Origin of the sequence: Mycobacterium parmense, assembly GCF_010730575.1 — a bacterium.
Taxonomy (GTDB): domain Bacteria; phylum Actinomycetota; class Actinomycetes; order Mycobacteriales; family Mycobacteriaceae; genus Mycobacterium; species Mycobacterium parmense.
The window spans coordinates 2914781-2972451 of record NZ_AP022614.1; the positions used below are offsets into that span (position 1 = coordinate 2914781).

53 protein-coding genes, 1 tRNA gene, 6 pseudogenes and 1 riboswitch (2 of these 61 running past the window's edge) are annotated in these 57671 nt (G+C 66.1%); of the genes and pseudogenes, 29 read left to right on the forward strand and 31 right to left on the reverse strand.

Going from position 1 to position 57671, the window contains the following annotated elements:
* On the reverse strand, positions 1 to 1092 hold the 5' portion of the coding sequence (locus G6N48_RS13300) for an LLM class flavin-dependent oxidoreductase (RefSeq protein WP_085267741.1). The gene continues 54 nt to the left of window position 1, outside the view; 1092 of the gene's 1146 nt are visible here — the first part of the coding sequence; its start codon is at positions 1090 to 1092; its stop codon lies off the left edge, out of view.
* 309 nt (positions 1093 to 1401) lie between these two features.
* Here G6N48_RS13300 and G6N48_RS13305 point away from each other — a divergent pair, with 309 nt between their 5' ends.
* From G6N48_RS13305 to G6N48_RS13325, 5 genes are all read left to right on the forward strand, one after another.
* Positions 1402 to 1821 (forward strand): Hsp20/alpha crystallin family protein, encoded by a 420-nt coding sequence (locus tag G6N48_RS13305; protein ID WP_085268037.1) that lies wholly within the window; start codon positions 1402 to 1404, stop codon positions 1819 to 1821.
* Between the two features lie 32 nt (positions 1822 to 1853).
* Positions 1854 to 2195, forward strand: coding sequence for a hypothetical protein (locus G6N48_RS13310; RefSeq protein ID WP_085267740.1), 342 nt, complete (start codon positions 1854 to 1856; stop codon positions 2193 to 2195).
* A 360-nt stretch (positions 2196 to 2555) separates the two neighbouring features.
* On the forward strand, positions 2556 to 2990 hold the full coding sequence (locus G6N48_RS13315; protein WP_139825632.1) for an MmpS family transport accessory protein: 435 nt from the start codon (positions 2556 to 2558) through the stop codon (positions 2988 to 2990).
* Complete coding sequence (locus G6N48_RS13320) at positions 2987 to 5899, forward strand: MMPL/RND family transporter (protein ID WP_085267739.1); 2913 nt, start codon at positions 2987 to 2989, stop codon at positions 5897 to 5899. The genes G6N48_RS13315 and G6N48_RS13320 overlap by 4 nt, the downstream gene beginning before the upstream one ends.
* Positions 5896 to 6513 carry a TetR/AcrR family transcriptional regulator gene (locus tag G6N48_RS13325; protein ID WP_085267738.1) on the forward strand — a complete coding sequence of 206 codons (618 nt, stop codon included), beginning with the start codon at positions 5896 to 5898 and terminating at the stop codon, positions 6511 to 6513. The genes G6N48_RS13320 and G6N48_RS13325 overlap by 4 nt, the downstream gene beginning before the upstream one ends.
* 57 nt (positions 6514 to 6570) lie before the next feature.
* Here the strand turns inward: G6N48_RS13325 and G6N48_RS13330 are convergent, their stop codons facing one another.
* Both G6N48_RS13330 and G6N48_RS28795 read right to left on the reverse strand, forming a co-directional pair.
* Positions 6571 to 8217, reverse strand: a complete 1647-nt coding sequence (locus tag G6N48_RS13330; protein WP_161494173.1) for a CHASE2 domain-containing protein — start codon at positions 8215 to 8217, stop codon at positions 6571 to 6573.
* Between the two features lie 40 nt (positions 8218 to 8257).
* A pseudogene (locus G6N48_RS28795) lies at positions 8258 to 8620 on the reverse strand (serine/threonine-protein kinase); the annotation flags it as partial.
* A 1904-nt stretch (positions 8621 to 10524) separates the two neighbouring features.
* Between G6N48_RS28795 and G6N48_RS13340 the strand changes: the two are divergent.
* Positions 10525 to 11100 carry a hypothetical protein gene (locus G6N48_RS13340; protein ID WP_139825630.1) on the forward strand — a complete coding sequence of 192 codons (576 nt, stop codon included), beginning with the start codon at positions 10525 to 10527 and terminating at the stop codon, positions 11098 to 11100.
* 185 nt (positions 11101 to 11285) lie between these two features.
* Here the strand turns inward: G6N48_RS13340 and G6N48_RS28260 are convergent, their stop codons facing one another.
* A complete protein-coding gene (locus G6N48_RS28260; RefSeq protein ID WP_269475423.1) occupies positions 11286 to 11549 on the reverse strand; it encodes a hypothetical protein in 264 nt (87 codons plus the stop codon).
* Between G6N48_RS28260 and G6N48_RS13350 the strand changes: the two are divergent.
* Positions 11484 to 11806: pseudogene (locus tag G6N48_RS13350) on the forward strand (winged helix-turn-helix transcriptional regulator); the annotation flags it as partial. The gene G6N48_RS28260 and the pseudogene G6N48_RS13350 sit on opposite strands and share 66 nt — an antisense overlap.
* Here G6N48_RS13350 and G6N48_RS13355 read toward each other — a convergent pair.
* From G6N48_RS13355 to G6N48_RS13365, 3 genes are all read right to left on the reverse strand, one after another.
* Entirely contained in the window at positions 11803 to 12153 is a 351-nt protein-coding gene (locus G6N48_RS13355) for a hypothetical protein (RefSeq protein WP_085267735.1), read from the reverse strand. The pseudogene G6N48_RS13350 and the gene G6N48_RS13355 overlap by 4 nt on opposite strands.
* A gap of 224 nt (positions 12154 to 12377) precedes the next feature.
* A complete protein-coding gene (locus G6N48_RS13360) occupies positions 12378 to 13073 on the reverse strand; it encodes a cation transporter (protein ID WP_085267734.1) in 696 nt (231 codons plus the stop codon).
* A complete protein-coding gene (locus G6N48_RS13365) occupies positions 13070 to 13441 on the reverse strand; it encodes an ArsR/SmtB family transcription factor (protein WP_139825629.1) in 372 nt (123 codons plus the stop codon). The genes G6N48_RS13360 and G6N48_RS13365 overlap by 4 nt, the downstream gene beginning before the upstream one ends.
* A 569-nt stretch (positions 13442 to 14010) precedes the next feature.
* Here G6N48_RS13365 and G6N48_RS13370 point away from each other — a divergent pair.
* A complete protein-coding gene (locus G6N48_RS13370) occupies positions 14011 to 15456 on the forward strand; it encodes a CoA transferase (protein ID WP_085267733.1) in 1446 nt (481 codons plus the stop codon).
* A gap of 100 nt (positions 15457 to 15556) precedes the next feature.
* Here the strand turns inward: G6N48_RS13370 and G6N48_RS13375 are convergent, their stop codons facing one another.
* From G6N48_RS13375 to G6N48_RS13400, 7 genes are all read right to left on the reverse strand, one after another.
* The gene (locus tag G6N48_RS13375) at positions 15557 to 16612 is read right to left on the reverse strand and encodes an Lrp/AsnC family transcriptional regulator (protein WP_197745590.1); all 1056 of its coding nucleotides are present in this window, start codon (positions 16610 to 16612) and stop codon (positions 15557 to 15559) included.
* Between the two features lie 252 nt (positions 16613 to 16864).
* A tRNA-Met gene (locus tag G6N48_RS13380) sits at positions 16865 to 16941 on the reverse strand.
* A 66-nt stretch (positions 16942 to 17007) separates the two neighbouring features.
* Complete coding sequence (locus G6N48_RS28920; protein ID WP_372511267.1) at positions 17008 to 17550, reverse strand: cupin domain-containing protein; 543 nt, start codon at positions 17548 to 17550, stop codon at positions 17008 to 17010.
* Positions 17551 to 17619: 69 nt separating this feature from the next.
* Complete coding sequence (locus G6N48_RS28660; protein WP_264049922.1) at positions 17620 to 17748, reverse strand: hypothetical protein; 129 nt, start codon at positions 17746 to 17748, stop codon at positions 17620 to 17622.
* Between the two features lie 37 nt (positions 17749 to 17785).
* Positions 17786 to 18436 (reverse strand): HD domain-containing protein, encoded by a 651-nt coding sequence (locus tag G6N48_RS13390; protein WP_085267732.1) that lies wholly within the window; start codon positions 18434 to 18436, stop codon positions 17786 to 17788.
* A gap of 184 nt (positions 18437 to 18620) precedes the next feature.
* The gene (locus G6N48_RS13395; RefSeq protein ID WP_085267731.1) at positions 18621 to 21599 is read right to left on the reverse strand and encodes a UPF0182 family protein; all 2979 of its coding nucleotides are present in this window, start codon (positions 21597 to 21599) and stop codon (positions 18621 to 18623) included.
* Between the two features lie 88 nt (positions 21600 to 21687).
* Entirely contained in the window at positions 21688 to 22710 is a 1023-nt protein-coding gene (locus tag G6N48_RS13400; protein ID WP_085267730.1) for a YlbL family protein, read from the reverse strand.
* A gap of 78 nt (positions 22711 to 22788) precedes the next feature.
* Between G6N48_RS13400 and G6N48_RS13405 the strand changes: the two genes are divergently transcribed.
* Positions 22789 to 24177, forward strand: coding sequence for a zinc-dependent metalloprotease (locus tag G6N48_RS13405; protein WP_139825628.1), 1389 nt, complete (start codon positions 22789 to 22791; stop codon positions 24175 to 24177).
* Between the two features lie 201 nt (positions 24178 to 24378).
* On the opposite strand, the gene G6N48_RS13410 is transcribed toward G6N48_RS13405, so the two are convergent.
* A complete protein-coding gene (locus G6N48_RS13410; RefSeq protein ID WP_161494172.1) occupies positions 24379 to 24549 on the reverse strand; it encodes a hypothetical protein in 171 nt (56 codons plus the stop codon).
* A 19-nt stretch (positions 24550 to 24568) separates the two neighbouring features.
* Here G6N48_RS13410 and G6N48_RS13415 point away from each other — a divergent pair, with 19 nt between their 5' ends.
* Together G6N48_RS13415 and G6N48_RS13420 are read left to right on the forward strand one after the other, a co-directional pair.
* On the forward strand, positions 24569 to 25762 hold the full coding sequence (locus tag G6N48_RS13415; protein WP_139825627.1) for a hypothetical protein: 1194 nt from the start codon (positions 24569 to 24571) through the stop codon (positions 25760 to 25762).
* Between the two features lie 129 nt (positions 25763 to 25891).
* Positions 25892 to 26425 (forward strand): annotated as a pseudogene (locus G6N48_RS13420) (cyclodehydratase); the annotation flags it as partial.
* Positions 26426 to 26443: 18 nt separating this feature from the next.
* Here the strand turns inward: G6N48_RS13420 and G6N48_RS13425 are convergent.
* Both G6N48_RS13425 and G6N48_RS13430 read right to left on the reverse strand, forming a co-directional pair.
* A complete protein-coding gene (locus G6N48_RS13425; protein WP_085267727.1) occupies positions 26444 to 27025 on the reverse strand; it encodes a hypothetical protein in 582 nt (193 codons plus the stop codon).
* A gap of 48 nt (positions 27026 to 27073) precedes the next feature.
* On the reverse strand, positions 27074 to 28129 hold the full coding sequence (locus G6N48_RS13430; RefSeq protein WP_085267726.1) for a hypothetical protein: 1056 nt from the start codon (positions 28127 to 28129) through the stop codon (positions 27074 to 27076).
* 199 nt (positions 28130 to 28328) lie between these two features.
* Here G6N48_RS13430 and G6N48_RS13435 point away from each other — a divergent pair, with 199 nt between their 5' ends.
* The 3 genes from G6N48_RS13435 (at position 28329) to G6N48_RS13445 (ending at position 29904) form a co-directional block, all read left to right on the forward strand.
* The gene (locus tag G6N48_RS13435; RefSeq protein ID WP_085267725.1) at positions 28329 to 28622 is read left to right on the forward strand and encodes a hypothetical protein; all 294 of its coding nucleotides are present in this window, start codon (positions 28329 to 28331) and stop codon (positions 28620 to 28622) included.
* Positions 28623 to 29645, forward strand: a complete 1023-nt coding sequence (locus G6N48_RS13440) for a hypothetical protein (protein ID WP_085267724.1) — start codon at positions 28623 to 28625, stop codon at positions 29643 to 29645.
* Positions 29646 to 29715: 70 nt separating this feature from the next.
* Positions 29716 to 29904, forward strand: coding sequence for a hypothetical protein (locus G6N48_RS13445; RefSeq protein WP_085267723.1), 189 nt, complete (start codon positions 29716 to 29718; stop codon positions 29902 to 29904).
* A gap of 545 nt (positions 29905 to 30449) precedes the next feature.
* On the opposite strand, the gene G6N48_RS13450 is transcribed toward G6N48_RS13445, so the two are convergent.
* Positions 30450 to 30755, reverse strand: a complete 306-nt coding sequence (locus G6N48_RS13450; RefSeq protein ID WP_085267722.1) for a hypothetical protein — start codon at positions 30753 to 30755, stop codon at positions 30450 to 30452.
* A 6-nt stretch (positions 30756 to 30761) separates the two neighbouring features.
* Positions 30762 to 30882, reverse strand: a riboswitch (SAM riboswitch).
* A 120-nt stretch (positions 30883 to 31002) separates the two neighbouring features.
* Complete coding sequence (locus G6N48_RS13455) at positions 31003 to 31263, reverse strand: helix-turn-helix domain-containing protein (protein ID WP_085267721.1); 261 nt, start codon at positions 31261 to 31263, stop codon at positions 31003 to 31005.
* A 250-nt stretch (positions 31264 to 31513) separates the two neighbouring features.
* Between G6N48_RS13455 and G6N48_RS28925 the strand changes: the two genes are divergently transcribed.
* The 10 genes from G6N48_RS28925 (at position 31514) to G6N48_RS13505 (ending at position 38280) form a co-directional block, all read left to right on the forward strand.
* Positions 31514 to 31765 carry a DUF732 domain-containing protein gene (locus tag G6N48_RS28925; RefSeq protein ID WP_408632584.1) on the forward strand — a complete coding sequence of 84 codons (252 nt, stop codon included), beginning with the start codon at positions 31514 to 31516 and terminating at the stop codon, positions 31763 to 31765.
* 774 nt (positions 31766 to 32539) lie between these two features.
* Positions 32540 to 32872 carry a DUF732 domain-containing protein gene (locus G6N48_RS13465; protein ID WP_161494171.1) on the forward strand — a complete coding sequence of 111 codons (333 nt, stop codon included), beginning with the start codon at positions 32540 to 32542 and terminating at the stop codon, positions 32870 to 32872.
* A 7-nt stretch (positions 32873 to 32879) separates the two neighbouring features.
* Complete coding sequence (locus tag G6N48_RS13470; RefSeq protein WP_085267718.1) at positions 32880 to 33251, forward strand: DUF732 domain-containing protein; 372 nt, start codon at positions 32880 to 32882, stop codon at positions 33249 to 33251.
* A gap of 155 nt (positions 33252 to 33406) precedes the next feature.
* Positions 33407 to 33496 carry a DUF2510 domain-containing protein gene (locus G6N48_RS28930; RefSeq protein WP_197745591.1) on the forward strand — a complete coding sequence of 30 codons (90 nt, stop codon included), beginning with the start codon at positions 33407 to 33409 and terminating at the stop codon, positions 33494 to 33496.
* Positions 33497 to 33570: 74 nt separating this feature from the next.
* The gene (locus tag G6N48_RS13480) at positions 33571 to 34773 is read left to right on the forward strand and encodes a hypothetical protein (RefSeq protein ID WP_085267716.1); all 1203 of its coding nucleotides are present in this window, start codon (positions 33571 to 33573) and stop codon (positions 34771 to 34773) included.
* Between the two features lie 465 nt (positions 34774 to 35238).
* Positions 35239 to 35637, forward strand: a complete 399-nt coding sequence (locus G6N48_RS13485; RefSeq protein WP_085267715.1) for a DUF2510 domain-containing protein — start codon at positions 35239 to 35241, stop codon at positions 35635 to 35637.
* A 159-nt stretch (positions 35638 to 35796) separates the two neighbouring features.
* Positions 35797 to 36168 carry a TIR domain-containing protein gene (locus G6N48_RS13490; protein WP_085267714.1) on the forward strand — a complete coding sequence of 124 codons (372 nt, stop codon included), beginning with the start codon at positions 35797 to 35799 and terminating at the stop codon, positions 36166 to 36168.
* Positions 36169 to 36173: 5 nt separating this feature from the next.
* Positions 36174 to 37157, forward strand: a complete 984-nt coding sequence (locus tag G6N48_RS13495; protein ID WP_085267713.1) for a caspase family protein — start codon at positions 36174 to 36176, stop codon at positions 37155 to 37157.
* The gene (locus G6N48_RS13500; RefSeq protein ID WP_085267712.1) at positions 37157 to 37444 is read left to right on the forward strand and encodes a hypothetical protein; all 288 of its coding nucleotides are present in this window, start codon (positions 37157 to 37159) and stop codon (positions 37442 to 37444) included. Before G6N48_RS13495 ends, G6N48_RS13500 begins: the two co-directional genes overlap by 1 nt.
* Positions 37445 to 37725: 281 nt before the next feature.
* A complete protein-coding gene (locus tag G6N48_RS13505; RefSeq protein WP_264049911.1) occupies positions 37726 to 38280 on the forward strand; it encodes a recombinase family protein in 555 nt (184 codons plus the stop codon).
* 105 nt (positions 38281 to 38385) lie between these two features.
* Here the strand turns inward: G6N48_RS13505 and G6N48_RS13510 are convergent, their stop codons facing one another.
* Positions 38386 to 39738, reverse strand: a complete 1353-nt coding sequence (locus G6N48_RS13510; RefSeq protein ID WP_232066619.1) for a hypothetical protein — start codon at positions 39736 to 39738, stop codon at positions 38386 to 38388.
* A gap of 317 nt (positions 39739 to 40055) precedes the next feature.
* On the opposite strand from G6N48_RS13510, the pseudogene G6N48_RS28265 reads away from it, so the two are divergent.
* A pseudogene (locus G6N48_RS28265) lies at positions 40056 to 40187 on the forward strand (recombinase family protein); the annotation flags it as partial.
* A 59-nt stretch (positions 40188 to 40246) separates the two neighbouring features.
* Here G6N48_RS28265 and drmB read toward each other — a convergent pair.
* Together drmB and G6N48_RS13525 are read right to left on the reverse strand one after the other, a co-directional pair.
* Positions 40247 to 42040 (reverse strand): DrmB family protein, encoded by a 1794-nt coding sequence (drmB, locus tag G6N48_RS13520; RefSeq protein ID WP_139825626.1) that lies wholly within the window; start codon positions 42038 to 42040, stop codon positions 40247 to 40249.
* On the reverse strand, positions 42037 to 44940 hold the full coding sequence (locus G6N48_RS13525) for a helicase-related protein (protein ID WP_161494170.1): 2904 nt from the start codon (positions 44938 to 44940) through the stop codon (positions 42037 to 42039). The genes drmB and G6N48_RS13525 overlap by 4 nt, the downstream gene beginning before the upstream one ends.
* Between G6N48_RS13525 and G6N48_RS13530 the strand changes: the two genes are divergently transcribed.
* Positions 44902 to 45276: a hypothetical protein gene (locus G6N48_RS13530; RefSeq protein WP_161494169.1), complete on the forward strand. Its 375-nt coding sequence runs from the start codon at positions 44902 to 44904 to the stop codon at positions 45274 to 45276. The genes G6N48_RS13525 and G6N48_RS13530 overlap by 39 nt on opposite strands.
* Before the next feature lie 236 nt (positions 45277 to 45512).
* Here G6N48_RS13530 and G6N48_RS13535 read toward each other — a convergent pair whose 3' ends face one another.
* The 4 genes from G6N48_RS13535 to G6N48_RS13550 all read right to left on the reverse strand — a co-directional run bounded on the left by G6N48_RS13535 (position 45513) and on the right by G6N48_RS13550 (position 50776).
* On the reverse strand, positions 45513 to 47123 hold the full coding sequence (locus G6N48_RS13535; RefSeq protein ID WP_085267707.1) for a hypothetical protein: 1611 nt from the start codon (positions 47121 to 47123) through the stop codon (positions 45513 to 45515).
* Positions 47117 to 47890 (reverse strand): hypothetical protein, encoded by a 774-nt coding sequence (locus G6N48_RS13540; protein ID WP_163670830.1) that lies wholly within the window; start codon positions 47888 to 47890, stop codon positions 47117 to 47119. The genes G6N48_RS13535 and G6N48_RS13540 overlap by 7 nt, the downstream gene beginning before the upstream one ends.
* Positions 47891 to 48483: 593 nt before the next feature.
* Complete coding sequence (locus G6N48_RS13545) at positions 48484 to 49371, reverse strand: hypothetical protein (protein ID WP_085267705.1); 888 nt, start codon at positions 49369 to 49371, stop codon at positions 48484 to 48486.
* Positions 49372 to 49942: 571 nt separating this feature from the next.
* Positions 49943 to 50776, reverse strand: coding sequence for a TIGR02391 family protein (locus G6N48_RS13550; protein WP_085267704.1), 834 nt, complete (start codon positions 50774 to 50776; stop codon positions 49943 to 49945).
* A 97-nt stretch (positions 50777 to 50873) separates the two neighbouring features.
* On the opposite strand from G6N48_RS13550, the gene G6N48_RS13555 reads away from it, so the two are divergent.
* Positions 50874 to 51344 carry a DUF488 domain-containing protein gene (locus G6N48_RS13555; RefSeq protein WP_085267703.1) on the forward strand — a complete coding sequence of 157 codons (471 nt, stop codon included), beginning with the start codon at positions 50874 to 50876 and terminating at the stop codon, positions 51342 to 51344.
* On the opposite strand, the gene G6N48_RS13560 is transcribed toward G6N48_RS13555, so the two are convergent.
* From G6N48_RS13560 to G6N48_RS13570, 5 genes and pseudogenes are all read right to left on the reverse strand, one after another.
* Positions 51341 to 52129, reverse strand: a complete 789-nt coding sequence (locus G6N48_RS13560) for a hypothetical protein (protein ID WP_085267702.1) — start codon at positions 52127 to 52129, stop codon at positions 51341 to 51343. The two genes, G6N48_RS13555 and G6N48_RS13560, sit on opposite strands and share 4 nt — an antisense overlap.
* Positions 52130 to 52164: 35 nt before the next feature.
* Positions 52165 to 53154 carry a hypothetical protein gene (locus G6N48_RS13565; RefSeq protein WP_139825623.1) on the reverse strand — a complete coding sequence of 330 codons (990 nt, stop codon included), beginning with the start codon at positions 53152 to 53154 and terminating at the stop codon, positions 52165 to 52167.
* Between the two features lie 636 nt (positions 53155 to 53790).
* Positions 53791 to 54057 (reverse strand): FDXHR family putative zinc-binding protein, encoded by a 267-nt coding sequence (locus G6N48_RS29050; RefSeq protein ID WP_428841974.1) that lies wholly within the window; start codon positions 54055 to 54057, stop codon positions 53791 to 53793.
* Between the two features lie 121 nt (positions 54058 to 54178).
* A pseudogene (locus tag G6N48_RS28935) lies at positions 54179 to 54274 on the reverse strand (hypothetical protein); the annotation flags it as partial.
* A 560-nt stretch (positions 54275 to 54834) separates the two neighbouring features.
* The gene (locus G6N48_RS13570) at positions 54835 to 56403 is read right to left on the reverse strand and encodes a recombinase family protein (protein WP_232066621.1); all 1569 of its coding nucleotides are present in this window, start codon (positions 56401 to 56403) and stop codon (positions 54835 to 54837) included.
* Between the two features lie 21 nt (positions 56404 to 56424).
* On the opposite strand from G6N48_RS13570, the pseudogene G6N48_RS13575 reads away from it, so the two are divergent.
* Positions 56425 to 56715, forward strand: a pseudogene (locus tag G6N48_RS13575) (cyclodehydratase); the annotation flags it as partial.
* Between the two features lie 67 nt (positions 56716 to 56782).
* Positions 56783 to 57671: the 5' portion of a macrolide-binding ATPase MABP-1 gene (locus G6N48_RS13580; protein WP_085268032.1), read on the forward strand. 455 nt of this gene lie beyond the right edge of the window; 889 of the gene's 1344 nt are visible here — the first part of the coding sequence; the start codon lies at positions 56783 to 56785; the stop codon falls past the right edge of the window.

Sequence of the window (57671 nt, forward strand, 5' to 3'; positions counted from 1 at the left end):
GCTCCTCCACAGGCTGGGCTGCATCACGCTGATGTTGCAGGCCACCAGGTAGCCCAGCCCGTGGTCGCGCCACTCGGCCGCCTGATCGATGACGTCCCGTGGTGTCCCGGTCAGCGTCGCCGCCTTCAGCAGCGACAGCGGCACGTCCTTGACGTAGGACCGCACCGTGGATTCGTCCAGGGTCTGCGGAATGAGGTCCTGACCGCCGGAGAAGTCTTCCCCGAGCGGGTGCCGGACACCGTGGTCGGCCCACATCTCGCCGGGAATGTTGAGTGCGAACGCTTTTGCCGCGTCGGAACTCATGGCGTCGTCGATTTCGCCGTCGCTTCGGCCGGTGACGACGAACAGCCACGCCGCCGGCGTGATGGCGGCCGGGTCGCGCCCGGCGTCGGACGCCGCTGTCCTCACTGCGTCAAGGCCCCGCGCGTAGTCCTCCGGCCGCAATACCATCGCGGGGAACCAGGCGTCGGCGTAGCGCCCAGTGGCTCGCAGCATCCGCGGTCCGTGGGCCGCGATCCAGATCTCAGGCCATTTACCGCGGTATGGCGGCAGATCGAAGACCGCGTTGCGCAGCGGAAAGTAGGGCGAGTCTCGGGTGACCAGATCACCATTGGAGTTCCACAGGGCGCGGATCGTGGCGATGGCTTCTTCGAAGCGCGCGACCGGCTTGGTCCAGTCAACGCCGTAGGGCTCGTTACCCTCGCGCTCACCGACGCCGATACCCAGGATGGCACGCCCCCGTGAAATCAGATGCAGCGTGGCGGCGGCTTGCGCGGTCACCGCCGGGTTGCGCCGGCTGGCGTCGGTGACGCCCAATCCCAGCCGCAAACGCGCGAAGCGGTTGCGGGAGGCCAGGTGGCCCAGCAGCGTCCACGGTTCGAGCACGGCATCGATCTTGGGAACGATGCGGGAGACACCGAGATAGCGCGGATTCGCGATCGACCGTGGAAACAGCGCGTTCAGGTGATCCCCCACCCAGTAGGAGTCGGCGCCAGCGGCTCTGGCGGTCAGTACGTCGGCGCGAGGGAGGACGGTCGGGGACAATCGTGAATTGACGGGCTGCGTGCCGAGACCAACACGAAATCTGCTCATGGCTGCCATGGTCGCAAGATCGCACCGCGCTGGACGGCGTTTGGATCAGATGACCGCCGTTTCCAGGTCCGACGGGTTCGGTGGTCCGTTCAAGGCGCGCAGTGCCGTTTCGGCTACGCGGATGCCACGGTCGGCTGCAGGGGTGGGCGCCTGCCCCTGGTCGGCCATCTACCTCAGTGGTGGTGTTTCCCAACTTTTTTGGTTCGGTCCTTGCCCGCGACCGATGCCGGTGCTATATAAAAATATGTGCCTTACGGCATAGATTCATAGGTCTTCTGACACAAGATTGGAGAGTTGGAGGTGCCGACCATGTTGATGCGGACTGACCCGTTCCGTGACCTCGATCGGTTCACCCAGCAGGTGTTGGGGACCGCGGCCCGCCCCGCGGTGATGCCGATGGATGCCTGGCGCGAAGGCGAGGAGTTCGTCGTCGAGTTCGACCTGCCGGGGATCAACGAGGATTCGCTGGACCTCGATATCGAACGTAACGTGGTGACCGTGCGCGCCGAGCGCCCCGACGTCGACCCCGGCCGCGACATGCTCGCCACCGAACGCCCCCGCGGCGTCTTCAGCAGGCAACTGGTCCTCGGAGACAACCTCGACACCGACAAGATCGCCGCGTCCTACGACGGTGGTGTGCTACGGCTGCGAATTCCGGTGGCAGAGAAGGCCAAACCGCGCAAGATCACGATCGGCCGCAGTAACGGCCAAAAGGTCATCGACGCCTGATCGGCCGGTCAGAGTGCGGCAGGATCAGCACGATGACTGACATCAGCACCGCGGCGGCGGCGTGCGTCGACACAGCGGAGTCGGAGATCCTCAACCTCGATCCCGATGTGGTGGCGCTGCTCGCCGAGATCGACGACATGCTGTGCGAGGCAACCCAACCCGCGCGGGTGGCACCACCATCGCCGGCCACCGGATGCGCGCTGGCGAGGCGCCACTGCGGTGGGCCAGCAGGCGGTGTAGCGGGCCGGTCGCGAGACCTGCCGACACGGCCTGTTCGCGCCGTCCAGCGCAGCCCTCCGACCACGAAGCCAACTCTGCAGAAGGACGATCACGAGCGCAGTGAAAGGCAGGTGATGGCATCACAGCAGACCTAGCCGAGCAGCCCGTGCCCCCGGCGAAAGACGCGGGCGTTCCGCACCCCGATCCTTGCGCGGATACGCCACAGCCCAATCTCGGCAATCGCACTGGGGGCCGGGTCAGCCCGGCGGCTTTTTCCAACACCGCGATACCTCCTGTTGCGTCCCCCGGGCAGGGTTTCGGCGTGAGGGTATAGCACTGAGCACCGGAGCCTCCCCAGCCCAGGTCCGCGCATGTTTAGACAACCTCATCATTCATGCGGTAAGGTCATGACCGCATGACGGAACTTGAGTTCCATCTCGATGGGATGGTGTCGAGTCCTGTTCGCGTGGTTGGGGTGTCGTGTTGAGGGCTGCTGGGAAGGGGCGCACGGGCGCGTGTTGCGATCGGTGAAGAGGGCGTGGATCCCACTCCTGTTGGTCGTGGTGGTGGCGCTCGGCGCCTACGCGGTGGTCCGTATCCGGGACACGAGCGGGTCGCACAAGACGGCGAGCAACGCCGACGCGAATTCGGCGTTGACCAAGCCCTTCAATCCCAAGCACATCGTGTACGAGGTGACCGGCGCCGCGGGGTCGGTCAACCTGGACTATCTGGACGAGAACGGTCAGCCGCACCGCGTCGACGCGGCAGCGTTGCCGTGGTCGTTCGAGATCGTCACAACGCTGCCATCGATGTCGGCGAACATTGTCGCGCAGGCGGATTCGGGTCGGTCGGATTTGCGCTGTCGCGTCGTCGTGGATGGGCAGGTACGCGACGACCGCAGCACGCGAGATTACAACCCGTTCATCTACTGCTTGGTGAAGTCCGTATGAGCGGTGCACCTGTCGTGCCGCCGGACAGGCACCGTGCGCGCTTCGCCCATCTGGTGCGGATCTTTGCGCTGCCGATCATCGTCTTCTGGGTGCTCGTCGCGGTGGCGCTCTCCGTGGTGACTCCGTCGCTGGATGACGTCGGAGACAAGCACTCGGTGTCGTTGGCGCCGCATGATTCCCAGGCCTTTCAGGGCATGATGCACATCGGGTCGAAGTTCCACCAGTTCGACTCCGACTCGACGGCGATGGTTGTGCTGGTCGGCAAGGACAAGCTGGGTGACAGCGCGCACGAGTACTACAACCAGATCGTCGCGAAGCTGGTGGCCGACAAGTCGCACGTTGAGAACGTCCAGGACTTCTGGAGTGATCCGCTCACCGCGGCGGGCTCGCAAAGTGCCGACGGCATGGCCGCCTACGTCCAGGTGTTCCTCCGCGGCGCCCAAGGCACCACCCCGAGCCACGAATCGGTGAAGGCCGTTCGCGACATCGTCGCCTCGGTTGCGCCCCCGCCGGGCGTTCAGGCATACGTGGCCGGCACCACAGTGCTCAACGCGGACACGAGCGTGGCCGGGCACAAGAGCATGGCCACCATGGCGCTGGTGTCGATCGGCGTGATCCTGATCATGCTGTTGGTCGTCTATCGCTCGATCCTCACCACCATCCTGGCTCTGCTCGTCGTGGGCGTCGAACTCTTTGCTGCACAGGGCGTTACAGCAACGGCGGGCAACTTGAACATCATCGGGTTGACGCCATACGCGGTGAGCATGGTCACCATGTTGTCGATCGCCGCGGGCACCGACTATGTCATCTTCTTCGTGGGCCGATATCAGGAGGCACGCTCGGCCGGAGACGACGAGGTGGACGCCTTTTACGCGGCCTACCACAGCGTCTCCCACGTCATTCTCGGGTCGGGCCTGACAATTGCCGGCGCCTGTCTGTGCCTCCGGTTCACCACGCTGCCGTACTTCCAGAGCATGGCGCTGCCATGCGCGATCTCACTGATCGTCATCGTCGCGGCGGCGCTGACTCTGGCGCCGGCTGTCCTGGTGGTCAGCTCCAAATTCGGTCTGATGGATCCCAAGCGGCCGCTCGCGACTCGCGGTTGGCGCAAGGTGGGCACCGCTGTAACGCGCTGGCCCGTCCCGATCATCGTCGCCACGTCGATGATTGCGGTCATCGGTTTCGTCAGCCTGTTGTCCTATGTGCCGCAGTACAACGACGAGAAGTTCACACCCGCGGACATGCCGGCCAATGTCGCCATGGCGCAGGCTGAACGCCACTTCTCCCAGGCGCGCATGAACCCCGAACTGCTGATGCTCGAGGCCGACCACGACTTGCGCGATCCCGCCGACATGCTCGTCATCGACCGCGTCGCCAAGAGCGTCTTTCACCTGCGCGGCATCGAACGGGTGCAGACCATCACCCGCCCGCTGGGTGCGCCCATCGAACACAGCTCCATCCCCTTCCAGATCGCGATGCAGAATTCGGGCACATTGCAGACGGCCAAGATTCAGAACGACAACACCGCGCAGATGCTCGAGCAAGCCGACGAGTTGGGCAAAACAATCGCGACCATGGAACGCATGTACGGGTACATGCAACAACTGGACTCAGTCACGCACGACATGGTCCGCCAGACACACGAGATTCAGGACACCACTAACGAATTGCGGGAGCAGATCGCCAATTTCGACGACTTCTTTCGCCCGCTGCGCAGCTACTTCTACTGGGAAAAGCACTGCTATGACATTCCGATCTGCTGGTCGTTGCGATCGATTTTCGACGCACTCGACGGCATCGACAAGCTAGCCGACCAATTCCAGACGCTGACGGGAAGCCTGGATCGACTCGACGTGCTGATGCCCAAGCTCTTGTCGACGCTGCCGCCCACCATCGACTCGATGAAGCGCATGCGCGATTTCATGCTCTCCACGCACAGCACGATGTCTGGTATTCAGGCCCATCAGCAAGAACTGGCCGAGGGATCAACGATGATGGGCAATTATTTCGACGAGGCAAAGAACGACGACTCGTTCTACCTGCCACCAGAGGTGTTCAAAAACCCCGACTTCATCCGCGGTCTGAAGATGTTCGTCTCGCCGGACGGCAAGGCGGTGCGCATCATCGTCACCCATCAGGGCGACCCGGCCTCGGTCGAGGGCATTAAGCACGTCACCGGTATCCGGGACACCGTCGCCGAGGCCGTCAAGGGCACCCCCCTCGAGAATGCGAAGGTGTCGCTCGCGGGAACCGCCTCGCTGTATGCCGACATGCAGAACGGCGTCACGGTCGACCTCATGATCGCGTGCATCGCGTCGATGATCTTGATTTTTGCCATCATGCTGCTCATCACGCGAAGCGTGGTCGCCGCCTTGGTGATCGTCGGCACCGTCGCCGCATCACTGGGCACCGCGTGCGGCTTGTCCGTGCTGCTGTGGCAGGACATCCTTGGACTCGGCGTGCAGTGGATCGTGATCCCGCTATCGATCGTCATCCTGCTGGCGGTCGGGTCGGACTACAACCTGCTGGTGGTGTCGCGGCTTCGCGAAGAGATCCACGCCGGGCTCAATACCGGCATCATCCGCGGGATGGGTGCCACCGGGCGCGTTGTCACCGCGGCGGGGCTCGTCTTCGCGTTTACCATGATGTCGATGATCGTGTCGGACTTGAGAGTGGTCGGCCAGCTGGGTACGACCATCGGCATAGGCTTGTTGGTGGACACTTTGATCGTGCGATCGTTCATGACGCCGTCCATCGCGGCCGCACTGGGGCGCTGGTTCTGGTGGCCGCTCAACGTCTACCAGATCGTCGACCGGATCGCCGGTCGAACAAGTGGCGGTCCGGTCGAGCCCGAGGCCACCACGGCACCCCTCCCGCAGGTCCAGACCTCCCGAAACCAGACCGTGTGACCGGGCCGGAATCCAGACTGCGGCAACGCACCGACGGGCGGTTGGACCGCTCACGCGACCCTGCGATCCTGGATGCCGCATTGGCCGCACTGGCCGAGCACGGTTACGACGCCACCAACATGAACGACATCGCCGCACGCGCGGGCGTCGGCAAGGCCCTCATCTACCGCCGGTGGTCGTCGAAGGTGGCGCTGATCACCGACGCGCTGGTGTACTGGCGGCCCGATCTGCTCAGCGACGACGCTCCCGATACCGGTGCGTTGGCGAGCGATCTCGATGCGGTGGTGGCCCGCGCACAGCGCAACGACGACGACCTCGTTTCCAACGACTTGATCTTGCGGGTGGCGCTACAGGCGGTCCACGACCGCGAATTAGCTTGCGCGCTCGACGATTTGATTCTGTTCCGCGGCCGCCGCGTGATGACCACGATCTTGCAGCGGGCTGTCGAACGCGGCGAGATCCATGCCGGTGTCGACGTTGCGCTCGTCGCCGACGTGATCACCGGCATGGGACTCATCCGCATCGTCAGCGGCGACGCCATCGACGCCGCCTTCATACGCCGGGTCATCGACACGCTGGTGTTGCCTGCGGTTCGTGCGCCGCTCGGGCAATGAATGGCCGCTCAATCAAGCAGTGCGACAAGGTGATCGCGAACCCGGACCCCGGGCCGGCTAATCAGCCGAGGCAGCAGGGCCGGGCGTGGCCGCCGGCACCGCGCCGTCTGCGTGCGCCGCTCGGCGCCGGCCGCGGTCGACCGAGCGCATCAGCTTGTCGACGTCAGCGCGAAAGTCGCCACCACTGGCGGCGAACGCGTGCAACTGCGCCAACCTCTTGACGGTTTCGGGCAGCTCGGCGCCATCGGGGACGCACGCGCCGTCCAGCAGCATGGGCACGATGACCGCCTCTCGACGCTGCAGGCCGGCCTCGAGCTCGCGACGCACCCAGTCGTCCGGCTGGTCTATGCGCCGGTTTCCGTTCACCCGCTCCAGCCAGTGCGGTCCGATCAGCACCAGCATCACACTGCATCCCCGGATCGCGCTGACGATCCGGTCGGGAAACGATTCGCCGTAGTCGATCGACGACGTGTCCATGAAGACGCTGGCGGCTCCGTAACGCCGGGTGAGTTCTTGCCGCAGGGCCTGGGCTTGCGTCGTGTTCTGGCTGCGCCGGTAGCTGATGAAGAACGCCGGCGGTTTCAGCGGCGGCAACAACTCCCCCAGGTCGCGTTCGAGCGCCGCGCGCTGCCTTCGTTCGACGTACGCGTCGACGCCGATCATCCCCGCCGTCGCGACGGCAAGACCGAGCAGCGGGTAGGCGACGGTGACCACCCAGCCGGCGTCGAACGCGACCTGCACACCGGCCACGAACGCGAACAACAAGCCGACGGATGAGCCCAGCGTGAACAGGCCCGACCGGCGCGCGCCGACCAACGCCGTGATCGCGCTGAGGGCAACCACGACGGCGAGGTCGACAACTGTGTTCGCCGACTTCAGCGGCACGCCGGCCAGCGCGGTCCACAGGGCGTTGGCGTGCACCTCGACCCCCGGCATGGGCACCGGCGACGCCGACGTCACGAACAGATCCTCACCGACGGGATCGGTGACCCCGACGAGGACGGCCTTGCCGGCGAACGCGCCGGGCGGCACGGCGCCGGCCATCACGTCGACGAACGAATAGCGCGGGAACGTGCCCGGAGGACCGCGGAAGTCGATCAGTGCGTGATTGGCCGGAAAGTCGGCGGCATTCATGGGCCGCTTCAGAAACAGCTCCGCGGCGCCCACCGCCAGCGTCGGGACGCTCATCGGGGCATACAGCATCCTGCGCAGCACGCCGTCGGGGTCCTTCTCGATGGCCGCGCTGGCCGGCACCGCCCCGGCGGCGCCGGCGACATCCGCCGGCACGGTGATCGGTCCGTCGGAACCATCATGGGTCGCAAGCAAAATCGGTCCGTCGCGGGCGACCGCATCCAGCAGGGCCCGGTCGTCGGCCGGGTCGGAACGTCCGATGAATTGCGTGTCGACGCCGATCACCCGCGGCCCGGCGGCGCGGATCGCGTCGAGCACCTTGGCGTAGTCGGCGCGAGGCAGCGGCGGCCGGGTGCCCAGCGCCTGCAGAGTCTTCTGGTCGATCCCCACGATCACGATGTCGGTGCCGGGCGACTGGGGGCCGCGCCACGAAAATCTCTGGTCGACGCTTTGTCGCTCGAGAAAGTCCAGGACACCGGCCCCATAGAAAACCAGCGCCAGGACCGCCGCGAGAACGCCGACGGCCGCGGACAGGATGCCCCGACGGGTGAACCAGGACTTCGACAGCCTCACCCCACCCCCTGGCGCCTCGCCGACCTCCGCTGCCCGGGCATCAGTTGTGCGCGAAACTTCCCGCGACCGGGTGGGTCGCGCTGACCAGCGTTGCGGCGCAGTGGTCGGCGTCGAAACCTTGCATGCTGCACCACTGCAGGGCCCCGCGGGCGTCATCGAAGGTGATCGGCGCAACGGTGACCCAGAAATCGGTGGCCTCGAACGTCGACCAATCGCCCGACCACAGCAGCTTGCCGCCATAGCGCTGGCGCAGCCGCTCAAATTCCTGCCAGGTCAGCGTGTTGTCCCAGGTGAAACCGTCGTCGACGACCCCGGGGCGTTTCGAACTCAGCTGCGGTACCCAATGGTCGGCGAGTTGAGCCGCGACATATCCACGGTCGGCGGCCGCGGCCTGCTGCAGCTGCCCGAGGCTGGCGGCCTCGGAGCCCGGTGAGTCCGCGCCCGACGCCGCCGGCGCCAGCGTCAGGCGGCCGCCAATTCCCCGGATGATGCCGTCACCGCGGGGGTGGTCGGCCGGCAGTGCCTCGACGGTCTTGGCGCACTGCGCCGCCAGTTGCGGGATCTGCTGGCAGTCGGGCACCCCTCTGTTGTCGACGGTCACGCTCGCGGCGGCGAGTCCGCGGGATTGCAGGAAGCCGAGCGCCGGAGTGGGCAGGGGGACGCCGACCGTCTGGGTTGCGCCGCCGTCGAGCATCTCCTCGGCGCGACCACAGCCCATGGCCATCGTGCTGAGCTTCGATCCGTCGCCCGTGCACACCAGGATGGCGCCTGTGCATTGCACGGGGAGGTTGCAGGTCAGCGTCAGGGGCAGGAAGCCGTCGGGGTCCAAGGTGACCGTTCCGCGGGAAACGATCGTGACCGCTTCCACCCCGTGTTCACCGGGCGCCCCGTAGCCGCCCGCGTTCTGGCAGTAGGTGCCGCAGCCGGGCCGCAGTTCGCCGACGCCGCCGGATGCCAGCGCCGTGGGGGCGGACGCGCTCGAAATCGTGGGCAGCGATGCGGAAGCCTGGCTTGTGCTGCTCGACGTGGCGGCCGGGGTCCCGCTGGACGAATTGGTGCCGCCGCCACACGCGGCCAGAGATCCGGCGATGCCCAGCGCCGCCACCACAGTGGCTGACAACCTTTTGATCGTCGGGCGTCGAGTAGGTGCCATGGTCCACCCTTCCGCCGAGCCGGGGTCAAGGGGAATATAGCCAACATGATCACCGAGCGGGTGTCGTTTGCTGGCAGCCGTCGTTGGCGGCGCCGCGACGGGGCCTTTCAGCAGATGAAACGCATTCCCGGTGCGGGCGGAGATGGTTCGCCCCTCGACTGGGCACCGTGGGCGTCCGCGAGCTGTGGGCACTCAATCGGTTGGCGATGGCGTCTCTTTTCGGGAGTATTCGCGGCCGGCGGAAAATTGGTCCTCAGCACCGCCCGGCCGAGTCCGCAAGGCGCCGGCCTCACTCGCCGCCCCAGGCGGGAAGCCGCGCATTGTCGCCGAGTTCGGTGACGACACCGTCGAACTGAACACCTGACCGCCGAGGAGCGAGCAAGACCACCGCTGATCCCTGAGGAGATCTGCCATGCTCTCAGGATGGGGCAAAATCCGTATGTTGAGCTTCTTCAAAGGCAAATTGACGCTGCCACCGACCTGAATCTGGCCGACCTCGCTCGTTGGCGGGTGCGGTCAGAAAGTGCCATTCGGTACACGGTGGGTGAGGGCAGTCCGACACTCAAAAGGTTTCGTGACGTTGCTTATGAACCGGTCGGTATGGATTTCGGAACGCCGAGATCTGACAAGCAGGCCACTCTAGAGTCCGCCCAGCGGCGTGGCGTTCAGCAAGCAGTTGTTTGTTTGGAGTTTGCGATATACGAGATGGAGGTCTGGGCTGAACTTCAAGTGCTCAAAGGAGTGCAGCCAGACTCGTCGACACAATCGCCCGCACCGGGATGAGTCCGTCGCGCTGGACGCATTTTTGCGGTCGACCGGGGATGCGTTGGCTGGCGTGCGGTGTTATCCCACGATCTTTGGCCGGGTATGCGACGCTGACTGCAAATGTGAAAGTCGTAAGGGAAAAATGACAGACGAAAAAGGCGCAGCAGCTGGTCCTCCTCATCCTGTCGACGGGCCGCCAGGCGCAAGCGCACCAGTCGCGGCCACCCCAGGAGGCGCGAACCCGCCAGGCGCGAGACCGACCCCTCCTCAGCCGGGCGCGCACCCACAGCTTGCAGAGAATCCCCAAGGATCACCTGCGACGGTTACCTCAACCCCATGGATCGACCCCTTCAACTACGACAGTGTTCGCGGCGAACAGGGTCACAAAGATGACCGCCGCATTGTTCAGCAACCTCAAGGCGAAGCAACAGGCGCGGAAGGTGGCTAACGAACCGACCGTGTCGCCCGCCGCCAGAGTCTGGCGATCAATGGCTGCTGACCTCGTGCAAGTCGAATTCGATCGGCGAAAAGCGCTGGAGGGCCGCGCAGGGGCTCTATTGACGTCTAGCGCATCGCTGCTCACGTTAATCTTTGGCTTAACGGTGCTGGTCACTGGCAAAGATCCGACGTTCAAGAGTCAGTGGGCCCTTGGATTCCTTGTTGCGGCCTTGGCCTCCTTCGTTGGCGCCGCCGGCGTGGCGATTTGGGTTCAGACTCGCGGTTTCGATTACCTGGTAGTTCGCGATGACAGCCTGAAAGCTCTGGTCGCAGACGAGATGTGGAACATGCCCACTGACGGAGCAACGCGCGCGGATGTCAGTCAGAAAGTGAATATGATTTGCAGCCTACGGGTCGGCAATAACACAATGGCTGGCCGGCTCACGTGGAGTTTGCGACTACAACTGCTGGCCATTGTCCTGCTGTCTGTATCAATCGGATTTGAACTTCAATCCGTGTGGCCGTGACTGGGTGTCCCCCAGCACCCCTCCCGCGCTAACTTATTCGGGCGAGTGACGACGCGGGCGTATCTGCCGTATTGCCGTAGAAGGCTTTGCGCAGCGTTCCGGCCAGCGGTGTGGGGCGACGGCGAGCGCCCTCAAACTGCGCACCCTTCGTTTGATGACTTCGATACCGAGTCTCGGGTTACGGGCTACTGGGCTGGGCAATGACGTACCGCGCTGGACGATCGCAGCTCCTGCCGATCGCCGCCGAGTTCGGTGACGACACCGTCGCCGATCTTGTCGAGTGCGGCGAGATCTTCGTCGGACAGCGAGAGTCCTGCGCCGGCTACGTTTTCGCGCAGATGCGCCGTCGATGAGGTGCCGGCGATTAGCAGGATGTTCAGCGCCGCTCGATGCGTTACTCGGAATTGTCCCGTCTGATCGCCGGCGTCAGCCCCAAGATGCTCAAACAAACGCTGCGCTCGCTGGAGCGCGACGGTCTCATCACCCGCACTGCAACGCCGACGGTGCCCGTTACCGTCTGCTACGAGCTGACCGACCTCGGCCTGTGCGCCAAACGTTGCGCGGCCTCAAGTCCTGGGCTGAGATGCACATGGACGACGTACTCGCTAACCGCGCAACATACGACGGCAACCGGCTGGCCGCGGGGCCGGTGGGGTGCGGAGGAGGCCTCCTGAGTGGTCGCAATTATCGGGTTCGGCGAAGCTAGTCCAGCTGGACTCGGACCGTGACCCTGCCTTTGTCATCACGGGTGGCGACCGCGTGCCCGCTGCGGTCGGTGCCGCGGAAGTCGAGTAGCGTGATGGATCCGCCGTCGCCGAGGAAGTTGCGCCACCAGCTCTTCGAGTCCGGCCCCATCACGCGGATGGTGACCTGATCACCGGACAGTCTGTAGTTCACCGGAGTCTGGAAGGTACGCCCGGATTTGCGACCGGTGTAGCGGATCTCGACCAGGTTGCGGCCGACGATTCCGCCGAGAACGGGGACGTGGGTCATGCCGACGACCAGCCTGTTGAAGGCGCGTGTGGCGGGGTTGTTGAAGAAGCTGTTGGACATGATCGCCAGGCTAGCCCGCTGAGGGCCACAGACCGGCGTCGAGCCAGCGGTTAGGCAGCATGGCGCCACCCGGGCCCGCGTTTTACGCCCGGCTCCCAACCCGGCCTCGAGCGCAACGGCGATCAGTAGTGCGCGTTATGCAGGTCGCGACGACATAGCCTCGGGTCGAGCCGCGCGCGTGGCGTTGAATATGCCGCGCTCGGCAGCGACTAGATATCGGCCGCTCAGCAGCATCCATCGCCACGCCAGGACTTAGTGCCCTCCCAGACCGCTAAGGCGACGATGCCCAAGGCGACGACGGGGTCCAGCCACCACCATCCCCACATCATGTTGACTGACAATCCCGCCAGCACGGCCAGAGCGAGGTAGGCGCACAACAGATTCTGGGCGCCCTCACCGCTGGTGGCCGCCGAGCCCAGCCGGCTGCCCAAGCGTTTCTTCGCCGCGCCCAGGAGCGGCATCACGATCAGGCTCGTAATCGCCAGACCGATGCCCAGCCAGCTGCTGCGCGGCCGGTCTCGGTTGATCAGCGTGATGACCGCGTCGTGGGCGATGAAAGGGGCGAGCAGGAAAAATGTGACGGCCACGGCTTTTTGGGCGCGCTCCTCAACAGTCGGTGACACGGTCCGGGTGCCGGTGAACCGCCAGATGACGATCACACTGGCCAAGCCTTCGATTGCCGAATCCAGCCCGAATCCCAACAGAGCCACCGAGCCCGCCGCGAAGGCCGCAATGACGCCGACCAGCCCTTCGGCGGCCATGTAACCCAGCGAAATCCATGACAACAAGCGGGCCCGCCGTGCCGCCTCGTGCCAGCCGTGGTCAGGCTCGACGGGTGTCGCCGGGTTGCAACAGGCCGAGTCACCGCAATGGGTCTCGCGGACGTCTATCGGGTCGGACGCGGAGCCGGCCGAACTCACGACAGCTCCCGAGCGCAGTTGGTGACGCCATAGTTAGGACACAGCGCCACAGCACTGCCCGTCGCGGCCAACACTTTCTCCGCCGCTGTCAAAACTTCGATCAACGACGGCTGGGTTACGCGGAATACCGACGCGCGGCCGACCGTCTCGCAGTCGACGAGTCCGCAACCCCGAAGACAGGCAAGGTGTTTGGACACCGTGGACTGCGCCAACCCCAACGCCGCCACCAGATCGGTCACCCGAGCCGGCCCCTCAGCTAACCGCCGCAAAATCGCCAGCCGGGACTGATCCCCCAGCGAACGGAACAATGCCGCCGCCGGCGCCAACTCCAACCGCTCGCACTCCGCATCCGTAACATTCATCGCCATCGGGCGATGATATCCCCAACGGTCGAAAGCTCAAAGGCTGGGCAAATCTGGACTCGAAACCAAGACGCCGATCCGCACTGGAGAAACAACTTGGTCCCCAATCGCGAACATTGGATGACTTTGATTGTCTTCCAACATGTCTCTCGATGGATTCTGACTCGCACGGGTCATCGCACACCTTGACATCGACAGCGACATCCAAGACCGCTGGGAGGATCTAGAAAATGTCGAGCGGGTTCTAACCCCGCCTCCCGTCAACTACTCGACGCAGAATTGCAGCAGACCCTTGCGCCGACGAAGCCGGCCGTATGGCCGATCAGGAGCCGCGCGCTTTAGCGCCGCACCCTCTGCCTTGTTGAGCCGTGCGATCGCCAGACCGACTAATTCCATCATCGGAAAGTGGATTTCGAGCACTTTCCATCAATGCGGGCCCCGGGGCAAGCGCTGGCTTCACGCTGGCGTCTACGAAGAGCGGAGCTAGCAGAAACCGACTGCGTCGCCGCGACGTCTTCGGCCCACACACCGATACCGATGCCATATCGATTTCGTGTCTGAAAGGAAGTTCGTCCATGACTGACACCACCGCGTTGTCGCCGGCACTGACAGCGTTCGATCCGACGGATGCTCTTGAGCACCTGCTTGCCGATATAGGGCTATCCGTTGCCGACGCGGGGGGCCGGGTGACGTTCGCCGGTCAGGACCCGATGATTGCGGCTCGGCACCGACTGGGTGCGGCCATCGGGATCCCGATGATGGGCAATGCGGTGGCGGCGGCGGCGATGCACCGTCTACGGGGAGGTCCGGGCCAGGATCTGCATCTGGATTTGTGTCAGGTGGTGCACCACATCAACCCCAGCTTCGCCTGGGAACCCACCCTCAACGGCGAGTTTCCCTCGATCGCGTTGGTGCTGGACAACCCGTTTGCGTTAATTCCCTACCGCACCCGCGACGGTCGCACCGTGATGGCCTCAGCGGTATATCCGCATCAGTCAGTCCGATGGTGCCGTTTCTTGGACATCCCACCCGACTTCGCCAAAGCCGCCGAGGCGTTTGCCCGCTGGGACGCTTTCGAACTCGAGGAGGCCGCCAACGCCGCCGGGCTGCCGGCGTGTGTGGCGCGCAGCCCGCGGGAGTGGCTGGCCCACCCGCAGGGGGCGCTGTTGGCCAGTCAGCCCGTCATCGGCCTGACCCGCATCGGTGACGGCGCCCCGCGTGAGCTGGGCCGCTCGGACCGGCCGTTCGGAGGGGTGCGGGTGCTCTCGTTCACGCATGCGGTGGCCGGGCCCACAGTGGGACGCGTGCTGGCCGAGCAGGGTGCCGAGGTGCTGGGCGCGACCCGCCCCAACGATTTCGAACACGACTGGGTCTACTTCGAAGCCAACATCGGATCCCGCAGCACCTGGCTGGATTTGACCAAAGACACCGGCCGCGCCAACGTTGACCGGCTGCTGGACGACGCCCACGTCGTGGTCAACAACCATCGCGGCCTCAAACTTGAGAAACTCGGCATCGACCCGAGCGAGCTGGCCCGCACCCAACCCGGCCTGGTGCACGTCTCGGTCACCTGCTACGGATCAAGCGGACCGTGGGCCGGCCGCGGCGGCTTCGACATGAACGGCTCGGCGGCCTCGGGGCTGATGGTCCTCGAAGGCGGCCCCGACACCCCCAAACTGCCGCCCACCGGCCTGATCAACGACTTCATCACCGGCTACATGGGCGCCCTGGGCGCCGCGGCCGGGCTGATCAAGCAACAAACCGAAGGCGGCAGCTGGCATGTCACCGTCAGCCTCACCCGCACCGCGATGTGGTATCAAACGCTGGGCCTGGTCGACCCCGCCGATGCCGGCTGCGACGAACAGCACACCATCGCAGAACCGATGCCCTACGACGCCGAAACCCCAATGGGCCACGTCCACATGCTCGCCCCGCCCGTCACCTTCAGCCATACCCCCCCGCGCTGGCCCGACCCCCTGCTGGTCCCCCGCGGATCCAGCCAACCCCAATGGACGAGCTGAGGGATCACCGACACCGGGCGCCACGGCCAGCTCAACACAACACGGGCCTCGAGCCACCGCCGATGGCGCATCCGTGCCGGTGCTCTACACCAAAAGACCGTCACGTCAGGCAGTACGCCGTTACGGTTCCCCCGCGCTGCGACTCCGAGCCGGCAGGTGCCCAGGGGTCGACGGGCACCACCTCCCTGGCGCGGCCGTCGGGTCCCAGCAACCGTCCCCAGGACTTGATTGACCGCAGCACCGCGCGCGTGTCGACCACTGTCACGCTGGGATATTCGGCCAACAGCCGTCGGATCACCGGGTCGAGGTCCGACAACTTGTGCAGCTGCATTGTGACGAAAACGTTAGCCGCCCCACCGCCCACGATCGCCACGCAAAACCGAGTCTCGCTGTATTGCACCAGTGCATGCCCTACGGCGGCGACAGCGGCCTCGCGGACCTGTAGCTTGAGCGCCACGCCCGTGAGCCAGCCGGCTTCTACCCGCGCGAAATCAGTGCGCGACGCCAAGAATCCGGTCCGGTTCAAAAGATCCACCCGGCGACGCACAGCGGGCTCTGACCGGCCGACCACCCCGGCCAGATTCCGCACGCTAAGCCGCCCGTCGTGTTGTAACGCCAGGAACAGCGCGCGATCGAATTCGTCAAACGCGTGTCCGTGTCCGGCTTTGGCCGGCTCGGGTGTCACTGCGCGCACCTGGCCAGAACTGAGACCCCCTAGCCGCCAGCGGGTACCGCTAAACAACTGGCTGATCAGCGCCGACTGCACGCGATGTACTCCCTCGACTGCGGGAAGCGCATCCAACAGCAGCTCGCAGAGCAGTGATTGATCGGCGGCCACGACCAACGCAAATACGTTGTCTCGCCCCGTGGTGATGTTGACGCTGAAAACCTGTGGCCACGTTGCGAACTGAGCAGCCACCTTCTGCGCGACGCCGGGCCGGCACTCAGCCTCGAACAGCGCCGCCTTCATCGGCAAGCGGGGACCAGGAGCCGAGGACACCCATGCCCGCCCGGCGGATACGAGGCGATGCCAGCGCCGCGCCGCCGTCACCGGCGACACATCGAGCACACGGCCGAGTTCCTCGAAGCTGGCCTGCGGATTGACATGTAACGCATCAAGCAAGGCAATATCCAGCTCGTCTACACCATCGCCCACAGCGACAATTGTCGCTCGCCGGCGGACTCGGAGCTATCTGAGTTGATTCATCATTCCGACCGCGGATCTCAGTACTATCGCTGGCCTAAACCGATCGGCTGGAACACCGGAACACTGATCCGCGAACTCGTCCTAGACCCCACCCGCAACTACCAACCACGCGGCGTCAAAAGCGGAAACAGCCCCGAAAACAGGCTAGAGGTGTAAACCATGTCTCGGGACACCCGTCAACGATGTCCCGAGACACGACACTGGTAGCGGGGACAGGATTCGAACCTGCGACCTCTGGGTTATGAGCCCAGCGAGCTACCGAGCTGCTCCACCCCGCGTTGGTAAATGACAGGTTACCGAACCCGCATCGTGACGGCCAAATCGGCTCTTGACCAGCGCCTTTTTCAGCGGCGGACGCGCGCGGTCGATTCGCCGAGGCGTACGAAGTCCCCAGGGGCTGCAGGCCCACGATCAATTGACCCTCGACAAGCCAGGCCGGTGTGCCGTGGACCCCGTGGTGGCGGGCCACCCATTCGGCCTGTCCGACGGCCATCGCCGCGCTGCCGTCGTCCAGGGCGGCGCGCAGCCGGCCCACGTCGTCGGTGCAGCTCGGCGAACGCGCCCCGCTCACTGAGCCGTGTCCACTCCGCGGCCGCCAGGGCCCTCCGGCTGTGCGGTATCCGCTCGTGCAGGACCTCGCCGACCGGGTCATCCGCGTGCTCGCCGAGAAGCTCACCGAGCTCGCGGAAGTAGTTCTCGAATCCGCCGGGGGTGATGATCTCGATGATGCGGCCGGATTGGTTGCCGGCGTTCCACATCGCGTGCATTTGCCCGCGAGATTTGGTGATGTGACCACCCGGACCGAGGACCACTTCGCTGTCATCGGAGCGGAAACCGATTTCGCCCGGCTGCACGACCGTGACCCCGATTTCACCCGCACCGGCCACGTGACGCATCTCCCGGACTTGTCATACCGCTTTCGGCTGGCACAGCCACGCGCCCTTTTTCGCGCCGTGTCACTCGGAGAGCATGGGCAGGGCGATGCTGTCCGCAGCGTTTCCGTCCAGCGTCGCCAGCCGGTAGCCGTAAGCCCGCGGCCGCACGAAGGGCGCCACCTCGCGGGCGGTCGGCGGCGGGGAACCCACGGCACGCGCTCCGGGCCGGAACGGTTCAGCGGCATCGCTATTCGGGCCAGGTGTTGCCCATGATGATGTCGACGAAGTCGGCGCGGACGAACGTGGGGTCGAAGTGTTGCAGCACATCGGCGTTCACCGTGCCGAAGGTGCTGTCAGGCCGGTGCTTCATCCCGTCGTTGAACGCCGCCAGGATCCGCCGCTTGAAATCCGGTCGCGGGTGGGCGGCGGTGACCGCGGCCAGCGCTTCGGGGGGCAGGTCGTCGCGGCCGATGCCCAGCACGTCGGTCTCCACTCCCGCGGTGACGCAGGCGATCTCGGGCGCCAGGAATTCGGGCACGCCGGGTGTGGTGTGCAGGGCGATGCTCAGCCACACCTTGTCGGCGTCGGCCTGCCCGACGCCATGCTGCAGCAGGAACTCGCGCGCCGCATTGGCGCCGTCGACCTCGAAGCGCAGGGTGGAGCCGCGGTAGCGCTCGGTGAGACCCAGGTCGTGGAACATCGCGCCGGCGTAGAGCAGCTCCGGGTCCGGCTGCAGTCCGCGGCGCCGCGCCTGCAGCGCGCCGAATAAAAAGACCCGGCGCGAGTGGTCGAACAGCAGGTCGTCCTCGGCGTCGCGGATGAACTCGGTGACCTCGCGAACCAGGTCGGTGTCGGGTATGGGGATGCCGGCGATGGTGTCGACCGAATGGGTGCTCATATCTCGTCTCCTTCGGGGTGACCGTCGCAATCAGTCTGCGCCCCCGGGCCGCATCCGGCACCGGCCGCCCGGGCCGTTGACTCGACAGTTAAAGAGTGAGACGAATTAGCGGGCGGTGCCGGTCGGCTGAGGTTTGGTTTAAAGCCGCTGCGACGTCCGACAGGCCCACGGGCTGCGCCGAACGCTATTTGGTGCTGTTGTACTTGTTGATCGCGTCGTCGAGGCGCTGCAGCGCCTCGCCGTACGCGGCGAAATCGCCCTTCTTCTGGGCGTCTTTCGCCGCGCCGAGCGCGGTCTGAATGTCTTGCAGCGCAGACGCTTTGGCCGGGGACAACGTCGTCGTTCCGTCGGGAGCCGGCGGCGCCGCGGCGGGCGGCGGCGTCCCGCCCGGGGCCGCGGCCGGCGCCGGCGGTGCGGCCGGCTTGGCCGGCCCCCCGGCCTCCGTGGGCTGGATTCCCGTCGCCGCCGCGGCCGCGCCTGGTCCGAACAGGCCGGTGAGCGCGTCGCCGACGGTGGGGCCGTACCCGATCTTGTCGTTGTACATCATCGCCACCCGGATCAACCGCGGATACGACGAGGCCGCGTCGCTGGCCCCTGGAGAGGCGTAGACGGGTTCGACGTACAGCAGGCCGCCCTGGGCCACCGGCAGCGTCAGCAGATTGCCCCACCGGATCCGGTTCTGGTTGTCACGCCCGATCACGCCGAGGTCCTGGGACACCGCCGGATCGGTGGTGATGGCATTGTTGGCCAGCTTGGGCCCGTTGACCTGACCCGGGATGGTCAGCACGGTGATCCTGCCGTAGGTGGCCGGGTCCGAACTGGCGCTGATGTAGGCGGCCAGGTAGTCGCGCTTGAACCGGTTCATCGCGGTCGTCAGCTGGTACGACGACGAATTGTCGTTCTTCGCAATGTTTTTCGCGACAATGTAGTAGGGCGGCTGGTAGCTGCTGGCTGTCGGGTTGGGGTCCAACGGGACGTCCCAGAAATCCGAGGTGGAGAAGAACGTGACCGGGTCGTTGACGTGGTACTTGGCCAGCAGCATCCGCTGCACCTTGAACAGGTCCTCGGGGTAGCGCAGGTGCTCGGCGAGTTCGGGCGTGATGTCGCTCTTGGGTTTGACGGTGCCCGGGAACACCTGCATCCAGGCCTTCAGCACGGGATCCTGCTCGTCCTGCTGGTAGAGCGTGACGGTGCCGTCGTACGCGTCGACCGTGGCTTTGACCGAGTTACGGATGTAGGAGACCTGCTTGTCGGGGGCCAGCTTGTTGAACGCCACCTCGTTGGAGTCCGCGGTCGCCGATTCCAGGGACGTCAGCTCCGAGTACGGGTAGTTGTCCAGGGTGGTGTAGCCGTCGATGATCCACACCAGTCGCTTGTTCACCACGGCCGGATAGACCGAGCTGTCGGTGGTGAGCCACGGCGCCACCGCCTCCACCCGGCGCGCCGGGTCGCGGTTGAACAAGATCTTGCTGTTGGAGCCGATCACGTTGGAGAACAGGAAGTTTCGTTCGGCGAACTTGGCCGCGAACACGCTGCGCGACAGCCAATCGCCCACCGGGACGCCGCCCTGCCCGGTGTAGGTGTAGTTCTTGGTCTCCGCGCTGGTCTCGTAGTCGTATTCGCGATCCGCCCCGTTGCGCCCGACGATCGCGTAGTCGGCCGACGCGCTGGCGATGACGGGTCCGTAGTAGATGCGCGGCTGGTCCAGCGGCGCCGGGCCGTCGGACACCACGTTTCCGTTGGCGCCCACCACGTTGACCATGAACTCGGGGTAGCCACCGTTTTGGTTGGGGTCGTTGGCGATTCCGCGCACCGTGTTGGCCGGCGACGCGATGAACCCGTTGCCGTGGGTGTAGACGGTGTGTCGGTTGATCCAGTCCCGCTGGTTGTCGATCAGCCGGTCGGGGTTGAGCTCGCGGGCCGCCACGACGTAGTCGCGCAGCGCGCCGTTGCGGTCCAGGTAGCGGTCGATGGACAGCTGGTCGGGGAAGTAGTAAAAGTTCTTGCCCTGCTCGAACTGGGTGAACGCCGGGCTGATGATCGTGGGGTCCAGCAGCCGGATGTTGGAGGTGGTCGCGCGGTCGGACGCGACCTGCTGGGCGGTCGCCTGCGCGTCGCCGGTGTAGGGGCGATACGTCACCACGTCGGACGTCAGGCCGTAGGCCTGGCGCGTCGCACCGATGCTGCGGCTGATGTATTCGCTTTCCTTCTGCGCGGCATTGGGTTTGACGCTGATCTGTTCGACGATCAACGGCCACCCGGCACCCACGATCAGCGACGACAGCAGCAACAGCACCAGCCCGATCGCCGGAATCCGCAAGTCCCGCAGGACGACCGCGGAGAACACCGCGACGGCGCAGATCACCGCGATCGCCATGAGGATCAGCTTGGCCGGCAGGACGGCGTTGATGTCGGTGTAGCCGGCGCCGGTGAACGGCTTGCCCCCGCGGGTGTGCGACAGCAGCTCGTACCGATCCAGCCAATAGGCAACGGCTTTGAGCAGCACCAGCATTCCGACAAGGCTGACCAGCTGGATGCGCGCCGAGCGACTCAGCGCGCCGGTGCGCCCGGAGAGCCGGACGCCACCGAATATGTAGTGCGCCAACAGGTTGGCCACGAACGCCAGGAACACCGCCACGAAGACGTAGCTGAGCAGCAGCCGGTAGAAGGGCAGGTCGAACGCGTAGAAACCCAGGTCCTTGCCGAACTGGGGGTCGGCTATTCCGAAGTCCCCGCCGTGCAGGAAGAGCTGCACGCGTACCCAATAGCTCTGCGCGATAATGCCGGCCAGCAGCCCGATCGCGATCGGCACCCCGATGCCCACCACCCGCAGCCGCGCCAGAACCAGGGCACGGTACCGCGCCACCGGGTCGTTCTCGTTGCTCGGCACGAACACCGGGCGGGTGCGGTAGGCCGTCGCAAGCCCGGCGAACACGATGCCACCCACCAGCAGGCCGGCGACCAGGAAGACGACGATGCGCGTGACCAGCACGGTGGTGAACACCGAGCGGTAGCCGAGCTCGCCGAACCACAGCCAGTCGACGTAGGCGTCGATCAGCCGGGGGCCGGCCAGGAGCAACGCGATCACACCCAGGGCGACCAGGATCAGAATCCGGCTACGCCGAGTCAGCTTTGGCATCCGTGCGGTGGGCCGCATCCCCACTGGCTACGCTCCCTGGTTGGTTTCTAGACGGTGACAACTCTACGCATGCCAGGACGCGCGATCCGCGGCTCGTCTGCCCGAACGCGACCTAGCAGGTCGGCGGCTGCCCACCGGAGGTGACGGCGTGCAGCGCGTCGATCGCCTGGCTGAGGGTCTCGACTTTCACCAGCCGCATCCCCGACGGGTTGTCGGAGTTGGCCTCGTAGCAGTTCTTGGCGGGCACCAGGAAGACCGTGGCGCCGGCCGCGTGCGCCGCGACCATCTTGTGCGTGATGCCGCCGATCTGCCCGACTTTGCCGTCGGCGGAGATGGTGCCGGTGCCGGCGATGAACTTCGACCCGGCCAGGTCGCCGGTGGTCAGCTTGTCGACGACGGCCAGGCTGAACATCAACCCGGCCGACGGTCCGCCGACGTTGGCCAGGTTGAAGTCGACGACGAACGGCGCCCACGGCGCGTCGAGCACCGCGACCCCCAGGAAGCCGTAGTCGCGATCCTTGTTCGCGCCCAGCGTAATTTGCACGGTGCCGGCCGGCTCGTTCTTGCGGCGGTAGTCGATGGTGACGACCTGGCCGGGTTTGGTCTTCTTCAAGATCCCGGTGAACTGCTCGACATTGGTCACGGGCGTGCCGTCGACGGCGTCGAGCGCGTCGCCGGCCTTCAGCTTGCCCGCGGACGGGCCCGGATCGCTGACCGTGGCGACTGTGGGTGCCGGCGCGTACTTCAGGTAGCCCAGGGCCGCGTACTCCGCGCTGTCCTCGGACTGCTTGAAGTCGGCGTTGTTCGCCTTGTCCACGTCCTCCCGCGACTTGCCCGGCGGGTAGATGAGGTCGCGCGGCACCAGCTGCTCCTGCCCCGAAAGCCACAGCGTCAGCGCCTCCCCCAGCGTCAGGCCGTCGCGCTGGGACACCGTCGTCATGTTGAGGTGGCCGGTCGTGGGGTGGGTCTGTGTTCCCTCGATCGCCACGACCTGCTTGCCGTCGACCTCGCCGAGGGTGTCGAAGGTGGGCCCGGGACCCAGCGACACGAACGGCACAGTCACCAGCGCGAGCAGCACACCGAAGACAACGATCGGCACCAGCGCGACCATCAGGGTCAGAATCCGCCTGTTCACGCCGCTTAGACTAGACGGACACCGCCACGCCCCATTCAGCTAGAAGCATGACCCGGGACCCCCCGCCCGGAGCATGCGGTGAGTACCGTTGACGTCATGGCTGACCTGCCTTTCGGCTTCTCCTCGGGAGATGACCCCGACAAACGCGGGAAGAAAGATCCCGACTCGGGCCAGGGCGCCTCCGACCCGTTCGGCGCGTTCGGGATCGGCGGCGATTTCGGCATGGGCGACCTGGGACAGATCTTCACCCAACTCGGCCAGATGTTCAGCAGCGCCGGCACCATGACGGCCGGAGGCAAGTCCACGGGCCCGGTCAACTACGAACTCGCCCGCCGCGTCGCGACGAGCTCGATCGGGTTCGTCGCTCCCATCCCGGCGGCGACGAACGGGGCCATCGCCGACGCGGTGCGCCTGGCGGAGACCTGGCTCGACGGATCGACCGCCCTGCCGGCCGGCACGACGAAGTCGACCGGCTGGACACCCACCGACTGGGTGGACAACACCCTGGACACCTGGAAGCGGCTGTGCGATCCGATGGCCGAGCAGATCTCGACGGTGTGGGCGTCGTCGCTGCCCGAAGAGGCCAAGAGCATGGCGGGCCCGCTGATGGCGATGATGTCGCAGATGGGCGGGATGGCGTTCGGCTCGCAGCTCGGTCAGGCATTGGGCCGGTTGTCCCGCGAGGTGCTGACGTCCACCGACATCGGGCTGCCGCTGGGCCCGAAGGGCGTGGCGGCGATGATGCCCGACGCCGTCGAATCCTTCGCCGGCGGACTCGAGCAACCGCGCAGCGAGATCCTGACGTTCCTGGCCGCCCGCGAGGCGGCACATCACCGGCTGTTCAGCCATGTGCCGTGGCTGAACAGCCAGCTGCTGGGCGCCGTGGAGGCCTACGCGCGGGGCATGAAGATCGACATGACCGGGATCGAGGAGCTGGCGCGCGACTTCAACCCGGCGTCGCTGTCCGACCCGGCGGCCATCGAGCAGCTGCTCGGCCAGGGGGTGTTCGAGCCGAAGGCCACACCCGAGCAAACACACGCCCTCGAGCGGCTCGAGACGCTGCTGGCGCTGATCGAGGGCTGGGTTCAGGTGGTGGTGACCGGGGCCTTGGGCGACCGGATCCCCGGTGCGGCCGCGCTGAGCGAAACGCTGCGCCGCCGCCGCGCCAGCGGCGGCCCCGCCGAGCAGACGTTTGCGACACTGGTCGGCCTGGAGCTGCGGCCCCGCAAGATGCGGGAGGCCGCCGCGCTGTGGGACCGGCTGACCAAGGCCGTCGGCGTCGACGCCCGCGACGCGATCTGGCAACACCCCGACCTGCTGCCCGGCGCCGAGGACCTCGACGAGCCGGCCGGCTTCATCGACCGGGCGATCGGCGGGGACACCAGCGGTATCGACGAGGCGATCGCCCGACTCGAGCAGGACGGCGACGAGGGGCAAAGCCCCGGCGGCGGTTCGGCGGATAACTGAGCGGGCGTCCGCCCGGTGCGCGACACAGTTGCACCCTGCCGTCCGCCGTCCGATCCGAATACGCACTCGACCCGGTGGTGCCGGTGCTGCTGCGGCCCGACAACGCCGTCCAGGTGGGCTGGGCAAATGGGAATCGACCCGACCTCCGTGAGAAGTACCCACCAGGTAGCGGTCGGCCAGAGAAAAGCACGGAGTAGTCGATCACTCGCGTTTTCGCGCTGGCGGCCAACTAAAGTTGCCAACATAAAACCAGCGCCCATCGCCGCTGAGGAAGACGGTAACGGAAATGGCCGACACATTGTTGTTCTTCGGCACCACGTCGAATGGGTCCACGACAATTTGGCGGTCCACCTCGAGCGGCTTCACGCCCATCAGCAACAGCTCCCACGACGTGGTGAACGAGCCGCCAAACCCGTCCTACGCACCGCCCCCGTATCTGCTTTTTGCCCAGAACCACATATACGCGCAGTCGGGCAGTGGCAACCTGCTCGTCTGGGATACCTCGAACTGGACCTCCGCGCTTTATGGCTCGGACGGGCTCAACCCCCAAGGATTCGCCGCCTACGGCGACCTTGTCTACTTCAACGGCAGCTGGCTGCCCGGTTTGGAGGGGCCGGTCCAAGACCTGTTCTCGACCAACGGTGCTGAACTGAGTCAGATCACCAATACGGGGCTCAACCCGTGCTCGCTCGCCGTCGCCTTCGGCAAGCTGTTCTTCTCCGGCTACAACGGCTCCAACAATGTGCTGTACGCCTACGACGGGAGCACAGTCGAGCAGGTGGGCGTCGATGTCGTCAACCCGCAATACCTGACGGTCTCGGTCGCCGGACCGGAGTTTGCGACCGAATTTCCGCCACCCACCCACCTGGTGCCGGGACCCAGGCTGTTCATGAGCGGGCAGGATTTCGACGGGGGCCCGACATGGCTCTACCGGTATGACGGCTCGACGCTGACCAAGATCGCCCCAACAACTGCCGACCACTCCGATGGACTGCAGCCGTACAACCTGGCCGGCCTCGTCTGGATTGGCGAAACCGAGATCGGAGCAACCGAGGCGGCGCCCTGGCAGAGCGCCCTGTTCTTCTCGGGGGTTAACGCCAACACCAAGACCGGCCTGTGGATGTTTGACGGAACCACCGCCCGAGAGATCACCACTCCGGCACCGTCCGGCGGCGACCACAACAGCAGCGTGTACCCGTTCAATATCACCGGATTCGAGGGCAAGGGCACGCTCTATTTCACGGCCTACGACATCTACATTGGTTCGAGTCCCTCGCAGCGTGGCCTGTTCATGTACGACCCGGTGGAAAACCACGTCAGCGAGATCATCAAGAGCTCGACAGCGAAGCTCGACCCCCAATTCAATACCGATTGGGAGAATCCGCCCTTCTTTAACCAGACCACGATGACCGTCTTCAACAACGATCTCTACTTCAGCGCCAAGGCGGGGTCCGGCGCGGAAAGCGTGCCCAACCTGTGGCGGGCCAACCTCAACTCCCAAGGTGACGCGGCCAACCCCGGTCACGTGTATGTCGAGGGCGATCCCGGGCTTCAGCCATTCTCGCTGACGACCGCCGATTTGTGAGCCGCCGCGACGAGGAGCAAAGCCCCGGCGGCGGTCCTGTGGATAACTGAGCGGGCGTCCGCCCGGTGCGTGACACAGTTGCACCCTGTGTCATCCGCTGTCCGATCCGAATACGCACTCAACCCGGCGATGCCGGTGCTGCTGCGGCCCGATAACGCCGTCCAGGTGGGCTGGGATCCGCGGCGCGCCGTGCTGGTGCGCCCGCCGCGCGGCCTGTCCGCTCCGGAATTGGCGGCGTTGCTGCGGTCCATGCGGTCGCCGACGTCGATCTCCGAGCTGCGGCGGCGGGCCGCGGACCACGGCCTCGACGACGCCGACGGGCTGACCGGCCTGGTGGCCCGGCTGGTCGACGCCGGGGTCGCGACCGGCTGCGAGCGGTCCCGCGGCCGGGCGGCGTCCATCAGGATTCACGGCCGGGGGCCGCTGTCGGAGCTGCTCGCCGACGCGCTGCGCCGCTCGGGGGCGCGGGTGGCCCAGAGCAGCCAGCCGCACGCCGCGGTGTCGGCGGCCGTCGACCTCGTCGTGCTGTCGGACTACCTGGTCGCCGACCCGCGCATGGTGCGCGACCTGCACCGCCACCGCGTCGCGCACCTTCCGGTGCGCGTGCGCGACGGCACCGGGCTGGTGGGTCCGCTCGTGATCCCCGGCGTGACGAGCTGCCTGGTTAATCACTAAGGGAAATTACTCGGGTGCCTCATCGGGAACCTCTATGGGGTCTAGGCCTTCCGGGTCAACGACGTACTCGTTCTCAGTAGGACGAAGGATATGAAAACGCGCCAGCAGGTGGTTAGCGCTGACAGTGGCTGTCCACAATTTGCCCGGCTTCCAGTCGGGCACGTCGTACTGACGATGCTGAAACCGCACAGCCGACTCACGGTCGGCGGTCCACGACATTCCGGTTTTCCTGACACCTCCGCGCCACAGCTTGATCTTGAGGGTCGGCGGCGGGGGAGGCCAACTCGGCGGCCAACTCTCGCGAGTATCTTCGATATAGCCGACAGCCCGGAACATTGTCAGCCACTGCTCGGTCGGCAGAATTGTCTCCGGTGAATCCGACCCGGTCCACGCCGAGGCGACCGCGATGGGGCGCTGGTTGTCCGGAAGCATGTCCCACAGCCGGGACAGCAGCAAGGGCTCTTCGTTGGATACCCCGAAGCCCAGTTCGTGGACCAGCGACGTATAGTGCGTGTCTCCGTCGGCCTGCATTCGCTTGACCGCATCCTCGATACGCGCATCCACATTGCGCTGCCCGTCGCTGCTCATGCCTGCGCTCTGGGCACGGCGAGCGCGCTCGACTCGATCAACGCGGGGTCATTCGCCACGACGTGCCCTTTGTGAGCACGCCTCGCAGACGCCGCGGTCGCGGCTGATCGGTGCCCAAAGCGGTTGCTGGCAGGTCGAGCAGCTCACCTCCGATTCCGACCGCATGAGGACTGGGCTAGGCGGGGGCGGCGCTGACGCCGGCGGTAGCGGTGGCGGGTTTCGGACGGCCGAGCGGTCAGTCGGGTGCACGGCGCATTCGCGGGTGACGGCTTGCACGATTTCCCGCTCCCGTGGTGTCGAGCCTTCCGGTGTCCACAGCGACGCGCCAGGCCCAGCGCAAGAGTCGATGACCTCGATGGCCTCCTTGTAGGCGAGGCTGACTTGGCCTTTGGTGCCTGTCGCGACGGCGACGATCTCACCGGCCGGCATCAGGACGGCCAATTCGTCGAGCAGCACCGCGGTCGGCTCCCGGCGATACCACCAGCCCGAGGCTCGGCTGCGGTCCCGTTCGCGAACCAATTGGCCGATGATCACGCGGGCGCTGTTGGCCGGCGGCATGACGTCCCAGCCTCGCACGGTTAGCCGGGCCGTGGGGACGTGATCGGCCCAGTCAGGGTCGCGCTCGGTGTCGCTGACCCATGCCGTGGGCCAGCCCGCCTGAAATGACTTCACCGCGCGGATTTTGGCCCGGGCTCGTGACAGCTGGGAGCGCTGGACTTCAAACCCGACATCGTGCAACCCGGTAACCGCGACGTCGAGGCGGGTACCGTTCCCGGTGGACTTCTCCAGCACGGCGGGCAGGCCGGCCTCGGCGGCGGCCCGGCGTGTGTATTCCGCTTGCCGGCGGTGCTCGTCGGACATGGTGGTTATGCGGTGACCGTGCCCGTCAAGGTTGCCGCCCGGGTAATGCCGCGCGTAGAAGCGGCCAGTGTGGTGTCGGTAGACGTACATCGGCTCACCGTTGCCCAGGCAAGTGAGCACGGGGGCCGCCGGTGGCGGGTCGATCTGCCCGTGCTGGCTGACGATCTCGTTGTAAAGCCCCGCGGGCAGTTCAGCGAGGTCAATGTCGATACCGCGTGGATGGTAGCGGACGAGGGTGGTCATGCAGTCGCGTCGTTTCGGTCGGGCTTGTCGTGTTCGGAGCCGTCAATGACAGGTTGGCATCGTTCGGCAACCGTGACGTCACCCAGGGTAATCCCGCCACGCACGCGCGTCGGTGACCCTCGCGGAGGCGACGTCGCTGGGGGTCGGTGGTGCCGGCGTGAATAGCGATCCAGGAGCTAGCTGCATAAACTGCTACGGCATGGGGCAAGATGCATTGCAGGTCGTCCCCGCCGAGCTCGAAGCTACGGCCAGCCAATGGGAAGCGTTGACCGCCCAACTCGCAGGGGCGCCGCCGTCGCCGGGGCAGCCATTCCAGGCCACCACGGCGGCCGTGAACGGCGTCAACGCGGCGACCAGCTTGGCCGCTGCTGCCTTCGCGGCACGGACCCAAGCAACCGTCGGTGGGATGATCACGGCGGCCGGGAGATACACCAGCCACGAGGCCGCCTCCGCTGCCGCGATGTCCAACCTGACACAGGTGACGGTGGTCTAGATGGCCGCCACCCTCTCGCAGATCCGGGCATGGAGCACCGAGCACCTCGTCGACGCCGCCGCCTACTGGACGCAAACCGCCGACCGATGGGAAGACGCATTCCTGACGATGCGCAATCAGTCCCATGCACTCACCTGGCACGGCGTCGGCGGCGACGCCCTGCGGCGACGCACCGGGGCCGATCTATCGGTCGTGAGCGGCAAGGCCGACCAGCTACGGCAGGCCGCAGGGATAGCCCGCAACGGGGCGGGCGAAATCGGCGCGGCCCAACGGCGCGTCCTCTACGGGGTCGAGGACGCGGAGAGTGCCGGATTCTCGGTCGGAGAGGACCTGTCGGTTACCGACAGCCGCAGCACCAGCCCGGCGGAACGCGCCACGCGCGAAGCCCAGGCCCAAGCGTTCGCGGCCGACATCCGGTTGCGCGCCGAGCAACTCGACGGGGCCGACGCCAAGGTCGCCGGTCAGCTCACGGCGGCCGCAGGCGATGTCGGCAACGGCGGCTTCGCGCAGAACCCCGATCCCGTCGCGCAGCCTCCGGCCACCGGCCGCAACGGGGCCCAATCACAGGCCAGCACCAACGGGGGCCAATCAGCAGCTCCCGGTAGCCGCAACGGGGTCCAATTGGTCGACTTCACTCAAGGCAACGCCGCTGGGACCAACCCACCGCCATTCGCGCCGTGGGATACCCCCAACGGGACACCGCCCCCACCGGAGCCGTCCTTCATTCCCCAGTACGAACAGGCCATCACTGCGCCCCCAGCGGCCCCGCCGCCGGGTGCGCCGATGCCCTCATCGCCAGTACCGGCTGCCGGTCCGGCCGCCGCGGCGGCCGCCAAACCGCCATGCAGCCCGTACGACGCGACGAAGGCCCTCCTCGAACCCATGGGCGGCATGGTTGCGATGTTGACCGCGGGCCCCGAGGGCGCGACGGGCGTTGGGATCCCCGCCGCGATCGGTCAAATCGCCCTCGGTACGGCGGCGGTCGCCGACGGCCTGGAGGCCGCCGACAAATGCCTACCTTGATGCCGCCAACGGGACACAATGGATGCCGCCTGGCACGACCCCAGACACTCCGATGGCTGGGAGGACGCGCGTGAAGAGGAACCACCTGTACGGCCTCGCGTTCTACACGGCGATGGCTCTCCTGTTTCTCGCCCTGTTCGTGCTGAATGTTTGCACCCACGGCACGGCGCTGGGCCTAGTCGGTACCGGAGGCCTCGCCGTGTTGATGGGTTACTTCGCCTACCGCGCCTGGTTCGCCAAGCGTCGCATTAACCGATAAGCCCCCACCGGGCGTTGCCCAACCGGTTCCGGCGTTCGTCCTGGCAACGGCCATTCCCGCGCACCACCAATCGCTCGCGCTCCTCGGCAGATGGGCTTCTCCGCTGGCGTGGCCAGTTGTTCTACGGTTTGCGCGTTCGCACGGCCGCGACCATCGGCTCCGAAACGCGCTGAGCGGCGGTCCTGCGCAGAAGGGCGGGTGTCCGCCTCCGCACATGGGCGTAATCGGCGACGGCTGAATGCCGGGCTGATCGGATAAGTCCCTGTGGGAGCCGTGAGCCGCGTCATAAATTTCCGAACAAACACGATTCAAGTGCAACTGCGAGCCTCCGGGCGGCATTTCGGCGCCCGGAAATGGGCTAATTGGGTGGGTGAGGTCCGCGTTTGTGTGTGTGACGTGGGCTTTGCGCCCGGGAGGCGCGCTCGGTCACCAAACTTTTTTCAAATATCCGGCCAGCAAGTACCACGACTCTGATACCAGCCCAGTGGTATTAAGCAAATCCGGCGCACTGCACGCCTGTCGGCTGCGCCCTGCTCATGAGCCAACTATTGGCCCGCGGGGTGCTTCTCGTCGAGGTTGCGAGAAACCCATAGGCAACTTAGGCACACCCGTGCGGTCAGCGAGCGCACCGGCGACGCGTGGTGGGTGACGACCGCGGTCACGTGCGATTCCTCGCGTCCCTCACGTGGGCCGGTCGCGATCCACTCGTGTCGGGCCTGCTGCCGTTCGGCGAACACGCCCATGCACATCTCGGACGTCTTCCACTTCCCGTACCAGTGCGCCACCGATCCGGGGTTAGCGGATTGGGGGTACAGCACGCGCCAATACTCCCGGTAGGGCTCGTCGTCCATCGCGATTCTCCCGTCTTGACCAGCGGCAGCATTAGCCGCAAGCCCCGGCCTTCTCCGAAGGGCACCGTTCCGGGTGGCGCGGTTGCCGTCCGCCCACGTCGGAGGCGTGTGGGCGAATCTCTTGGCCGTAATCAACGATACCGAGCAGGGCCCAAAGACCGGCCGCGCTGACCCGGGTCACGGTGCGTGAAGCTGAGGTCTGACCGGCACCCGCCGGTCCGGGAGACGCGACGCTGGCCGGGCCGGACTACGACGTGCCGTCCATGAGCCGCCCCGCGGACACCTGCAGCACCTCGGCGATGTCGAATAGCCGCTCGTAAAGCAAGCCTCGTCGGCCAAGTTCGACGTCGATCAATACGTTGCGTGTGACGCCTGACCGGAGGGCGAGGGCCTCTTGGGTGAGGCCCCGCTCGGTGCGGAGCATCCGGATACGCTCTCCGACTTCACGGCGGCGGAGTTCCCAGGCGGCGACCCGTTCGGGATCGTTCTGACTGGGTCGCGTGGGCACGCGTCCCAGTAGTCGGCCAAATCAGCTGACTGTCTGCCCTACTAGTAGTACTCTGAGCATGCGCAGCACCGAGGAGGGCAAAGCACCAAAGGGAATAACCATGAGATGCAAAACCCGCGTGCGCGCTGCTGTCGCTGCCCTGGTTCTGGCACTGGCAGTCCTGGGAAGCGGTCATGCCCGGGCCGACCCTAAGTCGTTCTGTTCCGATGGCCAAACGGATTGCCGCCGCGACGTGCCCGGGTACCTCTCCATGCTGGCTAGCGCCGGTGTTCACGGCAACAGCGACCAGACGCTCGTGATAGTCGGGGATCGCGTCTGCGGCGATCTCGAGCGCGGGACACCCTCTGCGGTGGTAGCAGCCGGGCTGCGGCAGACGAACCCCTCTATGACTCTCCTGGCTGGCAATGCTGCGGTGGATGCGGCATTAGTGGATCTGTGTCCGCAGCTGATGCGCACTGACAACCGCGAACCAGTCCTTCTCCCTTTGCAGCAGCGACGATGACTGGACGACGGAGGTACTTTGTGGGCAGTCGGGGCGGAAGGCACCACGCAATTTGCTCGAGCGCGCATAAAGGTGCCTTGCCTGGGGGTTTGGCTACGGGTTCTTCGGCCCGCCGACTCAGTGGACTATTGCTCGGTCTGTTTACGGCTTCGCCCTTAATGTTCGCCGCCCCAGCGGATGCCGACCGTCTCGATCCATTTCCATGGACGCCCTATGACCGGCAGTTCGTGGCGAACGTCGATGCCTACACGACCACTCACGTGCATCGGATTTATGATCCTTCCGAGGCGGATGATAGTAGCCCACATGGATACCTCCGCACGCCTGTGACGAATTATAAATTGGGTAGTCCCGTGAGCCTGGCACGCGATACATGCAAAATAATCAATGGACCCATCACGAAGGAATTCGACGACCAACATTGGTTCACCATGCCCGCGTGGGATAACGGGGTCCCAGAGGGAGCGTGGGTCACCAAGCAGGCGATCGCCTGGTATTGCCCGCAATATTCCTCCCTCGAGTACTGGTGATCGGTCGCTGTCGGTCTTTGCACCCCGACCAAGTGCGGCGGCGCAACCCGCCTACACCTGGCCGTACCAAATGGGGTGCTACCCGCCGGAGCCACCACCGCCGCCCAACGGACACTTCCCGCCGTGCAACAGTGTCGACCCTCGATTTGCCCAGGGTTGTGGAACTGAGCCCCGGCAGATGAGCGGCCAATCCGTGAGGGCTATCGGGGCGGTACTTGCTGCGGCTGCCTTTGTTTCATCGCCGTTGTACGCGTCGGGTTGGGCCCACGCCGATGCCGCGCAGGCGGGTTACGTCAACCAGCTGCTGGCCCACGGCATCCCAGGCACGAGCGACCAGCTGCTCAACAACGGCTACGTGATGTGCCAGGCACTGGACGCCAACCGCCAACCGTCGTGGGCCGACGTCGCAGCCAATTCGACAGGCCCCGCGGGGTTACCCTTCGTCGAGACCGCCTACGAAGTCGGCGCCGCGATCCGGTGGCTGTGCCCGTCACAGGGCTGGCAGGTTCAAGAACTGGCCCGGGCCGTCCAGGCACCCGAAGTTCGCGCAGTGCGAGCCGGGTACGCGGGGGGCTAGGCGCGAGATGTTGCGCACGTTCGGACTGGCTGCGGCCTCGACCGCTATGGTCGCCGTCATCGCGGCCTGCCACCAGGCGCCGTCGCCGGACCAGGGGTTCCTCAACGCCGTGCACGCCGCGGGGATGCACGCCGACGACGGTGACCAGAAACTGCTGGGACTAGGACACGAGGTTTGCCACCGGCTTGACGTCGGCGAGACCGTGCAGCAGGTCACCGACCAGGTGTGGGCGGGGATGCCGCACAGGCCGCTGGCAGACCAAAGATTGCCATCGGAATACCAGGCCGACGCGCAACAGCACAAAACCGCCTCGGAGTTCGTGGACGATGCGCTGAATTACCTTTGCCCCGAGCAGGCCAGTCACTACCACGGGAGGTAATTTCCAGGACCTGGCCCAGGCGGTCCAGGGGAACCGTCTTCCTGGTCCTAGGCGGCTGGCGTCGGACTGCTAATCAGCTCCGTGGTGCTTTACCACGCCAACCAGACACCCCGGACTACAACGAAATCCGCTCCCCTACCGCCGCCCCCGGCGCAGTGAGGCGTGGCTGGTACCCCGATCCTGCGGGCACGGGAAAAGAGCGGTATTGGAACGGCAATGCGTGGAGTGATCTGCCGCCACGGTGATTTTGCGGCAGCCGGGACATGAACGACTCGACGGTCGGCCTCAAAAAGCACACCGCATCTGCTTTGCTTGTCCGATGGCGCTTCCGCTGGCTTTGGAACCCCACGTTGCGCCTGTCGAAAAGGCACTCGAGGGCGTGATCGGCGCCGTCCGTGCCGCACGTTTCGACAGGCGCACTGACGAGCGAGATCCCGATAGCGGTTTGAGCGTTGAGCAAGCCCGCGAGAGTATTGACGATGCGATGCGGAACTGGGCCGCTGTCCACGAGGATTTCGTCGCCGCACTTGACGCGACATTAAACGACCAGCCCGCCTTCAAGTCGGAGATCAAATTAGCCCTAGGGGCGCTGTCGGTACTGGACGCCGGGGTTTCGACCGAGATTGCGCTCGCGCAGCCACTCGAAACACTCGACGGGAACCGCAAACTCGCCAGCATCCCCGACTGGCCGACGGAATCGCACGCTGTGCTTGAGGCGACCGCTTTCGGGCCCCCAGGAGCTCCAGACGAGGGCCTGGTAAGCCTGCTTCAGGTCGGCACCGACGACGACCCAGCCCCCGAACCCCCCGGGCAACTCTATGGCGACGCTGTAGGCCACGCGGTCCGCGTCATTCGACGCCAGACGGCGGAATCGATCACCAGTGTGTTTGTCGGGCTAACCGCCGTCCCGTTCATGGACGCCATCCCACTTCCGGCCAATAAGGAACTCGTGGACGTTTTGCGCGATCTCTTGGAGGAGCCGGGCTCCTGGGCAGTGGAGTTAGCGATCAAGGAACTGCCACGAGGTATTTCTAAGTGGTGCCAGTGGGCGCTCGGGAAGGCCACCCAATTGCTGAAAAAGGTTCTTGGCGAGCAGCGCTTCGAAGCCCTCGATAAGTTGCTAGTCAAGGGCGCTACTACTAAAACCACGGACTTTATTTCCCAAACGCTGATCTGGGTCTACGATACGGGCGACGTCATCGAACGCGGCGAAGCGGCATTCGAGCCCCCAGGCCAGCCCCTGAAGAAATCAGAGCACAACAAACGAGGCGCACGGCTCGGAAAGCTTGAGAAGTCCAACAAAAAGTGGTTAGGGCCGATAAAGCTTTTGTCACCGGGAGTCGGACATTTGTGGTACGTGCCCATTCCGCTTCCGGTTCCTCCAAATGCCCTTCCTGCCGCCCCCGCCGCGGCAGCGGTGTTGCTCGCGTGGGCATTACTTTTATCTGGGGACCAACTCGACACCCGCTACCCCTACCCCAATGTCTGGAAGGGTGTGGTGCGGCGCGCACAAGGCGAGTGAGCACGGCGGCGACGGCGATCAACTGCAGCCGCACTTGCTGCGGCTGTCCTTGGTTTGCCGCTGTTGTACGCGTCGGGCAGCGCCCGTGCCGATGCCGCCCAGGCAACGCACTGGACCCAACCGCCAACCGTCGTGGGCCGACGTCGCCCGCAATTCGGTGGGCCTTCCGGGCCGCCCTTCGTCGAGACCGCCTACGAGGTCGGCGCCGCGATCCGGTAGGCAATGTCGACCAGCTGCTGGCCCACGCGATCCCCCAGGGATGACCGACCAGCTGAACGGCTAGGCGATGTGCCAACACCCAGGCTCCGGCGACAGTCACGATTTCGGTCGACGCCGCAACACTCACGGGCACGAGTACCACGTCGACCACGGTCGGGGTGTGCGGCTACCCGCCGCGGACGTACGGCCCCGACACGTTCACCCTCACCAAGGTGTCGTAATGCCGTTCCGTGCAGGGGATGACCGATGACCGCTCTCAAGATCGTGTTGCCGCTCGGCATCGTCGCGATCATCGCGGGCCTCGTCATCGGCAACACCAACATCTCGCTCGCCTCAGCGCAGGGCATCTCGTGCGGCTCCGCGTTCGGCGGGGGCTCGGGCACGCTCGACCCGTATGTGGAGACGGCGTGCGCGCCCCTACTCTCCGAGCACCAGCTGTGGGCGACGGTCTTCATCGTCCTGGGCGTCGGACTACTCATTAGCTCCGTGGTCCTTTACCGGGCCAACCCGCCCGCGGCGGCGCCCACGAAGATCCTTCCGCCGCCTTCAGGAGCCACAAAGCGTGGCTGGTACCCCGACCCGGCGGGCACGGGCGAAGAGCGTTACTGGAACGGCAAGGGGTGGAGCGACTTACCGCCTCGGTGATTGAGTTGGGCAGGCGGGGGCCACCAGTCGGACACGTCCAAATCGGCGAAACGGGAACGGCTCAGATTCCACCGTCTGTCGGGGGCGAGCAGTAGTCTCTTCGCTGAGTTGGTCCGTGGCTAAGGAGAGCCGCGACTCGGTGGGTGAGGGGGTCACAGCGTGGCTGAGACGAAGGTCGTTTTTATTGCGTTCGCAATCGAAGATGAGCGGCAACGTGATTTCCTCAAGGGCCAAACGCTGCATCCGCGTGCTCCGTACGAGTTCGTCGACATGTCGGTAAAGGAACCGTACGACTCCGGATGGAAAGACAAGGTTCGCACCCGTATCCGTCGCTCGGCCGGGGTGATAGTGCTGGTGAGCAAGAACTCGCTGACCTCGGACGGCCAGGAGTGGGAGATCGAGTGCGCCAAGGAGGAGGACAAACCGATCCGCGGCATCTGGGCTTACAAGGACGATCGCACCGTGCTGCCGGGCGTAAACACGGTGGTATGGAGTGACGCCAATATCGCTGGCTTCATCGACTCGCTGTAGCCAGCATGCGCAAGGCATTGATCGTCGGCATTGACTACTACGTCTCCATCAAGCCGCTAAGCGGAGCGGTGAACGACGCGTACAGCGTCAAGGCCGTACTAGAGCGCAACGCCGACGGCACCCTGAACTTCGCCACCCCGCGACTGATGACCGGCACCGGGCCAGCAGCTCCAGTCACCCGTACGCAGCTCCGTGAGGCAGTGGAAGAGCTGTTCAACGACGACGCAGATATCGCGTTGTTCTACTTCGCCGGACACGGCTACATCGATGACACTGGCGGATTCCTGTGCGCGAGCGACTGCGAGTCCGGACACGATGGCCTTGCCCTAGCCGAAGTAATGGCCATGGCCAATCAATCCAAGGCGAAGAACAAGGTCATCATTCTCGACAGCTGTCACGGCGGTGTTGCGGGAACCAGCGCGGTGGCGAAGCAGGTCGCAGAAATTACCGACGGGGTCACGATCCTTACAGCCTCGACCGCCGACCAGTACGCGATGGAGACCGGCGGCGGCTCCGGGGTATTCACAAGCTTGCTCGTGGACGCCCTGAGCGGCGCGGCCGCCAACCTCGTCGGTGCGATCACGCCCGGAAGTGTCTATGCGCATATCGATCAGTCACTGGGTAACTGGGCACAGCGGCCGGTGTTCAAGACAAACGTAAAGAAATTCGTCTCGTTGCGCGAGACTGAGGCACCGATAGCGTTGGCTGATCTGCGAAAACTCACCAGCTTGTTTGAGGACCCTACGACGCAACTACTCCTCGACCCAAGCTACGAGCCGGAACGGTCGGGAGGGGAGGACCCGTCGGTGCCACCCCCAGATCCTGCGAAGACCAAGGATTTCGCGGTGCTACAGAACCTCGCCAAGGTCAACCTAGTTCGACCCGTAACCGCCCAGCACATGTGGCATGCAGCGATGGGGTCAACGGCGTGCGAACTGACAGTACTTGGCCAGCATTACTGGAAGCTCGTAAAGCAGAATCTGATCTAATGCAGAGCGACAACCACATCCGCAAAGTCCTCGAAAGCGATGAGCTGATGAGCCGCTTGGCAGCAGTGGAGCACGAGCGGTGGGCACACTGGCAGCAATACGTCCATGATCACGGCGAGCGGCGAGACGATGGCTCACTCGTGGTTCCCGCCGAATTGGTCGCTCGTTGGGACGCACAAATTGCCACCTCCTACTCGGACTTGTCCAAAGAGGAGCAACAGAGCGATCAAGATCAGGTACGCCGCTACCTCCCAATCATCGTCGATGCGCTCACCCGCGAAGGCTGACACTTCAGTGCGCCAACGGGCAACGAGCACGGCATTCAGGGAACCGACCGGTAATGCGAATAAGCGAGGGTACCCACGGACACCGATCAACGCCCGACCTAGGGTTTCGTAATAGACCGGTTCCGGAACGGGGTGGGGTCGCCGCTCGACCGGTTCTGTTTCCCCACGACCGGCCGTGCCGTAAGTACGTGCCGAAAGTGCACTGTTCGGAAATACGGCAGCGACTATTTTCGGTTCACTGAACCGTGAGCCTAAGTTCCGCGACCCAGACAACTTCCACCGTGATCGGCTACGCGCGTGTGTCGACCATTTCGCAGACCCTGGAGCAGCAGACCGAGGCGCTGTCCGCCGCGGGGGCGGGAAAGGTCTTCCGCGACGTCATGTCCGGTGCACGGGACGACCGCCCCGGCTTCGCCGAGTGCCTGCAATACCTACGGGAAGGCGACACCCTCATCGTCTGGCGGCTGGACCGGCTGGGCCGCAACATGCGCAGCATCGTCAACACACTCCACGAGCTGACCGAGCGCGGGGTGACGGTGCGGTCGCTGCACGACGGCGTCGACACCTCGACGAGCACCGGGCGCATGGTCGCCGGAATCCTGATGTCGATCGCCGAGTACGAGCGCGAGCTGGTGCGCGAACGGACCGCCCTCAAGCTGGAGCATGCCCGCAAGTCGGGACGCAAGTTCGGTCGGCCCGCCAAACTGAACCCCGAGCAGGCGGCGCTTGCCGGGCGGATGAAATCCAACGGCGAGACCGCGGCGACCATTTGCAGCGCGCTCGGGATTGGCCGGACGACGCTGTATCGCTACTTGGCCCACGACGAAGAGCAATGAGAACTTGCGTCGAAGTCAGCGTTCGGGCGGGCGTCTCCCGCGCCAGCGTGTACCGCGACCTCGTCAGCGACGAGCAGCCCCCCTCCGCCTCACCTCACTATCTGGTCAAATCGAGTGCCAACCAAAGAGGGCGTGGTAGAAGAGGGCGCGCTCCGGCGCTGGCGGTGTCGTCTCCCCCGGAAGGGCCTGTACGCATCCCAGCAGCGAGCTGGGATTGGTGGCCGACTTGGGTTTGTTGCGAAGGATCAGCTCCGTCAAGGCCTCGATGAGGCGTAGACCGGCACTCATCAACGTGAACCCTGCCGTTGCGAGGTCGGCGACCATGGCCGAAGTGCCGAAAGCCTCGGAGGCGTCGGCTCGCCAGACTCCGAGAGCGTCGAAGTGCTCTTGCTCCATGCCGTTGTTTGCCCCGGGCGCGAGTTCGGGCATGGCGTCGAGGTTGAGCGCGATGCTCGTCGAGTTCCCGTATTGCCGCCCAGGGTGTTGGTCGACGGGAAGGATGCCGTCGTGGATGTGGTTGCGGAGCACTTTGCAGACGCCCGCGTATGCGTGAAGTCGAGTGACGTCCTCGAGCGCCGTCGCGTCGTACTGCTTGGCCAGGTGGTCGTTGACGTAGCCGCGCCCGTCGAGCGAGAAGCGAAACTTGGAAGGGTCGCGGGTGGGGTCGATGAGTAGCGGGAAGCGCCGTCCATAGATGTCGAAAGCGGCGGCGAGGTAGAGCAACTCGCGGTCGAACGCCTCGGCGGCGACCTCGATCACGTCGGCGCGATGCTTGCCGTCGAGCTGATTGGAAAGTGCGGCCAGCATTTCGTCGAGGGCACGGGCTGCGCGGGCCAGCCGAGTTCTGATCGACTTGAGCGCGCTGACGGTTTCCAGATCCCCTTGGCGAGCAGCGATGTGCGGGAAGACGTCGAAGTACGCCATCGAGGAGACGACACCCCAGTCGTAGAAGTTCGCGAGCGTCGCAGTCGACTCGGTCCTCTCCCATGTGCCGCCACCGACCAACCGGCCCCGCTGGATCTCAACCTTTGGATTGTGTGTCATCCGGAGGTAGTGCCCGATCAGCGCCACCGCCTCGTCCGGAGTGACGCTGGCGACCACGTCGTTGTCGGCGACGTCGCTTCGGCCTGCTGTGGGAGCGTGAGTCACGATAGCGTCGATACCCAGTTCGGCGGCAGCAGCGGCGTAGGCGGCGGCGTGGTGGCGCTGCTCGATGGGAATCGGCTCGGCATTGGCGGGGGCGGTCTGAGCGTCGAGATGCTGGAAGACGTCGAAGAAGTGCGCCCGGGTGCGCGACATCTCCCGTTCAGTCTCGGTGGTGATCCAGAAGTAACGGGTGTCCAGTTCTCTGCCCGCGTCCTCGACCGACGTGAAGCCAATCTGACGGACCAGCGGCTCGGGCAGCACGTCCATCCAGGCGGCGGGGACGTCTTCCCCCGCGGGTATAAGAAGCTGCACGTCAACCTCGTCGCGTCCGAAGAATCGTGGCAGGTACCCATCTGGCGGAGCTGGAACCGTCGTAGTGTCGATGCCGAGCCGGAGTGGTCGTGTCGCTGGCCGCAGCGGGAACAGTGGCGGAAGGTTTCCGGTATCCCTGATTGGTGCTTTAACGAACCGCATGAACCGGCTGTTTGGCTGTCCGTCGGGGATCGTGATCGTCATGGCCTGATCGTCGCATCGGCGTCCGACATGAGTTGCTTTCCGCAGCCTGATCACGGTGGCTTCTCCGACGATGTTGGTAGCACGAGACGACCGACCCGGCGACACTTCTCGACTATGTCCGCGAGCGCGACACCACCGTGATGTCGAAACTCGACCGTCTCGGGCGCAACGCGATGCACATCGTGGGGACGGTCACGGCTCCGACGGCGCGGGACGTCACTCTCGTCTTCGTCACCGATCCATAGAATCGTCGACTCCCGCAAGCGCGAGAGGGCAGTCGGCAAGGTGACGTCGCCACCGCGCCCTACCCAAGGAAGCCGCGCATGGTGCTGTGGCCGATGAGGGCGGCCCGGTCCAACCCGCGGTTGAACGCCTCGCAGGAGGTCTCAGGAACCAGCAGGCAGTGGTGGCAGGCGCCCGGCGTGGACCCGCGGCCGCGCGGTCCCAGCGCGTCTTCTATGCAGACGGGGTCGGTGGCGCACCAGGCCACGGCAGCGACTGCGGCGTCGAAGATCTCGCGCAGGCGCTGCGGCTGGCCGAGCTCGACGAGGCCACCCAAGGTTCCATGTGCGTCTCCGGCTGCCGTGTAGACGAGGAACGCCGTGCGGTTGTCGACGGCGAAGATCCGCTCCCGCAAAGCCGGCAGCGGATACCCTGCGTGCGGTGCCGCGGCACGCATGACCAAGTGGGCGAGCGTGTGCGCGAGAAGCCAAGGCAACGGCTGCGCGGGTTCGTTCAGTCCGAGCGCCGGGCCGGCCGCGCTCACAAGCCGCGCGTCCCTGCCAGCCCCCGCGACCCACGCGCCAACCGCAGATGGGTCGAGCACACACAATAAGCCTTCGCCGAAGACCTGGTAGCCGGGCAGCCAGTCGTCGTCGGATTGCTGCGCGAACGCGGCCGGGTGCGGCTTCCCCCACAGTTGGGCGTACCCGGTCTCCGGATCCACCGGCAAGGGTTCGATGCGGCTGAAGCCGGCCAGGATGCGCGTCTCCCGCAAGCGCGGCACGAGGCTGACAGCGGACAGCAACCTGCCGAAGCTGCTATTGCGATACATGTTGATGTCCTGTGGCTCGACGATGAGGTCGGGCAGCGCCCCGGTCGCGCGCCGGGGGTGGTCCACGGACAGCAGCGCGGTCAATTCCTCAGCGCGGCTCGGGCCGGTGACTTGGTCTTGCTGCAGTGCGTCAAGGTGGCGTGTGACCTCCTGGGCGTCGGTGCGGATGCCGAGACGGGTCGCGACCACGGTGATGCTCCTGATGATTTCCGGGGTGCGAGCAAGCTGCTGCAGGGTGCGCAAGGTCGCGTTGTCGGTGAGGGCGTGCAGCAGCGCCGGGTTGTCGGCGCCAGCGACTGGGATGGTGAGGCTGGACAGCTGCTCGGGGTAGTACGAGGTTCTCGACGTCCGCTCGATCGGTCTGGCGCGGCCGGTACAAGGCTCGGCCCCGGCATGCGGTAGCCACGGGCGTGCGCCGGTGCACGGGAAGTCAATGTCCGGGTCGAACGGGACCCGTCGGTTGCAGCTGTTGCACATCAGCAGTGGACGGTCTGCGGCTCCAGACACGCGGTACCGCACGTCATGCTGCGAGCAGGCCGGCCCGTTCTGATCGTGCAGCCACGCGGCCCAGTCCACGTCATCGAGGTGGCCAGCGGGGCACGCTAAAACGAGCGCGGTCTGGAACGTCGGCCACCTGGCGCGCCGCGCGGACGATGACGCGCAGGCATCACAGCGGCCTTCGTTCGCGTCCGCCGGGTCGCGCCGAACAAGCCGCTGGCACTGCGGGTTGCTGCATGCCTCTGTGAGAGGGAAGCGCGCCGCCGGGACGAGCCAATCGGTGTCGCGCGAGGGGTTGTCGCTTGCGGGCCATGGCATCACGAATCGCGCGACGGCGGTCGCCGCCTGGAGGTGCCGGTCGGTGATCGTGAGTTCATCGAGGATCGGGACGGATCCTGGTGGACGCGACGGTAGCGAACGCAGCCACGTCGCTGGCGCGCACACGATTGCGCTGACGCGGTTACGGGTGAGCAGCACAGACCCGGGACCGAATGGCGCGATCAGGTGCATGCGGCGTACGGGGGTGACGAACAGCTGGCGGCTCACCACGCCTCCCCATCGTCGGCCGCGGCCGGCGTTTCGACGGCTGCGGGGATCGGCTTGGTCTCGTCAGTTGTGCCGACGCGGGCGGGAAGCCAGTCTTCGTCGATGCGCAGTGCCGCGTCGGCGTCGACGCTGCGTAGCGACGTCAGCACCGGCCAGCTTGCGGTTTCGATCGGCGCCGGGTCCTCCAGGGGTCGCAAAAATTGCACCCCGGGCCGTCCCGCGACCCCCCACGCGAGCTGCTCCTCGACGGCGGTCTGCACTTCGTTGAGCGCATCGCTGGCCAGCGCGTCGACGCGGGCCGTCGCGTCGGCGCCCGCGAGCTGGGTCGCTCGCTCGCCGATGCCTTGTGCGGCAGCTCCGACCAGCGCGATGTCGTCGGGTAAGACGCGGTCGGCGCCCTGAGTGCGAACCTGCCGGACGATAGACGCCAAGGCTCCGCGCAGTCCGCGCTCGAGCGCGGCGTCGGTAAACGGCGTGACGCTCGCCGGCTCCACGGCTGCGTACAAGCGCTGGTGCACCGCGGTGAACCGTTCGTAGTGGCTCACGTCGCGGCCGGTTAGCGGGTTGAGCACGACAACGACGAGTCCCGGCCCTTTGCCCGGGTCACGGCCGACGCGGCCAGCGACCTGGATGTATTGCGCGGCGGTTTTCGGCTGACGCACGATCGTGAGCAGCCCGAGCCGGTCGATGTCGACGCCGACCTCGATGACGCTCGTGGCCAGCGCGAGGTCGATGGCTCCCGGCTGGCCTCGAGGTCGGGATAGTGCTTCTAGGGCCTCGCTCGCGGCGTTGCTGGATGCGCTGGTCAGCTCCACGTCGATGAGGGACCGAATGGCGCGGCGCTCTCCGCCGCTGCGGGGGGCACCGGTGCGAATGCCGGTGGCCCGCACGAGACGCCACGCGTAGGCGCGCAAGTCGGTCGAGATGAGCGCCTTCGCCTGGCCGAGATCGCGAAGCGCACCGAAGAACACGACGTTGGTCCAGTACGGGTCAACCGGCGCGCTCTGCTGCTCGAGCGCGGACGCGGCGTGGGCCAGGCTCGCCTGGACGCGCATCTGCACGTGCGCGAACTTCGCCGCGCCGGTGGCGCACACGCCGAGAAAGGTCCGCGGTGCGCTCGCCGCGTCGAGCTTGGCGAAGAAGCTGTCGTTGACGGTCAGGCCCGGCGGCGGCACGAGCCGCACCTGGTCGGCGGGACAGGCATACAGCGCGGCCGCCTGCCGCGCATAGGCGCGGGTGGTGGCGGTCGCGGCCACCACGTGCGGTCGACAGCCCCCGTCGTGCCGACACAGCTGGTCGATCGCTGACTCGTATAACCCGACGAGGCTGCCCAACGGCCCGGAGATCAGGTGCAGCTCGTCTTGGATGACCAGTGCCGGTGCCGGCCGTTTTCGCGACCCGTTGCCGTCCAGGCCGAACAGCGCGCGGGCGCGCTCGTTCCACGCGAGTTGCGCGAACTTGTCGACGGTCGCGACGACAAACGTCGGCGGCTTGATGTAGATGTCCTCGTCCACCTCATAGACCGGCAGTCCTTGCCCTCTGTTATTCGCGAGGTGAAACGCGCAAGCCGGGTTCGGACACGACGCCTGCATCCGGTCACCGCCGGGGGTTGACTGAACGCCATAACCGAGTACCCGCCCGTCGACGACGTCGCCGAGCGCAGCCGCGCACGCCGGGCAGCGCGACAACAAGAACGGCCGCGTCGCACCGCGTCGCCCCGTGGCCAGACGGCGAAGCTCCCCCAACGCATGCCTGCGCCAGTTGGGGGTACTGGCCCGACCCAGCCACGCCCCGATCGAGAACCGCTCGCGGCCCAACACCGCCGGGTTTGCGACGCGGAGCGTCTCCAGTGCGCACAGCAGCGACGCGGCGCGTTGCAGCTGCTGTGCGGTGAGCAGGCGCAGCGTATAGCGCATGATCACCGCCGTTCCGCCGGCGGCGGGGTCACTCCGGCGCCGGAACAGCATGGTGAAGGCAGCCAGCGCCAAATACGCCTCGGTCTTGCCACCACCCGTGGGCATCCAGATGACATCGACTACGCCGCGCCGTCGATGCTGCGGGTCGACGACTTGCGCGAGATTGGCCAATAGGAACGCCAGCTGGAATGGCCGCCATTCGGCGCGGCCGGCGCTGCCTGGTTCAGTGCCGGCGACCGTGACGACCCCGTTGGTCACACTCACCGCACGGGTCGGCGCCGCGTAGCTGCGCCGCTGCTGCGCCATCGCCGATGACGCCCCCCGTAGGCACTCGTGCACAGGCCCGGATGCGGCCAGAGCCCAGCCAGCGGCGATATCATCCGCGAATGCCCCGCAGGCCCGCACGTGCGCCTGGGCGGTGTCGCGTGCCGGTCCGGTCAAGTTCGCTGCGGCCTGTGCCAAGTCGCTGATCCAGTGGCGGTAGCTGGTGATCATCCGTTCAACGGTCGCCACCGCATCGAGGTCCCACCGGCCGAGCGCGTCCATGTCAACCGCGAGGGAACCGTCCGCGTCGGCGATGTTCGGGGTGGTGCCGCGGACCGCGGCAACCGGTAGCGATTCGGTGCGCACGAAAGCGATATCGCCGAGACAGGTCACGACGGCGTCAACGCCATGCCCCACGGCGCGTACCGGTGCGTGCGCGTAAAGCAGTCGCAGGCTCGCCGCCTCGGACGTCGTGTCCGCGTCCTGGTCTGGGTAGTCGATGAGTTGTGCCTTCGGCACCGCTGCGGTGAGCCGTGCCGTGAACAACACCCGCTGGGCGAGCTTGAGCCCATTGGCCACCGTTCGGTTCACCAAGTAGCAGGTGATGATCCGCCGACCATTGACGGTCGCGCGTGCGTGGACACCCACCTCGAGGCGCAGCGGCTCGATGATGACCGATTCATGAGAGCTGACGTGCGCACCATCGCCGCCCAGCGGCACCGTGACCTCGGCGTGTACCGGTATCCGGTGCCATCCGGTGCGCGACGAGCCCATGAAGCTGAATGGGAAAGGCTCGTACCGCGCACCGTCGACGCGCAGCATCAGCGTCGCCGTCTCCTCGGCGACGACGAACGAAAGCCCGAACGAAGACGGCCGCCCGGGGCGGTCCCATGGCACGTCTTCCAGCACGGCTTCGTCATCGTCGGCGTCCCCGCCTGCCCCCTCAGGAGTGGGCGTCGCGGGCCGCGGCGCAACGTCGGCAGCGTCGTCACCGGTCTCCTCCACGGTGGGCATCGACGGCGCCTGCTCGGCGTCGAGGTCCCGTTCTTCCTCTAGACGCAGCACCGGGTACAACGCGCCGACGATGTACTGCGCCGTCGGAGGCCCGACGAGGATCTCCCCGCCGTGTTCGCTGACAAACAGCCGGTTCAGGTCTCTGGGCCGGTTGATGTTCTGCCCGGGCGTCAAGCCGACGGGTGTGGCGCCGGGGTAGGTGCCATCGGCGTCGGCCAGCGGGCCGAGGAGGTCGCGCCGGACGGCGTCGATTACAAGGTCTCTTGTCTCCTCCGGTGTCATGCGCACCCCGTTGTTGCCGTCAGCGCGGTGACGCGTCGGCCCGCCGCGTCGATCGGGACGCCGAGCCACGTGCGCGGAACCGCAACGGGTTCGTCGAGTCGGGCTGTAACCACGGCGAGCAGTAGTGACCCGAGGTCGCCGGCGTGCAGCACCGCCCAGCCGTTCTCATCGACGTCGGCCACCCACGTGCGGTCGCCGAGCAGCGCGAGAAGGTCGCGGCGGATCTCTTCCCCGGCTTGGTGATGAGCGGTGCGCACTGTTGTCAGGTCGCCGAATCTGCCAAGTAGCTCCGACGCGCTGATCGTCCTGACGAGGGCGTTGAACCCGTGCTCGTGCAGCGGCGCGATGTACGACTCGTCCAATGGATTGCGCAGCAGCACTCGCGCGTAATCATCGCTGAGTGTTTGTGCCAGGTCACGGCGCAGCGCCGCATGCCCGTGAGCCGCGAGCGCGGACCGCAGCGCCGTCTTCAGCTTGGCGACGTAGCCCCGGACTTCGAGGATGCGACCTGGCGACCAGCCCCGCCGCCGCTCGAGCCAAGCGTCCGCCCGCGCCACGAGCTGTGCATGCGGCGCAGCACCAACACGCACCGCGAGCACCACGCCCCTGGCCACCGTGGCCAGCGATACGGCGGACAACGCCACCGCATCGGTCTCGTCGTCGACGGCCACTACGTGCGGCCGAGGCCCGATTTCCGGATGGAAGAAAATCGCGTGCCCTGACGCCACCTGCACCTCAACTGCTTCCGCCATGTCCTCGGTCGCGGTTGCGGCAGGGCGTGGGGTTCGTTGCGCCGCCGCCGATGCCTCGCGCCCATGCAGCCAGCCGTGGAGGGCCGGCTCACTTCGCTGCGGCCCGTCGTCGTGCAGGGCGAGCTGGGGCCGGCCTGTGGGCGGCAACAGCCACAGGTCGTTGGCGCGCAGCCGCGGAGCGTCGGCCGTAAGCACAACCCGCACCTCGGGGGCGACGGGTGCCGTCAGGAGCCAGCCCAGTTCTCGCATTGTCACGTCGGCCGCTCTGAACGGCGACGAGAAAGCCGTCGCCGGATGCCCGATGAGAACGGCCGCCTGATGCGTGACCGGTGCTCTTCGCAGGTCTGCGGGACAGGCGGTGTCCACACAGTTCAGGTCATTGCCGGCCAACCATGCGCTGATCGGCTCAAGCCACTGCGGGCGCGGCACCATTAGGATCACCTCCGGCCGGCCCTCGGGAGTTGCGCCGTACTCGCACAGCACGTCCTCTACCTGAGCGGCGATCGGCGAGGACGAGACCGCGAGCGCATACAGCGCATCGCTAAGGACCCGCAGCCGGTCACAGAGCGTGTGGTCTGGGCGCTCCGCGAGGAACCGCTCCACGACCCCGAGGGTGTCTGTGAGACCGGCGACCGGGTCAGTCGGCGCCAACGGCGTGGCGGTGAGCACGCGCCGGACCCTGAAAAGTGCCGCCAGAACGTCCGCCGCCACCGAAGAGGTCTCGACGAACTGCCGCAGCAAGCCGCCAGAGACCGTGACCTGTTCCAGCTCCCGCCACTGCACGCGCGCGATCCTGATCGACGGGTGCTCCGACGTCCGCCACGTCGTTAACCACTCCCCCAGCGCCGTCACCACAAGTCCTCGTCAACGGCGGCCGCCTCCGGCTCCGTCAGAGACAGCACTTCTAGTCCTGCCCTCGGAGCCAGCAGCGCACTGAGCGTGGCGGGTAACACGGCTGGCGCGGCCCATCCAGACGCCTGCAGACCCGCCGCGGCATCGGCCGCCGCGGATCTGCGTCGCGAGAGCAGCACAAGCATGGGCACCTCCGGCCAGTTACGCCGTGAACTAGCGACCCAACCGGCCGACCCGACGATGACGACAAGGCGCGGACGTAGCGCCGCCGCCCACGGCACTTCGTCGCGATCCGGAATCGCGCCCATCAGCAGCACCGGGTACCGGAACCAGCCTTGCAACTGCAGCCCCGCGAACAACCGGCCCCGAAGGCGAGGCGAAGTTTCCGACGGGAACATGAGGTCGACATCCGCGCGGAACGACCCCGGCTCGCCCGCGACGACGACGGGATGGGCACAGGTGGCGGACAGCCGTTGCCCGGCAACGCCCTGCGCGCAGTCAAGCGCTTCCGCGACCTCGACCCGAACGTTGTCCGGCAACCTTGTATCGGGCCGGTGCGGGAACCCCGCGGGCAATCGGTGGACGCTGTCTCGGTTGCCGCGCAGCCGGAGTCCACCGAACCTCAGCTCGTCGTCGCTCAATTCGTCGAGTCGCTTGTCCGTGAGCCGCCCCGAGCACCAGCCCGCGACTTGCACGCCGCGCTCAAGCTTCAAGTGCTCGCAATCAAAGCAATCGACGCGCGCAAATGCGGCGCCGAGCGCGGCCATCACGCCGGCCAGTCGAAGCGTCGGGACAGTGACCACGACCCGTAGGTTTCGCCCCGCCCTCGGGCCAGCGATCGTCAGCTGCTCCGCCAAGCGGCCCAGGTGAAGCAACCCAGCGGGATAACGCGTCGCTGGCTCAACATTCTGCGGTAGCGCCTGTACCACTTCGTGACGACGTTCCGGTCAGGGGCTTCGTCTACTCAGCCGGTACGAGCGCAACGGCGAACGTGATGATCGCGCCAAACGCTGGCCGCGACCGCAGCGCTAACCACGTCTTCGTATTGAAGCCGTGCCCGCTGACGCCCTTGAACTTCCCCACGACGAGGCACGATATTCGAATCCGTTTACCTGCGTGGATAAATCCGTGACTTAGCTAAACGAAATCTTTCAGGTTGGCTCAGGGGCTAGCAGGTCGGCCGCCGAGCTGACCCAGATGACCCTCGGTGGCGATCCCTCGCAGAGCATGGCAAGTTGTTCCGGAAGCTGTCACCCCGCTGGATGTGCCACTGGCATCACCGTCCGGAACACCGCCGCTCTGCGGTGCGCACGGAGTTGCGAGCCGCGCGAGTGGAACGCCGGGGAGCGGGACGAGTGACCGGCTACGCCGGCCGGATCAGCCTCGCCGGTGCCAGCAGCTGGCCGTGATCCTGCTCCGCTTTCCTCACGAGCTCGTACATGGTCGCGACACCGCTGAGCTTGACGGGCGGCTCCCACGGTTCGGCGTGAGTCCATAGCCAGGCCGTGCGGATCTCCGGGATTAAGAACGCCATGGCACTGAAGGTGGAGTCGCAGCCGGGAACACCGAGCCGGCTGTGCTGGGACGGGTCGACGCCCGGCGGCACCCGCATCCGCAGCGTCTGCTCTCCGTTCTGTTCGACGATGGCGCCTTCTGTCTCCCACGGTCCGGTACCCACCTGATCGCTATGGAAGCGGAACGGAAGCGCGGAGTCCCCGGCGACTCGGGTGATGTAGCCGCCGACGCTGGGGATGTCGTCGAACGACACCACCGCGATCATCGCGGCGAACAGTCGGTACTCCGCCGACCGGTCGAGCAGGGCCGACTGGTGCTGGCTTTGGAATGCCCTGAACGCCGCGGGATCACCGATCCAGAGCCGCGGCAGGTGTCCCGCGGCTTCGCCCTTGCCCCAGGTGATCCGCCATAGCTTGGGATCGGGTGCACGCTTGGCGATCAGGAACGACTTGGAGCGGTTCCTCTCCGCGTTGTCCGCGCTGTACTGGCGAAGCGCCTCAACGACTTCGGCCACGGGCCGGCCTCGAAGCCCTGCGACGTGCTTGAGAGCGGGTTCGGGATTGTCCCCGGCGAAGGCGACTGCGATGTCGTCGTCGACGATCACGACCTTGAGACAGGGGTCCTCGTAGATCCGCCGGGTCAGCGTCTCGTCCCGGAAGTCGGTCACCTTGGTGTCCGCGAGCAGCGTGATGCGTCCGTCCGCGTCTCCGAGGATCTCCGCGATGGCGAACGTCACCGTCCAGTGCCTACCTGCACCGCTCTTACCAGCTCAGGGCCTCAGTCCCGTACCTCGGACTGTTCGAGGAGCTTGTACAGCGCGGAGTGCACCTGGACTGGGTCCCGCGGGTACGTGAGCTTCTCCACCGTGGTGTCGCCCTTGTGGAACGCGATCTCGATGATCGCGACGTCGCCGGATTCGTCGAAGCAGGGCAGCGACAGGTGCCCGCCGCGCTTCGAGGTTCCGGTGTACCCGACGTCATTCGGACCGAACGTCTCGCGAGTTCGAATATCGGGTGGAGACCGTAGTTGTAGCGCATGTCCGGAAGAGACTCTTCCGACTCGGACAGCGCCGCTCGATCCGGCTCGCCCAGAGCAAGAAAGAGGGCGCGCATCGCGGTGCGGACGGCCTCGTTCGAGAGTGACTTATTCATCGTTTTCGTGCTCCGTACTTCGATGAGGGTTGCCCGATCCATTGGCGTGCACGGCCGTAGGGGCGGGACTTGGGTCAGTACTTAGGACACCCGATCCTCGCCTGAGCGACGGTTCCTGCGCAGCGTCTCTGCGGTGTGCCGGGTGGTGCTGGCCCATCACCGTGGCCGGGGCTCGGTCCCGCGTCCGGTTGCGTCTGGACGGGCACCATCGAGGCGGCGGTGGATCATCGACAGAGTGCCCAGCACGTCGAGCGCGTCCTGCTCGGACACCTCCCACACCAGCCGAGGCTCGTGCGCCGCAGGGTTCCGGAACGCCGCGAAGACACCTTCGGCCAGCAGTGCGATGCCCTCTTGCTCGTTGCGCTCGGTGACGGTGGAGCAGTTGGTGAGGTGCACCCGCGGCTGCTTCCCGCGTAGCGCTGCCTGGACGAGAGCGCGGCCGTCTTCGTCGAGCCCCGACTTCTCCCGCAGCCGGGTGCCGAGGCCCTTGACCGCTTCGAACACGGCCTCGTAGCAGTCCTTGCGCAGCAGCTCCTCGCGGCAGTGGCGGATCACCTCCGGATGCGCGTCGCGTGCTTCGAGCAAGTGGCGCAGCCGCCCGCTCCGGGCCGAGGCCTCCGAGGCCGTGGTGGCCTTCGTGGCGGGGCCGATCTTGCCGTCGTCGCGCACCCGATAGCCCGACAGTGACAGCACCTGGGTCAGCTCGTCACGGGCCACCGCGGCCTTGGCCTGGCGGTCCCAGACCATGTCGGGCTTCATCGCCGCGGTGATGACGGCGAGGATCGGCCGGCCGTCCCGCTGCGAGTACTGCTTCTCCTGCATGCTCGCGGCGAGGCGCTTCCACTTAGTCGCCGTCGCGCCGAGCGGGTCCGGCATCCCGACGGACGCAAGGACTCGTGTGAGTTCAGGTCCGGTGTACAGCTCTCCGATGATCCTCGCGATGTTCTCGATCGAGCCGTGACCGAACGGTGAGATGGTGCTGGCCGCCATCGCAGCAGGCTATCTCCGCGCGGCGACAGTCACGGTTCCATCGCGCACCCGCGGGGTTACTGCTCACCGTCGTGGGGGGTGATGCACCATAGGGACCATGGGCACCGCTGACACCACCTCGCACGCCGCCGCTACGGGGACGCTTGTGAGCATCGGGTACGAGGGGAAGAGCGTCGACGATCTCGTCGCCCAGCTGCTCGAACAGGGCGTGCGCGTGCTCGTGGACGTACGCCTGACCCCGCTGAGCCGGAAGCCCGGACTGTCGAAGACGAAGCTTTCCGAGGCCCTCGCCGCCGTGGGCATCGGCTACGTGCACCACCGCGCACTCGGCAATCCGAAGGACAACCGCGCCGGATTCCGCGCCGGTGAGCCGGGGTCCCGCGCCCGGTACCGCGACGTCCTCGAGACCGCCGCCGCGACCGACGCGCTGGCCCATGTGTCCGAGCTGCTGGACGGCGGCGTCGTGGCGCTGCTGTGCTTCGAGTACGACCACGCCGAGTGCCACCGCGACATCGTCGTGCGCAGGCTGCTCGAAGCCCGGCCCATGTCCGCCGTGGTGCACGTCTAGAACAAGGGGTTCTCGAACTTCGGGCGCCAGACGCCGAGGACGGAAAACGACCGGCGACGGCGGTTCTGGTTGCCGACGTAGAAGTGCACGTCGTTGTCCGCCGACAACATCTCGTCGCGCCACTTCTTGAGCATCGCTTCCCTGGCGCCGTCAACGCCGTAATCGCGTAACCACTTTCTGCCGCCCTGCCCGGCCTCCCAGTCGAGCACCTTCTGCTCGTGTCCTTTGCACTTCGGCGACGCGCAGCGGTACTTGTACCGGACCGCGAACGGCGCGGGCTCGAGGGGCTTGAGCGAGGTGCCGAACAGGTCCGGCGCAGAAGCCTTGTCGATCTTCGCCTGCTCGTCCGCAGTCCACGGGTCGCCGTCGATGACGGCCACCTCGACGTCGGTGGGCTTGATCAGGCCCAGTGACGGCGCCGGGGTCGCCATGCCGCCCCTGGGGTTCTGGTCGAGGAGCTCGCACATCGTCGTGGCGCCGATGAGGCCGCCGAGGTTCATCCGACGCCGCTGCCAGTTACTGGTCGTACCAAGTTGCTCCACGTGCACCAGCTCGTCCTGGCGCGGCCGGAACGACTCCGGGCGGTTGTCGTTGGACTGGTGGTACGTGCCGTTCACCAGAATAATCTCGTACTTTTTGAACTGACTGTCGAAGTCGGCGTTGCGGAACTTCACCGGGTAGAGGCGAATCCACTCGGGGCGGCCGCGATCGAGCCTGACGCCAGCCACGCAGACGGTCTCGCCGTACGTCTCGCTCGGGTTCGGGTAGGTCTTGACGGTGATCATGACCTTCGCCGTCTCGTCGCCCGTACGAGGGGACTTCAGCGCTGTTGCGGCCGCACGTCGCTGATCGCTGTCTCCCACTCCGGCAGGGTAACCACTTCGGCCGCCACCTCCGGGGACCTTGGCGCGAACCTTTCCGTGCGCGCTGCTCGATCCCCCGCCCCAGGTTGAGACGGTGGCGGGGCGGTAGCTGGTGCCAGCTGGCGGTGATGGTCACCCTCACGCCCCGTGTAGCGGAGCCGCCGGAGCTCGATGTTCTCGGGGGATGAGAAGTCGATGGCTTGTCCCCCGGGTCGAGGGCCACTGGAGCGCCAGGAACGCCAGTCGTCGTCCTCGTCGCGCCAATCGTCATCGTCGGCCTTCGCAGACGGAACAACGACCTGAGGCTTGGCGGCTCTGCTCGCCTTCATCAACTCGTGGTTCAAGACGTGTCCCTGCAGCCGCGTCCATTCCTCGGGGCGGCGGTTGAAGTCGTATGCGTCCTTATACCGCCGCTGATCGACGTATTCAGGACATTCACGCACTGCCTCGAGCACCGCCTTGATCTCATCGTGTGAATGCTTCCGCAGCATGATCCTGAAGGTCTTGGCCCAGCTCGCTTTCCTGGCGTCGGAGACACGGCGATCACCGAGCGCAGCACGGAACTCGGCGAACTGCGCCACCAGCCCGTCGATCACGGCCTCGTCGGGCGGCTCCCGCCGCTTCATAGGCTTCACGGGAACCGGGGAAATGCCCGCCATGGCCTCCCGCAAGGCATCGTAGGAATTGAGGATCTGCCGCAGACGGGTGAGCTTTCGGTCCTTTTCCTTTTCGACTGCCGACTCGGGCAGGTACCCATCACACCTGACGAAAATCCAATCGACGATCTTTACCACATCGACCAGCGGATGATCGAGGACCAGTTCGACGGCACTCCTATGCCATTGGCCTAGTCGCCGCGGACCCACGGAGTCCACTGCCTTCCAGCTTTTGGCTGCGCGCTCCGCATTGTGCCGGGGCAGCACGAAGCCGTGGAAGTAGGTGACCAACCAGTCAGCTTCGCGACAAGTTTCCGACAGCCTTGTCCATTTCCGACCGGTTCCTTCGCGGCCAGGGGTGTGGGCCGGAACAGGAAGAGGTTCCGCAGAGTGCGGCCAGGTATCCAACCGCTGACCCGCCAAAAGTTCCGCTGGCGCCCCCGCGGTACCCAGGGCCGCCCGGAGGGCGGCCGACCCCGCCGGGGTATCCGAGGGTAACCCTGAGGCTGATTCTTCTTGTTGAGTAACAACAGTTAAAGAAGAGATATCACTACTTCTGGTACCTATCGGTTGTCCAGAAGTGGACAGGGGTCTGTCCACTTCTGGACACGGGTCGGGAGTTCTCTGAGCAGGCAGCGTGCCCGCCGGGATCTGGTAAAGGTTCGCCTGCTGCCAGTTGTCGCGGTACCGACACTCCTGCTTCAACAGCCCGGCGTCGCGCAGTTTGTCCAGGCACCTCCGAGTTGTCCGGTATGGAATTCCGGCATCCCTGGCGATCTCCTTGTGGGTGAGCTGGATGCCTTCGCCCAAGTCGTTCGCGGCCAAGACCGCATGCACCTTGGCGGCCTTCATTCCCACCGCTGCTAGGACCCCTAGATCGATGTTCGGCATCGCGCGATCGTTCATACCGAGCGCCCCGCGTTGCCGTCACGTCTGTGAACAGGCCGGAGCAATCCGACCAGGCTCGTGGTAGTCATTGTGCGGCCGCATCCTCGCCGCGTCCCGGATAGCCCCAGCGATAGCCCGCCGCGCGTCGACGAGTCCAACGGCGTCCGGGTGGGGGCAGAGTCGACCATGGTCGATGTTAGGGCCCGCGCTGTACTTGTCGAACGCGCGCATGACCGTGAAGGTTGCATGGCAGACGTCGCAGTGCGCCCGTCCGCACCCCGCCTGACACCTTGCACCAAACGCCATTGCGACCTGGCGGCGAGGGTCTGGGCGACTTTTCCGGCGGGGACTGTGTCATTACCACCCCGGGGGCACGTTTGACGTTCGCGGACTGTGCGACTTCCCCTAGCATCCGGGGCCGTCTTCGTCACGACGCCGCCTCGGAGACCCGCCTACGGACCGGCCGGAGAAGTTCGCAAAGTCTGACCCGCTGCTCGTCGGTGAGCGGGGGTGCTTCGGCCAGGACCTTCTCCACGTACTCGGTAACCGAGGAGTTGAGTTCAGGGAAGAGCGTCCGCGCTGGCCCGGGGCGGCGGGGGCCACATCTCGCCGACGCGGTCGAGTTGTTCCGTGCGGTCAACTCAGCAGGTGACTGGGATATTCGGGGCATGCGACCGCCACCCTTATCGGGGTAGGGGGCCGCTCTCGCCCTAAAAGTGCTGCCGCGCGCAGCTACGGTAATCGCAGGAGCCGACGAATGATGAAGTTGGTAACCGCCATCATACCTGGGTCGAGCGGGGGTGCTCGCAAGGCTAGACAGACGTAGTCACGGGAGCGCGGCCATCGCCACCTCGATCGCCGCGACGCGCGCGCTCCACGAGCTTCGTCAGCTCGTCGCCTTCCGGCAGTTGCGGTGCCGGATCGCATTGGCAGGGGCGTCTATCCCGACGTACCCATTCACCTTCGGTGCCGTCGGGACGTGCCCAGTAACACGCAGCGGGCCGACGACAGCGGCGGCAACGGACAAGCACCAATGGTCGCGGTAGGTCGAAGATGGAGTTGCTTTTCACCCACTCACCTCGTTCAGTCGTGGGGTAGCTGGCGGTGGTCGGGCTCGGGCTTGACCGCCTCCGGGCAGTGTCCATTTCGCCAGCTCACCAGGACCGATTCCGGTTCGAAGCCAGGCCCGTGCTTTTCGCGGGGCATCAGGACCACCTCCATGCCCAACGTCTCCAATACAGCCCGCTTGGCGGATACCGGCATCGCGTCCCAGGTCTCGGCCGCCCTGGGTCCTGCTAGCTGCCGCAACACCTCGAGGTCCAAGGATTGGACGGCCGCGTCACGCTCGCGGCGGGTGGCCTCCAATTCCGGCGCCAGCTTGGCCGTGATGCGCTCGAGCTGGCGAATGGTGATCTTCCCGTCGGCCTGGGAGTCGGCTGCCTCATCGAGGCGCTGCTGCAGTTCGTCGCAACGGTCTGATAGGCGGCGCGCCCGCTCGTCGTCCCCGAGCATCCAGTCCAGCGCGTCGGGCATGGCCAGCCTCCCGATGACGATCCGACCAACCAGCTCGTCGACCGCACGCATGACGCGACCGGTGCACCCGCGCGGCCCTGCGCACATGTAGATCAGGGCTTGGTCCCGTCGACCGTTTCGCCGGGCAACTCGCAGCATGCCGCCGCAGACCCCGCATTTGCCGATGCCGTGGGTCAGCAGGTGCTTACGGGCGCCGGGGCGCGGTCCGTTGTGGCTGCGCCGCTCGGGCGCCGACAAGAGAGCCACGATCCGGTCATGCTTCGCCCGCTCAACGATCGGCTCCCAGTCGCCCGGCATCTCGGTACCGCCGTTGTCACGTTTGCGATAGCGGCGGATGGCGGCATTGGCGTCTCGCACCACCAGCGTCCGCACCGTCGACTTGGCCCACCTCCGGGTCGGGGGCTTCCGACCCTTGGCCACCCGTTGTTCGCGAGCCTCAGCGGCAATCTTCATCCATTGGGCATAGGCGGGCGCCGGTTCGTCGCGCGCGTTCATGTCGCGGTACAGCTCGTTGAGCGATTCCCCCGCCAGCAGCCGGTCCACCAGCTCACGCACAACCGCCGCTTCGTGGTGATTGACCACCTGTCGGGCATCGATGCCGCGGCCTTCGCGATCCCACCCATAGGGCACATAACCCCAGGACCTGCCACGCCGGGCCAGGTCGGCGATGGCGGCCGAGACCCGCTCGGCCTTCACCTCCCCCTCCATGGAGTCGAAGGCGGTCATCATGTCGGCCAAGCCTCGCCCGTAGGCAGACCTGAGATCCAACGACGGTCCCTTCACCGCGATGACGTCGACGTTGTGCTGTCCGAAGGTATTGATTACCTCGGCGCGGTCCCTGCGTGACCGCATCAGGCGCGAGGATTGCCAGACGATGACATGATCCACCCGCTCCGACCGGACCAGCTCCCATACCTGCTCATATCCGGGCCTGCGTAATCCCTTGCTGGCGGTGATGTCGTTCTCCACAATCTCTGCGACGACCTCGTAACCACGTGCATAAGCCATAGCACGCATTTCGTTGAGCTGGCGGTTGACACCGATCTGCTCGCCGGTCTTGTCCACGCTGATCCGTGCGTACAGCACGGCCCGTTCCGCCACCCGAACCCCTTTGCCCAAAGTGATTCCTTCTTAGAGTTTACCAGCTGCCTGGGGTGCGCCGACCTGCACCGCCGGGACCGCGACGCCGCCTGGCCGGCCATCTGCGCGCAGCTCCGCGAGACCGTCGGCGTCGCCGACAGGGCCACTCTGCTGGCGACCGCGGCGCTGGCGCTCAGCCAGGTGAACCGGGTGATCGCCGCGGTGCGCGTCCAAGGCGCCGCGGACGACCCGGAACCGCCGCAGACGCTGAACGCCACCCTCGAATTCGACCTCGACGCGGGCGCCATCGTCGCGCGGCGATGGACCCGACATCCGCTGTGCTCCTGCTGACACGGTGAGCGCTCACACGGCCGGAACCAGTTGTTAGGAGATCAACACAACGATGCGGCGCACCGTCGTGGATGATGGAGACGTGGCAGACATCAAGCGGGGCCGTGCTGCGCGAAACGCGAAGCTGGCCAGCATTCCCGTCGGCTTCGCCGGCCGGGCGGCGCTCGGCTTCGGGAAACGCCTGACCGGCAAATCCAAGGACGAAGTCCAAGCCGAAATGCTGGAGAAGGCCGCCAACCAGCTGTTCACCGTCCTCGGTGAACTCAAGGGCGGGGCGATGAAGGTCGGCCAGGCCCTGTCGGTGATGGAAGCCGCGATCCCCGACGAGTTCGGCGAGCCCTACCGCGAGGCGCTGACCAAGCTGCAGAAGGACGCCCCGCCGCTGCCCGCGGCCAAGGTGCACCGGGTGCTGGACGCGCAGCTGGGCACCAAATGGCGCGACCGGTTCAGCTCGTTCGACGACACGCCGGTGGCCTCGGCCAGCATCGGCCAGGTGCACAAGGCGGTGTGGTCCGACGGCCGCGACGTCGCCGTCAAGATCCAGTACCCGGGCGCCGACGAGGCGCTGCGCGCCGACCTCAAGACCATGCAGCGGATGGTCGGCGTCCTCAAGCAGCTCTCCCCCGGCGCCGACGTCCAGGGCGTCGTCGACGAGCTGATCCAGCGCACCGAGATGGAACTGGACTACCGGCTCGAGGCCGACAACCAGCGCGCGTTCGCGAAGGCCTACCACGACCATCCGCACTTCGCGGTGCCGCGCGTCGTGGCGAGCTCACCGAAGGTGGTGATCCAGGAGTGGATCCAGGGCGTGCCGATGGCGGAGATCATCCGCGACGGCAGCCCCGAGGAGCGCGACCTGATCGGTACCCGGCTGACCGAGCTCACCTTCGACGCGCCGCGCCGGCTCGGGATGATGCACGGCGACGCCCACCCCGGGAACTTCATGCTGCTGCCCG

Bases quoted from the DNA above. Each gene is read 5' to 3' on its own strand.
- G6N48_RS13435 (WP_085267725.1), top strand. From the start codon at position 28,329: ATGGGGCAAGATGCATTGCAGGTCGTCCCCGCCGAGCTCGAAGCTACG.
- G6N48_RS13340 (WP_139825630.1), top strand. From the start codon at position 10,525: ATGACCGCCGCATTGTTCAGCAACCTCAAGGCGAAGCAACAGGCGCGG.
- G6N48_RS13450 (WP_085267722.1), bottom strand. From the start codon at position 30,755: ATGGACGACGAGCCCTACCGGGAGTATTGGCGCGTGCTGTACCCCCAA.
- G6N48_RS13470 (WP_085267718.1), top strand. From the start codon at position 32,880: ATGTTGCGCACGTTCGGACTGGCTGCGGCCTCGACCGCTATGGTCGCC.
- G6N48_RS13560 (WP_085267702.1), bottom strand. From the start codon at position 52,129: ATGATCACCGTCAAGACCTACCCGAACCCGAGCGAGACGTACGGCGAG.
- G6N48_RS13305 (WP_085268037.1), top strand. From the start codon at position 1,402: ATGTTGATGCGGACTGACCCGTTCCGTGACCTCGATCGGTTCACCCAG.
- G6N48_RS13555 (WP_085267703.1), top strand. From the start codon at position 50,874: ATGGGCACCGCTGACACCACCTCGCACGCCGCCGCTACGGGGACGCTT.
- G6N48_RS13410 (WP_161494172.1), bottom strand. From the start codon at position 24,549: ATGGGCGTGAAGCCGCTCGAGGTGGACCGCCAAATTGTCGTGGACCCA.
- G6N48_RS13365 (WP_139825629.1), bottom strand. From the start codon at position 13,441: ATGGCGATGAATGTTACGGATGCGGAGTGCGAGCGGTTGGAGTTGGCG.
- G6N48_RS13370 (WP_085267733.1), top strand. From the start codon at position 14,011: ATGACTGACACCACCGCGTTGTCGCCGGCACTGACAGCGTTCGATCCG.
- G6N48_RS29050 (WP_428841974.1), bottom strand. From the start codon at position 54,057: ATGGCGTTTGGTGCAAGGTGTCAGGCGGGGTGCGGACGGGCGCACTGC.
- G6N48_RS13425 (WP_085267727.1), bottom strand. From the start codon at position 27,025: ATGAGCAGCGACGGGCAGCGCAATGTGGATGCGCGTATCGAGGATGCG.
- G6N48_RS13320 (WP_085267739.1), top strand. From the start codon at position 2,987: ATGAGCGGTGCACCTGTCGTGCCGCCGGACAGGCACCGTGCGCGCTTC.
- G6N48_RS13495 (WP_085267713.1), top strand. From the start codon at position 36,174: ATGCGCAAGGCATTGATCGTCGGCATTGACTACTACGTCTCCATCAAG.
- G6N48_RS13440 (WP_085267724.1), top strand. From the start codon at position 28,623: ATGGCCGCCACCCTCTCGCAGATCCGGGCATGGAGCACCGAGCACCTC.
- G6N48_RS13500 (WP_085267712.1), top strand. From the start codon at position 37,157: ATGCAGAGCGACAACCACATCCGCAAAGTCCTCGAAAGCGATGAGCTG.
- G6N48_RS13530 (WP_161494169.1), top strand. From the start codon at position 44,902: ATGAGAGCTGACGTGCGCACCATCGCCGCCCAGCGGCACCGTGACCTC.
- G6N48_RS13310 (WP_085267740.1), top strand. From the start codon at position 1,854: ATGACTGACATCAGCACCGCGGCGGCGGCGTGCGTCGACACAGCGGAG.
- G6N48_RS13480 (WP_085267716.1), top strand. From the start codon at position 33,571: ATGGCGCTTCCGCTGGCTTTGGAACCCCACGTTGCGCCTGTCGAAAAG.
- G6N48_RS13485 (WP_085267715.1), top strand. From the start codon at position 35,239: ATGACCGCTCTCAAGATCGTGTTGCCGCTCGGCATCGTCGCGATCATC.
- G6N48_RS28925 (WP_408632584.1), top strand. From the start codon at position 31,514: ATGCTGGCTAGCGCCGGTGTTCACGGCAACAGCGACCAGACGCTCGTG.
- G6N48_RS13390 (WP_085267732.1), bottom strand. From the start codon at position 18,436: ATGAGCACCCATTCGGTCGACACCATCGCCGGCATCCCCATACCCGAC.
- G6N48_RS13550 (WP_085267704.1), bottom strand. From the start codon at position 50,776: ATGGCGGCCAGCACCATCTCACCGTTCGGTCACGGCTCGATCGAGAAC.
- G6N48_RS13430 (WP_085267726.1), bottom strand. From the start codon at position 28,129: ATGACCACCCTCGTCCGCTACCATCCACGCGGTATCGACATTGACCTC.
- G6N48_RS13355 (WP_085267735.1), bottom strand. From the start codon at position 12,153: ATGTCCAACAGCTTCTTCAACAACCCCGCCACACGCGCCTTCAACAGG.